The organism is Citrobacter sp. Cpo089, from assembly GCF_030332695.1.
Classification (GTDB): Bacteria; Pseudomonadota; Gammaproteobacteria; order Enterobacterales; family Enterobacteriaceae; genus Citrobacter; species Citrobacter portucalensis.
The window spans coordinates 1-55955 of sequence record NZ_JAOWHJ010000032.1 but is presented as its reverse complement, the minus strand read 5'-3'; the positions used below and the strand labels follow the sequence as shown (position 1 = coordinate 55955).

At 53.0% G+C, this 55955-nt stretch carries 62 protein-coding genes, 1 pseudogene, 1 riboswitch and 1 other annotated feature (1 of these 65 running past the window's edge); of the genes and pseudogenes, 31 read left to right on the top strand and 32 right to left on the bottom strand.

What is annotated here, in order from left to right; translation table 11 throughout:
- From cobU to pduF, 20 genes are all read right to left on the bottom strand, one after another.
- A protein-coding gene (cobU, locus tag OGX92_RS05040; RefSeq protein WP_286586295.1) for a bifunctional adenosylcobinamide kinase/adenosylcobinamide-phosphate guanylyltransferase crosses the window boundary here: on the bottom strand, positions 1–420 show its 5' portion. 126 nt of this gene lie to the left of the window's left edge; only the first 420 of its 546 coding nucleotides appear in the window; its start codon is at positions 418–420; its stop codon lies beyond the left edge, outside the window.
- Positions 417–1937: a cobyric acid synthase gene (locus OGX92_RS05035; RefSeq protein WP_003834085.1), complete on the bottom strand. Its 1521-nt coding sequence runs from the start codon at positions 1935–1937 to the stop codon at positions 417–419. Before OGX92_RS05035 ends, cobU begins: the two co-directional genes overlap by 4 nt.
- Positions 1934–2749, bottom strand: a complete 816-nt coding sequence (locus tag OGX92_RS05030; RefSeq protein ID WP_003834086.1) for an energy-coupling factor ABC transporter ATP-binding protein — start codon at positions 2747–2749, stop codon at positions 1934–1936. Before OGX92_RS05030 ends, OGX92_RS05035 begins: the two co-directional genes overlap by 4 nt.
- A gap of 8 nt (positions 2750–2757) precedes the next feature.
- Positions 2758–3435, bottom strand: coding sequence for an energy-coupling factor ABC transporter transmembrane protein (locus OGX92_RS05025; protein ID WP_003834087.1), 678 nt, complete (start codon positions 3433–3435; stop codon positions 2758–2760).
- A complete protein-coding gene (locus tag OGX92_RS05020; RefSeq protein ID WP_003030289.1) occupies positions 3422–3703 on the bottom strand; it encodes an energy-coupling factor ABC transporter substrate-binding protein in 282 nt (93 codons plus the stop codon). Before OGX92_RS05020 ends, OGX92_RS05025 begins: the two co-directional genes overlap by 14 nt.
- A gap of 2 nt (positions 3704–3705) precedes the next feature.
- Entirely contained in the window at positions 3706–4443 is a 738-nt protein-coding gene (gene cbiM, locus OGX92_RS05015; protein WP_286586294.1) for a cobalt ECF transporter S component CbiM, read from the bottom strand.
- The gene (locus OGX92_RS05010; protein WP_063940443.1) at positions 4440–5153 is read right to left on the bottom strand and encodes a cobalt-factor II C(20)-methyltransferase; all 714 of its coding nucleotides are present in this window, start codon (positions 5151–5153) and stop codon (positions 4440–4442) included. Before OGX92_RS05010 ends, cbiM begins: the two co-directional genes overlap by 4 nt.
- Positions 5150–5944, bottom strand: coding sequence for a sirohydrochlorin cobaltochelatase (cbiK, locus tag OGX92_RS05005; RefSeq protein WP_003834103.1), 795 nt, complete (start codon positions 5942–5944; stop codon positions 5150–5152). Before cbiK ends, OGX92_RS05010 begins: the two co-directional genes overlap by 4 nt.
- A 10-nt stretch (positions 5945–5954) precedes the next feature.
- Positions 5955–6740 (bottom strand): cobalt-precorrin-6A reductase, encoded by a 786-nt coding sequence (locus OGX92_RS05000; RefSeq protein ID WP_003834104.1) that lies wholly within the window; start codon positions 6738–6740, stop codon positions 5955–5957.
- Complete coding sequence (locus OGX92_RS04995) at positions 6737–7462, bottom strand: precorrin-3B C(17)-methyltransferase (protein ID WP_003030278.1); 726 nt, start codon at positions 7460–7462, stop codon at positions 6737–6739. Before OGX92_RS04995 ends, OGX92_RS05000 begins: the two co-directional genes overlap by 4 nt.
- Positions 7462–8517 (bottom strand): cobalt-precorrin 5A hydrolase, encoded by a 1056-nt coding sequence (cbiG, locus tag OGX92_RS04990; protein WP_003834107.1) that lies wholly within the window; start codon positions 8515–8517, stop codon positions 7462–7464. Before cbiG ends, OGX92_RS04995 begins: the two co-directional genes overlap by 1 nt.
- On the bottom strand, positions 8498–9271 hold the full coding sequence (locus tag OGX92_RS04985) for a cobalt-precorrin-4 methyltransferase (protein WP_003030275.1): 774 nt from the start codon (positions 9269–9271) through the stop codon (positions 8498–8500). Before OGX92_RS04985 ends, cbiG begins: the two co-directional genes overlap by 20 nt.
- Entirely contained in the window at positions 9264–9833 is a 570-nt protein-coding gene (locus OGX92_RS04980) for a decarboxylating cobalt-precorrin-6B (C(15))-methyltransferase (protein ID WP_003834109.1), read from the bottom strand. The genes OGX92_RS04985 and OGX92_RS04980 overlap by 8 nt, the downstream gene beginning before the upstream one ends.
- Positions 9823–10428, bottom strand: coding sequence for a cobalt-precorrin-7 (C(5))-methyltransferase (locus tag OGX92_RS04975; protein ID WP_003834111.1), 606 nt, complete (start codon positions 10426–10428; stop codon positions 9823–9825). Before OGX92_RS04975 ends, OGX92_RS04980 begins: the two co-directional genes overlap by 11 nt.
- Positions 10422–11558 carry a cobalt-precorrin-5B (C(1))-methyltransferase CbiD gene (cbiD, locus tag OGX92_RS04970; RefSeq protein WP_286586293.1) on the bottom strand — a complete coding sequence of 379 codons (1137 nt, stop codon included), beginning with the start codon at positions 11556–11558 and terminating at the stop codon, positions 10422–10424. Before cbiD ends, OGX92_RS04975 begins: the two co-directional genes overlap by 7 nt.
- A complete protein-coding gene (locus OGX92_RS04965; RefSeq protein WP_063940447.1) occupies positions 11555–12187 on the bottom strand; it encodes a cobalt-precorrin-8 methylmutase in 633 nt (210 codons plus the stop codon). Before OGX92_RS04965 ends, cbiD begins: the two co-directional genes overlap by 4 nt.
- 10 nt (positions 12188–12197) lie before the next feature.
- A complete protein-coding gene (gene cbiB, locus OGX92_RS04960; protein WP_003834117.1) occupies positions 12198–13157 on the bottom strand; it encodes an adenosylcobinamide-phosphate synthase CbiB in 960 nt (319 codons plus the stop codon).
- Positions 13154–14533 (bottom strand): cobyrinic acid a,c-diamide synthase CobB, encoded by a 1380-nt coding sequence (locus OGX92_RS04955; protein ID WP_003834119.1) that lies wholly within the window; start codon positions 14531–14533, stop codon positions 13154–13156. The genes cbiB and OGX92_RS04955 overlap by 4 nt, the downstream gene beginning before the upstream one ends.
- Positions 14534–14621: 88 nt before the next feature.
- A riboswitch (cobalamin riboswitch) is annotated at positions 14622–14796 on the bottom strand.
- A 332-nt stretch (positions 14797–15128) separates the two neighbouring features.
- On the bottom strand, positions 15129–16040 hold the full coding sequence (gene pocR / locus OGX92_RS04950) for a transcriptional regulator PocR (protein ID WP_003834122.1): 912 nt from the start codon (positions 16038–16040) through the stop codon (positions 15129–15131).
- 203 nt (positions 16041–16243) lie between these two features.
- A complete protein-coding gene (pduF, locus tag OGX92_RS04945; protein WP_003030258.1) occupies positions 16244–17053 on the bottom strand; it encodes a propanediol diffusion facilitator PduF in 810 nt (269 codons plus the stop codon).
- 525 nt (positions 17054–17578) lie between these two features.
- On the opposite strand from pduF, the gene pduA reads away from it, so the two are divergent.
- The 21 genes from pduA to OGX92_RS04840 all read left to right on the top strand — a co-directional run bounded on the left by pduA (position 17579) and on the right by OGX92_RS04840 (position 34339).
- Positions 17579–17860, top strand: a complete 282-nt coding sequence (gene pduA / locus OGX92_RS04940; protein WP_003030255.1) for a propanediol utilization microcompartment protein PduA — start codon at positions 17579–17581, stop codon at positions 17858–17860.
- The gene (gene pduB / locus OGX92_RS04935) at positions 17860–18672 is read left to right on the top strand and encodes a propanediol utilization microcompartment protein PduB (RefSeq protein ID WP_003834129.1); all 813 of its coding nucleotides are present in this window, start codon (positions 17860–17862) and stop codon (positions 18670–18672) included. The genes pduA and pduB overlap by 1 nt, the downstream gene beginning before the upstream one ends.
- A gap of 18 nt (positions 18673–18690) precedes the next feature.
- The gene (pduC, locus tag OGX92_RS04930) at positions 18691–20355 is read left to right on the top strand and encodes a propanediol dehydratase large subunit PduC (RefSeq protein ID WP_003030249.1); all 1665 of its coding nucleotides are present in this window, start codon (positions 18691–18693) and stop codon (positions 20353–20355) included.
- A 10-nt stretch (positions 20356–20365) separates the two neighbouring features.
- On the top strand, positions 20366–21040 hold the full coding sequence (pduD, locus tag OGX92_RS04925; RefSeq protein ID WP_003834131.1) for a propanediol dehydratase medium subunit PduD: 675 nt from the start codon (positions 20366–20368) through the stop codon (positions 21038–21040).
- A gap of 14 nt (positions 21041–21054) precedes the next feature.
- On the top strand, positions 21055–21573 hold the full coding sequence (gene pduE, locus OGX92_RS04920; protein WP_003834133.1) for a propanediol dehydratase small subunit PduE: 519 nt from the start codon (positions 21055–21057) through the stop codon (positions 21571–21573).
- Positions 21574–21588: 15 nt separating this feature from the next.
- Entirely contained in the window at positions 21589–23421 is a 1833-nt protein-coding gene (locus OGX92_RS04915) for a diol dehydratase reactivase subunit alpha (protein WP_003839013.1), read from the top strand.
- Entirely contained in the window at positions 23411–23761 is a 351-nt protein-coding gene (locus OGX92_RS04910; protein ID WP_111465407.1) for a glycerol dehydratase reactivase beta/small subunit family protein, read from the top strand. The genes OGX92_RS04915 and OGX92_RS04910 overlap by 11 nt, the downstream gene beginning before the upstream one ends.
- Positions 23762–23780: 19 nt before the next feature.
- Complete coding sequence (gene pduJ, locus OGX92_RS04905; RefSeq protein WP_001057752.1) at positions 23781–24056, top strand: propanediol utilization microcompartment protein PduJ; 276 nt, start codon at positions 23781–23783, stop codon at positions 24054–24056.
- A gap of 24 nt (positions 24057–24080) precedes the next feature.
- Positions 24081–24545 (top strand): BMC domain-containing protein, encoded by a 465-nt coding sequence (locus OGX92_RS04900; protein ID WP_286586292.1) that lies wholly within the window; start codon positions 24081–24083, stop codon positions 24543–24545.
- Positions 24545–25177, top strand: a complete 633-nt coding sequence (locus tag OGX92_RS04895) for a phosphate propanoyltransferase (RefSeq protein WP_003834146.1) — start codon at positions 24545–24547, stop codon at positions 25175–25177. Before OGX92_RS04900 ends, OGX92_RS04895 begins: the two co-directional genes overlap by 1 nt.
- Positions 25174–25665, top strand: coding sequence for a microcompartment protein PduM (gene pduM, locus OGX92_RS04890; protein ID WP_003834149.1), 492 nt, complete (start codon positions 25174–25176; stop codon positions 25663–25665). The genes OGX92_RS04895 and pduM overlap by 4 nt, the downstream gene beginning before the upstream one ends.
- A 3-nt stretch (positions 25666–25668) precedes the next feature.
- Complete coding sequence (locus OGX92_RS04885; protein WP_003030211.1) at positions 25669–25944, top strand: EutN/CcmL family microcompartment protein; 276 nt, start codon at positions 25669–25671, stop codon at positions 25942–25944.
- 8 nt (positions 25945–25952) lie between these two features.
- Positions 25953–26960, top strand: coding sequence for a two-domain cob(I)yrinic acid a,c-diamide adenosyltransferase PduO (gene pduO, locus OGX92_RS04880; RefSeq protein ID WP_286586291.1), 1008 nt, complete (start codon positions 25953–25955; stop codon positions 26958–26960).
- Positions 26957–28342 (top strand): CoA-acylating propionaldehyde dehydrogenase PduP, encoded by a 1386-nt coding sequence (pduP, locus tag OGX92_RS04875; RefSeq protein WP_286586290.1) that lies wholly within the window; start codon positions 26957–26959, stop codon positions 28340–28342. Before pduO ends, pduP begins: the two co-directional genes overlap by 4 nt.
- Positions 28343–28352: 10 nt before the next feature.
- The gene (locus tag OGX92_RS04870; RefSeq protein ID WP_286586289.1) at positions 28353–29465 is read left to right on the top strand and encodes a 1-propanol dehydrogenase PduQ; all 1113 of its coding nucleotides are present in this window, start codon (positions 28353–28355) and stop codon (positions 29463–29465) included.
- Entirely contained in the window at positions 29462–30817 is a 1356-nt protein-coding gene (pduS, locus tag OGX92_RS04865; RefSeq protein WP_286586288.1) for a cobalamin reductase PduS, read from the top strand. Before OGX92_RS04870 ends, pduS begins: the two co-directional genes overlap by 4 nt.
- Before the next feature lie 2 nt (positions 30818–30819).
- Positions 30820–31374 (top strand): propanediol utilization microcompartment protein PduT, encoded by a 555-nt coding sequence (gene pduT, locus OGX92_RS04860; protein ID WP_003030201.1) that lies wholly within the window; start codon positions 30820–30822, stop codon positions 31372–31374.
- Complete coding sequence (gene pduU / locus OGX92_RS04855; protein WP_003834168.1) at positions 31374–31724, top strand: propanediol utilization microcompartment protein PduU; 351 nt, start codon at positions 31374–31376, stop codon at positions 31722–31724. The genes pduT and pduU overlap by 1 nt, the downstream gene beginning before the upstream one ends.
- 4 nt (positions 31725–31728) lie before the next feature.
- Positions 31729–32181: a propanediol utilization protein PduV gene (gene pduV, locus OGX92_RS04850; RefSeq protein WP_125363437.1), complete on the top strand. Its 453-nt coding sequence runs from the start codon at positions 31729–31731 to the stop codon at positions 32179–32181.
- Positions 32166–33380: an acetate/propionate family kinase gene (locus OGX92_RS04845; protein WP_003834172.1), complete on the top strand. Its 1215-nt coding sequence runs from the start codon at positions 32166–32168 to the stop codon at positions 33378–33380. Before pduV ends, OGX92_RS04845 begins: the two co-directional genes overlap by 16 nt.
- Before the next feature lie 92 nt (positions 33381–33472).
- The gene (locus OGX92_RS04840; RefSeq protein ID WP_003834174.1) at positions 33473–34339 is read left to right on the top strand and encodes a GHMP family kinase ATP-binding protein; all 867 of its coding nucleotides are present in this window, start codon (positions 33473–33475) and stop codon (positions 34337–34339) included.
- A 40-nt stretch (positions 34340–34379) separates the two neighbouring features.
- Here OGX92_RS04840 and OGX92_RS04835 read toward each other — a convergent pair whose 3' ends face one another.
- The 7 genes from OGX92_RS04835 to phsA form a co-directional block, all read right to left on the bottom strand.
- A complete protein-coding gene (locus OGX92_RS04835) occupies positions 34380–34715 on the bottom strand; it encodes a DUF496 family protein (RefSeq protein ID WP_003834176.1) in 336 nt (111 codons plus the stop codon).
- 238 nt (positions 34716–34953) lie between these two features.
- The gene (locus OGX92_RS04830; protein ID WP_003834178.1) at positions 34954–36012 is read right to left on the bottom strand and encodes an FUSC family protein; all 1059 of its coding nucleotides are present in this window, start codon (positions 36010–36012) and stop codon (positions 34954–34956) included.
- A 107-nt stretch (positions 36013–36119) separates the two neighbouring features.
- Positions 36120–36587: a DNA gyrase inhibitor SbmC gene (sbmC, locus tag OGX92_RS04825; RefSeq protein ID WP_008785156.1), complete on the bottom strand. Its 468-nt coding sequence runs from the start codon at positions 36585–36587 to the stop codon at positions 36120–36122.
- Between the two features lie 123 nt (positions 36588–36710).
- Entirely contained in the window at positions 36711–37883 is a 1173-nt protein-coding gene (dacD, locus tag OGX92_RS04820; protein ID WP_286586287.1) for a serine-type D-Ala-D-Ala carboxypeptidase DacD, read from the bottom strand.
- Between the two features lie 139 nt (positions 37884–38022).
- The gene (phsC, locus tag OGX92_RS04815; protein ID WP_191222409.1) at positions 38023–38790 is read right to left on the bottom strand and encodes a thiosulfate reductase cytochrome B subunit; all 768 of its coding nucleotides are present in this window, start codon (positions 38788–38790) and stop codon (positions 38023–38025) included.
- Entirely contained in the window at positions 38787–39365 is a 579-nt protein-coding gene (phsB, locus tag OGX92_RS04810) for a thiosulfate reductase electron transport protein PhsB (protein ID WP_286586286.1), read from the bottom strand. The genes phsC and phsB overlap by 4 nt, the downstream gene beginning before the upstream one ends.
- 14 nt (positions 39366–39379) lie before the next feature.
- Complete coding sequence (gene phsA / locus OGX92_RS04805) at positions 39380–41653, bottom strand: thiosulfate reductase PhsA (protein WP_286586285.1); 2274 nt, start codon at positions 41651–41653, stop codon at positions 39380–39382.
- A gap of 399 nt (positions 41654–42052) precedes the next feature.
- Here phsA and sbcB point away from each other — a divergent pair, with 399 nt between their 5' ends.
- Entirely contained in the window at positions 42053–43477 is a 1425-nt protein-coding gene (gene sbcB, locus OGX92_RS04800; protein WP_003834187.1) for an exodeoxyribonuclease I, read from the top strand.
- Between the two features lie 58 nt (positions 43478–43535).
- Here sbcB and plaP read toward each other — a convergent pair whose 3' ends face one another.
- The 4 genes and pseudogenes from plaP to OGX92_RS04785 form a co-directional block, all read right to left on the bottom strand.
- Entirely contained in the window at positions 43536–44897 is a 1362-nt protein-coding gene (gene plaP / locus OGX92_RS04795) for a putrescine/proton symporter PlaP (protein ID WP_003834188.1), read from the bottom strand.
- Positions 44887–44949, bottom strand: a complete 63-nt coding sequence (gene yoeI, locus OGX92_RS23440; RefSeq protein ID WP_099045591.1) for a membrane protein YoeI — start codon at positions 44947–44949, stop codon at positions 44887–44889. The genes plaP and yoeI overlap by 11 nt, the downstream gene beginning before the upstream one ends.
- Before the next feature lie 162 nt (positions 44950–45111).
- Positions 45112–46096: pseudogene (locus tag OGX92_RS04790) on the bottom strand (LysR family transcriptional regulator).
- 41 nt (positions 46097–46137) lie between these two features.
- Complete coding sequence (locus tag OGX92_RS04785; protein WP_003834190.1) at positions 46138–46962, bottom strand: SDR family oxidoreductase; 825 nt, start codon at positions 46960–46962, stop codon at positions 46138–46140.
- 174 nt (positions 46963–47136) lie between these two features.
- On the opposite strand from OGX92_RS04785, the gene hisL reads away from it, so the two are divergent.
- From hisL to hisIE, 9 genes are all read left to right on the top strand, one after another.
- A complete protein-coding gene (gene hisL / locus OGX92_RS04780; protein WP_100250077.1) occupies positions 47137–47184 on the top strand; it encodes a his operon leader peptide in 48 nt (15 codons plus the stop codon).
- Positions 47160–47282 (top strand) — a sequence feature (His leader region). (Overlaps the previous gene by 25 nt.)
- Before the next feature lie 44 nt (positions 47283–47326).
- Complete coding sequence (gene hisG, locus OGX92_RS04775) at positions 47327–48226, top strand: ATP phosphoribosyltransferase (protein WP_003834191.1); 900 nt, start codon at positions 47327–47329, stop codon at positions 48224–48226.
- 127 nt (positions 48227–48353) lie between these two features.
- The gene (hisD, locus tag OGX92_RS04770) at positions 48354–49658 is read left to right on the top strand and encodes a histidinol dehydrogenase (RefSeq protein WP_063940463.1); all 1305 of its coding nucleotides are present in this window, start codon (positions 48354–48356) and stop codon (positions 49656–49658) included.
- The gene (hisC, locus tag OGX92_RS04765; RefSeq protein ID WP_284962002.1) at positions 49655–50734 is read left to right on the top strand and encodes a histidinol-phosphate transaminase; all 1080 of its coding nucleotides are present in this window, start codon (positions 49655–49657) and stop codon (positions 50732–50734) included. The genes hisD and hisC overlap by 4 nt, the downstream gene beginning before the upstream one ends.
- Entirely contained in the window at positions 50731–51798 is a 1068-nt protein-coding gene (gene hisB, locus OGX92_RS04760) for a bifunctional histidinol-phosphatase/imidazoleglycerol-phosphate dehydratase HisB (RefSeq protein ID WP_164562623.1), read from the top strand. The genes hisC and hisB overlap by 4 nt, the downstream gene beginning before the upstream one ends.
- On the top strand, positions 51798–52388 hold the full coding sequence (hisH, locus tag OGX92_RS04755) for an imidazole glycerol phosphate synthase subunit HisH (RefSeq protein WP_001103544.1): 591 nt from the start codon (positions 51798–51800) through the stop codon (positions 52386–52388). Before hisB ends, hisH begins: the two co-directional genes overlap by 1 nt.
- On the top strand, positions 52388–53125 hold the full coding sequence (hisA, locus tag OGX92_RS04750) for a 1-(5-phosphoribosyl)-5-[(5-phosphoribosylamino)methylideneamino]imidazole-4-carboxamide isomerase (RefSeq protein WP_164562622.1): 738 nt from the start codon (positions 52388–52390) through the stop codon (positions 53123–53125). Before hisH ends, hisA begins: the two co-directional genes overlap by 1 nt.
- Positions 53107–53883 carry an imidazole glycerol phosphate synthase subunit HisF gene (hisF, locus tag OGX92_RS04745; RefSeq protein ID WP_000880132.1) on the top strand — a complete coding sequence of 259 codons (777 nt, stop codon included), beginning with the start codon at positions 53107–53109 and terminating at the stop codon, positions 53881–53883. Before hisA ends, hisF begins: the two co-directional genes overlap by 19 nt.
- Positions 53877–54488, top strand: coding sequence for a bifunctional phosphoribosyl-AMP cyclohydrolase/phosphoribosyl-ATP diphosphatase HisIE (gene hisIE, locus OGX92_RS04740; protein WP_000956425.1), 612 nt, complete (start codon positions 53877–53879; stop codon positions 54486–54488). The genes hisF and hisIE overlap by 7 nt, the downstream gene beginning before the upstream one ends.
- Positions 54489–54548: 60 nt before the next feature.
- Here hisIE and OGX92_RS04735 read toward each other — a convergent pair.
- Positions 54549–55906 (bottom strand): IS3 family transposase gene (locus OGX92_RS04735; RefSeq protein WP_174785198.1). Its coding sequence is split into 2 segments (ribosomal slippage): positions 54549–55444 and positions 55444–55906, totalling 1359 coding nucleotides; the frame shifts between segments, so codons are not numbered across the junction.
- Positions 55907–55955 lie beyond the last annotated feature (49 nt).

The following is a 55955-nucleotide window of genomic DNA, read 5'->3' as shown; positions in this document are numbered from 1 at the left end:
CCCCATTCCCACTTCGTTTGTGACCAACACGATCTTTGCCGGGCAGCGCTGACAGGCTGCGATCAGCGAACGGATTTCACCTTCGATAGACTGCTCCATCGCCGCGTAATCCCAGCTGTCCGGATCGCTTTCACTGCCCAGCGCAAACAGCAAGTTGGTCACCATCGTGGTGATGCATTCCAGCAGAATAGCTTCCTGAGGATCATTCATGTCCGTGATCAGTTCATCAAGATGTTGCCAACGTTCGGCTGTCCGCCAGTGCGCAGGACGTCCATCGCGATGATGCTGAATTCGCGCAGCCATCTCCTCATCAAAAATCTGCGAAGTCGCAATATACAAAACGTTTGGGGAATCAGCGATCAGCGCTTCCGCATGCCGACTCTTACCGCTTCGCGCGCCGCCAGTAACCAGAATCATCATACTGGCTCCCGGTGTTGCTGCATGATGGTATAAATTTTCTCAATATCGATGTGTTGCCGCATCGCATCCGCCAGCAGATCAAACTGCTGCGATTTATATTGCGCGTAATGGAAGGTGGAATCCAGCGGAGCTAACCCTTTACGTTCTCGCAGGCCATTGATCAACGCTCGGGTGAAATCATCGCTGTCGAAAAGACCGTGAAGATAGGTGCCGAACGCCAGGCCATCCGGAGTGACCGCGCCGTCAGCAACGTTGCCGCCGTCTTTGTGCAACGTCATCACCGACCGGCATTCATCGGTTAATGCTGTTTCGCCCATATGAATTTCATAACCGCGAACGGATAACCCCGCCGTGCCCGCCAACCAGTCAGGCAGCGATGAGGACATTTTTCCCTCAACCAGGGTCGTGGTTTTGTGCTGGGCAAAATGGGTGACTGTATTGAGCAAGCCCAGCCCCGGCAGCGTACCGAGCCCCGACTCTACTTCATCAATGATGGTGTCACCGAGCATTTGATAGCCGCCGCAAATCCCCACCACCGGTACGTTATTACGATGTAATTGCACGACGCCATGTGCCATCCCGCTTTCACGCAGCCACACCAGATCGCCAAGGGTATTTTTACTACCCGGCAAAATCACCAGATCGGCCCCCGCCAACTCTTCAGGCTGACGAACATAGCGCACGCGCACATCCGGCTGCGCAGCAAGCGCATTAAAATCAGTAAAGTTAGATATGTGTGGAATTTGAACAACGGCGATGTCGATGTCGCGTTTGTCAGTGCGCAAATACTTGCCCTTTTGCAGCGCAACGCCATCTTCATCTTCCAGATCAACATCCAGCCATGGCATCACGCCCAGTACCGGAACACCGGTCAGCGCTTCAATTTGCTCGATACCGGAGTGCAGCAGCGTCACATCACCGCGAAACTTATTGATGATCACCCCTTTTACCCGCGCGCGTTCGTGATCATGCAACAGCGCCAGCGTGCCGTAAATGGAAGCAAACACTCCGCCACGATCGATATCCGCCACCAAAACGACAGGGCACTGAGCCATCTCTGCCATACCCATATTGACGATATCGCGATCGCGCAGGTTAATCTCTGCCGGGCTCCCCGCACCTTCCAGCACCAGCACATCAAACTCCTGCGCCAGGCTGTTATAAACTGACAGGATCTGTTCCCGCAGACGTGGCTTGTACTCGTGGTAACTCACCGCGTCCATATCGGTCGCCACTTTGCCCATTAGCACCACCTGCGCTTTTCGATCGCTGGTCGGTTTAAGCAGCACCGGGTTCATACGCACATCTGGCGTAATACCTGCGGCTTCAGCCTGAAAAATTTGCGCGCGGCCCATTTCTTTTCCCTCTGGCGTAATGCCAGAGTTCAGCGCCATGTTCTGCGATTTGAACGGCGCGGTATGCAGTCCATCCTGATAAAAAATACGACACAGCCCGGCGACCAATACGCTTTTACCCACATCAGATGCCGTTCCCTGCAACATTATTGCCTGCGTCATGACGCCTCCTTCAGTGCGTTCTCTCGCATACAGCTAAAAAATTCAGCCTCTGTTTTACACAGCGGGAAGCCCAGCTCTGTATGCAGCTTCACCAGCCAGGGCTGAGTTAATCCCGCTTGTTCAATCAGTTCAGTCTGGGCGAACACGTCGCCTGGCGCGCCGTGCGTGAGTACTTCGCCCCGGCGTAAAACGTACACCGCATCACTAACTTCATAGATAAGATCGATATCATGGCTGGAAATTACGACGCGGTTTCCTTGCGCAACGATGCGTTTGATTATCTCAATCATCTGCGTGCGGCCTGACGGGTCGAGGCCCGCAGTAGGTTCATCCAGCAGCAGATACTGCGCCTGCAACACCAACGCCCCGGCAATCGCTACGCGTTTTTTTTGCCCATGGCTTAAACACTGAATGGGCTGATGGCGAAAATGCTGGGCGTCGACCAGCGTAAGCGCATCTTCCACGCGGCGAGCGATTTCAGCCTCATCCACCCCAAGATTGCGCAGGCTAAAGGCGATATCGCTGTCGATATCGGTATAAAAGATTTGCTGATCGGGGTCCTGAAATACCGTTGCCACCTGTTGACGCAGCGCCAGCAGGCCGCGCTTGCTGTAATCCAGCGGTTTGCCCTGCCACATCACCGCGCCTTGCTGTGGGCGCAATAAGCCACTCAGGTTCATAAACAGCGTGGATTTCCCGCAACCATTAGCGCCTACCAGCCCGGTGACGGCATGCGTCGAAAAATCCAGCGTTAACCCTTTGAGGATCGGGTCATCCTGATAGCGAAACCAAAGCGCTGAGGTGGCAAGCATACTTTTCCTTACAGGTGAAAATCACCCTGATACAGTTTGATATCCAGTGTGGTGGTCATTTGCTGGTAGCGGATCAACACGCGGGTAAACAGCAATCCCACCAGCATTGCCAGAGAGCGGTAGCCCAACGGCAAGCTACGATAACCAAAACGCAGCGTTTGTGCGCGATGAATAGCCAGCGCCTCGTCTAACAGGATAAAAATAAACCGCCAGGTCAGCAGGATCTGCTCAGTTAGCAGGCGAGGAACATGCGCGCGTTTGAGTAAGATAATTAATTGCGGAAACGGCAGATTCAGCACCAGCCAGAAAGTTGCCGCCAGCGCGGCAAGGCTGCGCCAGAAGGTTTCATTGGCGGTTACCAGACCTGGCGCGCTGATCCCCAACCAATAACTTCCCACAGGTATGCTGGCCAACAGCGTCTGTGGATCGCGGCTGATGCTAAACAAAATGGTCACCACGCCAACCGTGAGAAAACCAAACGGTAATGCCATCCAACGGCACCAGCGCCAGAAGGAAATACGCAGCAGCCAGCAGCTCAGCGCGGCAATAAGTAAAAGCTCAATACCCTGCCCCAATGGGGGCAGAGTAAACGCCAGAATCATCATCACCAGCCAGAGCAGAAATTTCCGCACCGGCGAGACATGAACCCAACGGCTTTGATAGCTAAGCCTGTCAAGCCCGGTCATCACGGCGTTGCCTACCCTTGGTGTAACCCAGGATATAGAAAATCACAGCTGCGCCCAGCGATCCCTGGAGTGTAAACAGCAGACTTTCAATTTCACCGCTTGCGGGTTCATACAACGGCTGGAACCAGGGCTCATAATGCGGGGCAATAGCCTGAATCTGGCTTTCCGCCTCACCATCTGAACCGCCGTATTCCCCACCGTGGTTGATAAAGAACGGCAGGATCACCAGCGCCACTACCATGCCCAATATAATCAGCGTCTTTTTCATCGTTAATGCCCTTGTGCGGTTATCAACTGGCGTTTGGTTAGCTGATCGTAAATCAGCACGGTAAGTAACCCTTCCGCAATCGCAATTGGGATCTGCGTCAGGCAGAAAATCCCCATGAATTTAATGATTGAGCCGGTAGCACCAGCAGAGGGATCCGGGAACGCAACGCCCAGCTGTACCGAGGTCACAAAATAGGTGACGAGATCCGCCAGCATCGCACACAGGAAGACGCAGGCATCACGACGCAGCCCTGCGCGGCAGGCCATTTTCCACACCATGTAACCCACTACCGGGCCAATTACCGCCATCGACATGCCGTTCGCGCCGAGCGTCGTTAAACCACCGTGTGCCAGCAGCAGAGCCTGGAACAGCAGGACAATCGCCCCAAGGATGGCAACCACGCCCGGTCCAAACAGGATAACCGCCAGGCCTACACCGGTAGGATGTGAGCAGCTTCCTGTAACGGAAGGAATTTTCAGCGCCGACAGCACAAAAATAAAAGCGCCACACAGGGCCAGCAAAACCTTCTGGTGGTTATCCTCCTGCACAATTTGGCGCAGACGTACCAGCCCGTACCACAGGCAGGGTAAAAACAGCAGCCACCAGGCCAGCGCCCACATCGGCGGCAAGAAACCTTCCATAATGTGCATGGCGAACGCTTGTTCAGGAACAATCATCAGTAATAGCGCCGCAGCCAACCCGCTGAAAGACAGCTGTTTTAGCTGTTGTTCAAGCTTCATTGTGCATACTCCCACTGTTTATTGACCAGAATGGTCGAGAAATAAGGCAGCGGCTGATCGTCGCTCACCTCATCGAGATGACGCCAGCACTGTTCACCTGGCAGCGTGGCTTCAGACATCATTAATGCACAGTCCAACAAACCCTCTTGTTGTAGCAGCGCTTTAATACGCGCAAAACGACCGTACACTTTCATCAACACCAGACTGTCATGCTGTTTTAACGCTTGCTGGATTTCCGCTTCCGGTGCGGTACAGGAGACCACCGCCAGTGACTGCTGCTCCATAGCGAGCGGCGTTTTGGAACGCGCGGCAATCGCGGCGAAAGACGTGACGCCAGGAACGATTTCCAGCCAGTCAGGACAACCAATACGCTGAAGTAAAAAGACCCAGGTGCTGAACAGCATCGCATCGCCGAGAGTGATAAACCCCACCTGCTTACCGGCCTCGACTTCCTGAACCAGCGCGGCAGCAACTTCATCCCAGACGGCCTCTTTTTCAACGCTATCGGCACTCATAGGAAAATGACAGCAGCGGACTTCGGTCTGTTCACCGATATACTCACGTACAATCGACAATGCCAGACTGTCACCGCCTTTACGCCCGGCAGGCGCATAGAGAATATCCAGCGCGCCCAGCGTGCGTGCGGCACGCACGGTAATCAAGTCGGAAGCACCTGGCCCGGTGCTCAGTGCATACAGTTTTCCGCTCATGCTGCTTCCTCCAGCGCCACATTAAGCGCCTGCTGTAAATGTGCCACGAACATGGCGCGAACCGCCGGGTTCTCACCCAGACCACTAAGCCACGGCGTAGCCGGAATCCCTGCTGCATTGAACAACGTTTTCCAGGAATCATCTTCGTCGGAGGCCATATCGTTGATGGCATGGTCGCCAGCGACTAACATCAGCGGCATCAGATGCACCGCCGTCACCCCTTCCTGAGATAAACTTTCAATCAACACATCCACTTCCGGATAGCTTTCCACCGCCCCAACCCGCGCGGGAAAGCGCTGCGCCGTCATCATGTGGTCGAGACAGGCATAGGCGGCAAAAGCATGGTGGCTGGCGCCGTGTCCCATAAACACCACTTTTTCACTTTCGCCAAGCGCCGGCATCTGCTGTTGCAGCGCCAGCATCAACTGGGTGTAATCTTCATGGCTGCTCAGCAGCGGTACACCCAGCGTCAGGCGTGAAAACAGCGGACGCATACTTTGCACTTCGCGGACAATTTTTTCGTATTCGTCGCCATTGATAATGTGCAGTGACTGAATAGCCACATCCTGATACCCCTGCTCCGCCAGTTTTTGCAGCGCCTGCAGCGGCGTGTCGATTTCAATGCCGTCGCGCTGCTTGAGCTTGCGGATTATCATCCCGGAGGTAAACGCCCGGAACAGGTCGCGGTCAGGGCAGCTAGCTGCAAGATCGCGCTCACAGGCCACAATATTTTTCTCGCAGGTGTCGTGATAGCTGGTGCCAAAGCTGACCACCAGAAGCGCCTTTTTCATCTCAAACTCCTTAAGCAGTGGCCAGCCAGCGCGTTAAACGCACCCCAAAGGCGGCCTGACTTTCCAGTAACTCTTCTCCCGTCACCAATGGTGCCGGACGTGTAATCACGATGCAGGGGATTCCGGCATCCAGACAGGGCTGAACCTTTTCCTGATAACCACCTTCAGCGCCAGATGCTTTGGTGATCACCACATCAGCCTGGCACTGGCGATAAAACGCGGCGTTGAACTCGGCGCTGAACGGTCCGCACAGTGCGAAGATTTCACCGACACCAAATCCCAGATCCGCGCATTGCTGAATGACCTCAGGAACAGGCAGAACGCGCGCCAGCAGCGTTTTTTCAGGCAACCCTTCGCGCCAGATGGCCAGATCTTTACTGCCGGTCGTCAGCAGCACACGATCGCCGAAGCGTCGCGCCACCTCACAGGCTTGCGGAATGCTTTGTACGGTATACAGGTGCGGGTGAGTTAACCCACTCAACTGCTCAGGGCGCTGGTAGCGGCTTAGCAGTACGCCCGCCGCTTCGCAGGCGCTCATGATGTTGCGGCTCACCACCTCGGCGTACGGATGCGAGGCATCGATCACCCAGCGCGTCCGATTTTCCTGTAGCCAGGCAATCATTTGTTCGCGCTCCAGACGCCCGCAGCGCACCTGGCCTTTGATGTCTCCCGCCAGTTGTTTCCCTGTTGGGGTTGCAACTGACAGGGTGTAGGCCACGTTTGCCGCATCCAGTTGCTGGCACAGCATGCGCGCATCGCTCGTACCGCCCATGACCAGCACATCACCGTAATTCACAGCACATAACCTCGTGGCGTGATCATCAGGCCGTCCTGAACATAGGTTGTTTTGTTACCCACGATCACAAGGCTGGTCATATCAACCGGTTCGAAATCCATTTCACCGAGCGTGGTTAACCATTTTTCCTGCTTTTTACGTCCGGCAGACTTCACAATACCAACCGGCGTTTGCGCGCTTTTGCTGGCGGAAAGCAGCTCAAATGCGCGCGCCAGATGACCTTCGCGACCCCGACTGCGCGGGTTGTAGAAACAGATAACAAAGTCTGCCTCACCGGCGGCAACGATGCGTTTTTCAATAACCGGCCATGGCGTTAACAGATCGCTTAAGCTGATGTGGCAGAAGTCGTGCATCAGCGGCGCGCCCAGCAAAGAGGCCGCGGCAATACTAGCGGTCATGCCAGGTATTAGCCTGACCTCAACATCCAGCTTTTGCTTGCTGACCAGTTCGAGCACCAGCCCGGCCATACCGTAAATCCCCGCGTCACCGCTACTGATCAGCGCCACGTTATGACCCGCCTGTGCCAGTTCGATCGCCGCCTGGCAGCGTTCAATCTCTTTGCACATTCCGGTTTTGATCACCTGCTTGTCACCCGTGAACGCTTTTACCAGATGGGTGTAGGTTTTATAGCCAACGATGATTTCCGCTGCCTGCAGTGCTTCAACGGCTTCCATGGTCATCATTGCCTGCGAGCCAGGGCCAATTCCAATTACGCTTAACATCAGTGTGAAACTCCCAAAGTGATGGTGACGCCCTGTTCTCGCAGGGTCTCGCCTAACAGTTTTCCGTGGCTCAACAGCCAGGCTGCAGGACCGGAAACGCTTCCTGTACCTACCGTTTTGCGAACAAACGATGAGGCCGGAAAACGGTGCTCATGCTCACGCAGCGCGTCAGCGGTAAAGGTTTCGAAAGGAACGCGACAGCACGAAGCCAGTTGGATAAGTCCCTGTTCATCTTTTTTCAGCGTGATGCTGCCAATCGCTTTTAGCGCCAACGGATCGAGCTGTTGAGCTTCAAGTTGCCGGGCAAGCAGCGCAGCCAGCAGAGGGAACGGCGTATCACGGCGACAGCCAATTCCGGCCACAACCCGCTGTGGCACCAACTTCCAGTGCGGAACAGGCAGGTCAGGTAAATTGGTGCGTAAGGTGATGCACACCAACGCATCCAGTTCGGGGAGCTGGTTAAGATCGGTAACCGTAATAAATCCGCGCCGGTCGCAATGGCTGACATCCTGCGTCAGTTCGTCATCCCACCACAGACCAACCCGTTTATTGCTGACCAGCATCTGATTCACGATCTTCACCGCCGAACGGAAATCACTCATCCGGGCATTCAGTTGAAATGCCAGCGTATCCAGTGCCGCCATATCGTTCACATCCGTCGCGGTAGTGATAACCGGGTCAGCGCCCAACATGCCCGCCAGATAACGCGCCAACGCATTGGCACCGCCCGCGTGGCCGGAGAGCAGGCTGATGACATGCTGGGCACGTTCATCAATGACCACCACTGCCGGATCGCAGAATTTGTCATTGACCAGCGGGGCTAGTACGCGGACCGCAATGCCGGTCGCACCGATAAAAATCAGCGCCGAGTAATTCGTAAACGCTTCGCGGGCGGTATTCGCAAAACCGTTTTCAAAGGGAATAAACCCCTCCTCCAGCAGCTTTTCACTGGTAAAACAGGTAACCGGCAGCATGGCTGCCAGACGTTTCGCCAGCACAACGCCACCAGGAGTCAGGCAAAAAAGCGCAATTGACTCAGGCTTTACGGTATTCATGGCTAAAGTCCGCCGCATAGAGTTTGGAGTAGTGATACTCCGAGCCCAGGAAATTACCGACCAGAATAAGGGCCGTTTTACGGATGCCCGCATCGCGAACCTTGTCGCCAATATCCGCCAGGGTCCCGCGCACAGTCTGGCTTTCCGGCCAGGTCGCTTTATAGATCACCGCCACGGGCGTGGTCGCCGGATAGCCGCCTTCAATCAGACGCTCAGCCACCCGATGAATGCGCTGGACGGAAAGATAAATCGCCATAGATGTCTGGTGACTGGCAAAAGACTCCAACTGTTCACGTTCCGGTACCGGGGTGCGGCCTTCCAGGCGCGTAATGATCAGACTCTGTGAAACTTCAGGTACGGTGTACTCCACACCCAGCTCCGCCGCCGCGCCGAGGAACGCGCTGACGCCAGGCACCACCTGCCAGTCAATCCCGCGTTTGGTCAGCTCCTCACCCTGCTCGCGTACGGAACCGTACAACGAGACATCGCCGGTTTGCAGGCGCACAACGGTCTTGCCCGCTTTCACTCCAGCTTCCATCAGATCAAGGATCTGCTCCAGATGCAGTTCAGCGCTGTCGTGACATTCAGCACCGGCAGGGCAATACTCCAGCAGTTCAGTGTTAATCAGCGATCCGGCGTAGATAACAACCTGCGCCTGCTGTAGCAACCGGTAACCTTTGAGGGTAATCAGCTCGCGATCGCCAGGACCTGCGCCAACAAACCACACGCTACGGGGATCAAAAATCTCAGACATGGTTTCCTTCCTTCTGACAGGCGATAACAAATACGGGGTTATTCGGTTTGAAATAGTGACCACTGCCAAGCGTGGCAAGCGAGGAAACCTGTAACTGCAGGCAATCCACTCCCTGTACGCCAAGATGGTCCAGATGTGCCAGCGCGGTGTTGAGGTTTTCCTGGAGGATAAACGTCATCACCAAACGCCCTGCGGGATGCAATTGGCGCATCGACCAGTCAATCAGTTCGGTCAGATGGCCGCCGCTGCCGCCCATGAAGATGGCATCAGCCTTTTCCGTGATGGTCATTGGTGCGACACCGGGAAAAATATCGATATTTGCGCAGGCAAAATGCTGGCGGTTTTCATCCAGCAACCTGAGCGCCGCCGGGTTACGTTCGATGGCCGTTACACGTAATCCGGGATATTGCAACGCCGCCTCTATCGACACACTGCCGGTTCCGGCGCCAATATCAATCAGGTGACTGGCGCGGTGTAATTCAAGTTTTGAGAGGGCAAGTGCGCGTACCGCTTCTTTAGTCATCGGCACTTTCTCTCCACGCAGAAACAGCTCATCTTTCATCAAGGATCACCACTGCATTCATGTCATAGTCAGCGTTAACTTCACGCACAGGCAGGAAATGGATCTGTTCGTTTTCCATCGCCAGGTTTTCGCCAATCACCATCCAGCGATGCCCCTTGCCTCGGGCAATGAGCTGCTGTGCGATTTCACGCGGGCCACACAGCGCATCAGTCACCATCGCCACCTTGTTATGCCGCGCCAGCTCGTCGAAACAGACGCTGCGGCCATGGCTACTGGTCAGCCACATATCGTTCATATCAATACCGGACTGCGCGCACAGGTACTGCACCGCGCTAATACCGGGAATTATCCGCACATTCTCAATGCCAAAATGCGCCACCATGCGCGTCCCGATGCCGTAAAACAGCGGGTCGCCAGACGCCAGTACCACAACATGCTTCTCCTGGTGCGCACTAATCCAGCTCAGGAGTTCCGGGATATTGGCGCCAAGAGCAAACTGTTCACCGGCAAAATCCGGGAATTGCTGCAAATGCCGCTTTCCACCGACCAGAACATCCGCCGTCGCGACCGCTTCACGCGCCGCAGGCGTCATCAAATGCAAACCGGCTGGCCCCATCCCTACAACGGTTAACATTGCATCTCCTCAGCAATCTCTGCGACCGGGCGATTACTGCCAAGCACCTGATTATCAAAAGAAAACATGATAGCGTCGCAGGTCGGGGGATTTTTGGTAAAGCGCAGCGTTTGCAGGACACGCATACAGATGCGCTTAGCCAGGTGGTTATAAATGTGCTGAAAACCGTATGCGTCGATGTGTTCCATCGCCGCCTCGGTGGTATCGCAGTCGCTGACCAGCGTCAGCAGTTCCAGCGGTGCGCCAAGTAGCGCGAGGTGGGCCACCAGCGTTTCCATGCGGGCATCGGCAATATGGCTATGAGTGTGGAAGATCCCCGCCGCGATTTTGACGAGCTTACCGGGGTGCCCCACCAGCACGATTTGCCGGAACCCCAGACGTACGGCTTCTTCAATCATGTAACCGACAAAGTTGCTCATGGTGACCACAACCTGGGTGTCGATACCCATCTGCTCGCGAACAAAACGCTCGCCGTGGTTTCCAGGCACCAGTACGACACGCTCCAGCCCCGCCGCCCGCTTAATTTCCAGCTCCAGCGACAGTGAACGCTTCCAGCTCTCTTCCGACATCGGCGTGACAATACCCGTGGTGCCAATAATCGAAATGCCGCCCAAAATGCCAAGGCGCGAGTTGTAGGTTTTTTGCGCCCGTTCTTCGCCTTCTGGCGCGAAGATTTCAATCTGCGCCCCACGATTTGGGCCAATCGCTTCGCGGACGGCAGATTCAATGGTCTGGCGAGGTGTACGGTTAATCGCCGAACTGCCCACCGGCAGGCCAATCCCTTTGCGGGTTACCGTACCGACCCCTTCACCGCCCTGTAAGGCAATCACGCCACTATCGTCTAACGTCACGCGGGCAAAAATCAGCATGCCGTGGGTGGCGTCCACATCATCTCCACCGTCTTTGCGGATGGCCGCTATTGCCTGCTGCCCTTCGATATGCGGTGACTCCACGCTCAGGCACAGCGTCACCCCGGAAGGCGTCACGATGGAAACCTGATGGATGAGGTGTTGGCGCAATACCATCAACGCGGCAACTTTTGCCGCCGCCGTGGCGCACGATCCCGTGGTATATCCTTTACGCAGCGCTTTACCGTTGTGCCACACCAGCGTATCGAAGGCCTCGCTCATCGCGCCCCCTGCATGTGATAAAGCATGGCGTTGACGATAGCGGCGGCGACATTGCTTCCCCCTTTGCGGCCTAACGCTGCAATGGCGGGCAAATTGCTTTGGGTCAGGGCATCTTTCGACTCTTCAGCACCAACGAACCCGACCGGTACACCCACCACACCGCTGACGGCAACATCATGCTCAAGCAGGCGGAACAGCGCAGTCGGTGCGTTGCCAAAGACAAACAGCTTTTCCCCCTCTTCCTTCACCGCAATGTCGACAGCAGCCATGGACCGGGTAATACCCTGCTCTTTTGCCGTACGCACGACCCGCGGGTCACTGATGTAGCAGCGGCATTCACCGCCGAATTGTGCCAGCAGCGTTTTATTGATCCCGGAAAGCGCCATCGTGGTGTCGGTATAAATCACGCTCGAACGGCTAAGCGCGGCACAAAACTGCTCCAGCACATCACTGGAAAACCACAGAATGTCCAGCCAGTCGAAATCCGCCGTCGTGTGAATGACCCGCTTGATAATGGCTTCATGTAACGGACTGGCAAACTGATAGTCCGGACGCGTTTCACGGATGATCTCGCCAATAATGTCGAAACTTTTGGCTTCAATCGCCTGGGGTTGCTGGATATATTGCATTATGTTGTCCTCAGGCTACACCGACCCACAGCCACCGCAGCGCAATAAACAGCGCCAGTGCCAGCGTCGATGCCACCCACATCAGTCGAATCGTATGGGAAATGTCGTCTACCGAAATGTCGCGTTGAGCATCACCGATCCACGGTTTCTCAACGCGCTCGCCAAAGTAGTCATTAGGACCACCCAGACGAATGCCTAATGCCCCGGCTACGGATGCCTCTGACCACGCACAGTTTGGGCTGCTGTGGTTGTAGCGATCGCGCCAGCCAATCTGTAAAGCTCGCGAGCCGTCTTTACGGCATAAAAATGCCGCCACGCCCAGCAACAGCCAGCTCAGTCTTGCAGGAATAAAGTTCGCAACATCGTCCAGACGCGCGCTGACCATACCAATAGCGCGGTATTTTTCATGTTTGTAGCCCACCATGGAGTCAAGGGTGTTTACCGCTTTGTAGGCCATCGCCAGGGGCGCACCGCCGAGGAGGAGAAAGAACAACGGCGCGATAATGCCGTCTACGGTGTTTTCAGCCACGGTTTCCACCACCGCGCGATTGATCTGCTGCGGTTGCAGTTGTGAGGTATCACGCCCCACAATCCATGACAATTTTTCCCGACTCTGAGCAAGGTCACCGGCCCGCAGCGGACGTTCGACATCCTGCGCGGCCTTTGCCAGGCAGCGCCCGGCCAGCACGGTAAAGATCATCCATACCTCTACCACCCAACCCAACCAGGGATGAACAGATTCTGCCAGTGCCAGCACGCCCCAGGACACAGCCCAGGTCAGACCAACCACCACAATCCACATCACCGCACCGCCAATGCGCAGCGCACGGTCGCTATGACAGTAACGCCGAACAATTCGCTGCACGGCAGAAATCAGATTGCCAATCCAGCGCACCGGATGCGGCCAGTTCTGCGGATCGCCGATGATAAAATCAAGCAGCCAGGCAACACACCACGCAAGGATCGTCATAGCGCACTCCTCGCGGCTGCCAGCCAATGGTTAAGCATCTGCGGACGTTGAGCAAAATGAACGTGTAGATAGCTGGCGAAGGTGTTTCCGACCTGCCAGCCGCCGGACCAGGCTTGCAGCGTTTTACCATCGCGCACTTTGCGACAGTTCATCACCGCTGGCGTTTCAGGAGTAAAATCAGAGTAGTGAAATTCATGTCCGCGCAGCACTTCACCTTCTGCAGCTAACAATGTTTGCTGCGCGGCCTGCGCTTCGCAGTAGCCAAATCGGGTCAGACGTTTCCCCATTTTGCTGTGGCCGGGAATGATATCCGCCATCAGCCAGGTATCGCCGTTGCTGTCCTCAAGCGAACTGCCGAGATACATCAGCCCCCCGCACTCTGCATAAATCGCGACGCCACGTTGATGTGCCTCTCGCAGTTGATTCAGCATCGAGACATTGCGAGCCAGCGCCGCAGCGTGTAGCTCAGGATATCCGCCACCTAACCAGATCATCTGACAGTCCGGCAAACAGGTGTCGTGCAACGGGCTAAAACGAACAATATTTAGCCCCGTACGTTCCAGCAGCGTAATGTTATCCGGGTAGTAGAAGTTGAAGGCTTCGTCATCGGCAATTGCAACCGTTAGCCCTGCTCCGGCGTCTGCGGCGGGCAGCGTTGGCCATTCGCCAGCAGGAAGATTGGTTGACTGGCTTAATGTCAGCAGCGCGTCAATATCAAGGGTTTGCTCCAGTGTCGCGGCAAAAGCCTGCCACGGTTGCTGATTGATAACCGACTCACGTGCGGTTACTAAACCCAGATGACGTTCGGGAAGGGCAACGCCCTCCATACGGGGTACGTAGCCCAAGACGGGTACATCGCAGTAACGTTCGATTGCGACTTTCAGTAACTGGTAATGCGTTTCGCTGTTAACCCGATTAACAATAACCCCGGCGATGTTCAGGGTGGGATCAAAATGCTGAAACCCCATTACCGTTGCGGCGATTGAAGTGGAAACGGCTTTACCATCAACCAGTAAGATGATCGGACAGCCTAACTGTTTAGCCATCGCGGCGGTGCTGCAGTAGTTTGGGTCGGTACCATAGCCGTCATACAGCCCCATCACACCTTCAATAACGGCGATATCCGCATGTTGCATCTGCTCGTTGAATAGAGCGTTCAGCGTGGGGACGGGAAGCATGAAGCTATCAAGATTGCGGGAAGCGGTACCGCATACCGCTGTATGCCAGCCGGTATCAAGGTAATCAGGACCCACTTTGCATGGCTGGACGCGCAAACCGCGTTTTTTCAACAAGCTCAACAAGCCCAGCGTCACCGTGGTTTTACCACAGCCGCTTCCGGTACCTGCAAGAACAAATGCGTGAAAATTGGCCGCCATACCCTGATCCTGTTCAGGGTGGTAGGGGTGTAGAGATACCCAGTCTCTCGACTGTATGCATCTGAACCACCCACTTCCCACCGAAGTTGTTGGTAGTCACTGACAGGCAGGTCTTCTGGCTTAGCGTCATCCTCACCCGTCCTTCCCAATCTTGCGATCAGTGGTCCATACGGGGTCGTCAGCATCACAGCAGCGGGGGCTGCGGGGGATTCTCACCCCCTTCCCTACCACAAATGTGGCAAACCTGTCAGTTCAAGAGCCTGGTTAATTAAGCTCTCTGTTATGAGGTAATTTCACAACCTCATGACAATAATTCAATTTAATATCTTTCCGAGTTCATTCAGCCAATTTTCTGGCCTTAACCCACTTATTCATACGTTCACTTTTTGAATGAAAGTATCAGCTAAGAATAAAGAAAGTCATTCGCGCAGACACTGTATCTCATCACAAAAATAAAAACTGGTGCAGTTTATCCCTCTAATACCATTATTTTGTTGCGCTATGACAATTTATTGACTGCTGTTGTCACATTTCATTTTATAATGACTGACATAGCACCCGATATCAAAAATCGGCAATAGCAAAATATTGCTATTTAAGCGGATTCACCGCGTGAAATGACATTTATTTGCTGGCGAAATGCCTGCGGCGTAACCTGATAGGTCTGGCGGAAAACTTTGCAAAAATAACTTGTTTGCGAAAAGCCTAAATTACGCGCAATGCTGGCTATGCTCCAGTCACTGTGACAAAGCAGCTCTTTGGCACTGGCCATTCTTTGCTGGTTTACCCATGCGTTAAAACCAATACCCTGATATTTTTTGAACAATTTGCTGAAATAGTACGGGCTAAGGAAAACATGAGAGGCAACATCTTCCAGACGCAGATCGTCTGATAAATGTGCATCAATATAGCGCAGGGCTTTTTTCATTTTACTGTCATGAGGGTTGGTACTACGGTTAGCGCGTACCGGCTCTGACTGCTGCGGGTTATCTTTGATAACAACAAAATTAAGTTGTTTCTTAAGGCAATTTTCGACGATGAGCTTGAGTAAATCCGCTGAAGCAATGACTCGAGAATAGTCCATTTCAGGTACATTACGGAACTCGTTTACCAGTTCGGGATCTGCTTGCCAGCGGTCATCGACGTTCAGAATATCAACGAGGCCTACATCGTTACTTAAGCGTACTTGTCCACAAAGCACGAACCCTACCAGGTGTCCCGCGATGACCAGCGGAATTGAGAAATCGGTAAGCCCGGCATGGCAGCGATAAATGCAGGGTTGATCGGATTTAGAGGCTTCCAACCCTCCACAGCGGTCGCTCATACGACAACGCGTACTATGCTGAGGATGCTGGCGCATCAACTGGCAAAAAGGAGTGAAATTAAAAAGCTCAGAAATTTCATCACCGTGAATATTGACAACCACAACAGCCAGACTGGTGGCCTGTGCAAAATCCTGTGCGATTTTATTAATGAGTTCTGAGTTCAGGGCACTCGCAGAAATCATGATAAAACCTCTCAGTTAATTTATTGTTATAAATAAAACATATTATTCACACATTCATTTTCATCTCGCGATCCGGCGCGCTGATGAAAGTCAGCATTGAACATAACAAAAGTCTCCCATTGTTGGGAGACTTTTTAAGCCGTTCAGGAAACCGGATCACGAAAACAGTTTTTACCTTTCAATAATAAACATCTTTCGTGAAGCTAGCTCTCGTTTTCCTCCAACTTACACGAATTACACGGTAAATTTTTGCCAATAAAATAACGATAAATTGCTGCGCCCGCACAGGCGCCGATGATGGGAGCCACAATCGGCACAATAAAATATGGGATATCACGCCCACCTGTCATCGCAACATCACCCCACCCGGCCATCCAGGCAAACAATTTAGGACCAAAATCACGTGCCGGGTTCATCGCAAAGCCGGTAAGTGGACCGGTTGATGCGCCGATAACAGCAACCAGAATACCAATCAGCAGTGGTGCTAACGGGCCTTTGGGAACACCGTTACCGTCGTCCGTTAGCGCCATAATCATCCCCATCAGAATGGAGGTAATCACCACTTCGACCAGTGCGGCCTGCCAGACACTCAGTGCGGCGGCAGGATACGTACTAAAAATGCTGGCAAGTTGCAGGCTTTCCAGACTGCCGCGTACCATTTGGTGGGCTGATTCATACTCAATAAATAAGCTGCCGTACAACAAATAGGCCAGCATAGCGCCACCAAAGGCACCCGCTATCTGAGCGACAGAATAAGGCAGTACTTTACGCCCCGGAAAACAGGCAAACAACCAAAGTGCGATGGTAATCGCGGGGTTGAGATGGGCCCCAGAAATCCCGGCTGTCAGGTAAACTGCAAGCGAGATCCCCAAGCCCCATATGATGCAGATCTCCCACAATCCCAAACTGGCACCCGCGACCTTCAGGGCGCTCAGGCACCCAATACCAAAAAACAAAAATAGTCCGGTACCCAAAAACTCAGCAATACATTGCGCTCTTAGTGAATCGTTCATTGTGACACCTTCTAAGCAGAGTTCGTGTCTTTACCAGCGGACTCCTTGCTGGCAGGAAGATTACTTCAAGGCTTACTATAAAAATCTGTATCGGCAAATTGTTGGCAATCTGCAAGCGACATGCCCTTAAAAATCGTGTTGTGATAGCAAATTCTTGCCATCACCTTTAATAAAGCAGGCGGTAAAACGAGGATTTACCCTATTAAAAGTACATTTTCAAAATAATAAAATATTGCGAACAGCAGAATTCCATTTTCAAACGATCATCACAATTTCATTTTTCTCGCATAGCAAATGATATTTAAACTGTCACTCGGAAAAGTGTAAATATGGAATTAACATAACCAAATAGTCACATTGTTAAAACCAAAAACAACCAATAAAAACAAATTGTTATAATTGTGCGTAGCAATTTTATCTCACCATAACCCCACTATTTTTTCACTCTTACTTTCAACTCAGCCATTCTTTTTCCTCGCTTCTTTTTATAGTCATGAAAATCGGGACAACCCAGGCGAGGTCTTTATGCAACAAGAAGCGTTAGGAATGGTAGAAACCAAAGGCTTAACTGCAGCCATAGAGGCCGCAGATGCAATGGTGAAGTCAGCCAATGTAATGCTGGTCGGCTACGAAAAAATTGGTTCGGGGCTGGTAACAGTCATTGTTCGTGGCGATGTCGGCGCAGTCAAAGCAGCAACAGATGCAGGTGCCGCCGCAGCCCGTAATGTGGGAGAAGTGAAAGCCGTACACGTCATCCCACGCCCGCATACCGATGTAGAAAAAATCTTACCGAAGGGAATTAGCTAATGAGCAGCAATGAGCTGGTTGAACAGATCATGGCGCAGGTGATTGCTCGCGTGGCAACGCCGGAACAGCAGGCTATCCCTGAAAATAATCCTCCAACACGAGAAACGGCTATGGCAGAGAAAAGCTGCAGTTTAACGGAGTTTGTCGGTACCGCGATTGGCGACACCGTCGGTCTGGTAATCGCCAACGTAGACAGCGCCCTACTGGACGCAATGAAACTTGAAAAACGGTATCGCTCCATTGGCATCCTTGGCGCCCGTACTGGCGCAGGCCCGCACATCATGGCCGCCGATGAAGCGGTAAAAGCCACCAATACTGAAGTCGTCAGTATTGAGTTACCACGTGATACCAAAGGCGGCGCAGGTCATGGCTCGCTGATTATTCTTGGCGGCAACGATGTTTCCGACGTGAAACGCGGCATTGAAGTCGCACTGAAAGAACTGGATCGCACCTTTGGCGATGTTTATGCCAATGAAGCGGGTCACATCGAAATGCAGTACACCGCACGCGCCAGCTACGCACTTGAAAAAGCCTTTGGCGCACCGATTGGCCGTGCCTGTGGCGTTATCGTCGGCGCGCCGGCATCCGTTGGTGTCCTGATGGCCGATACGGCCCTGAAATCAGCCAACGTGGAAGTTGTGGCCTACAGCTCCCCTGCCCATGGCACCAGCTTCAGTAACGAAGCCATTCTGGTTATTTCGGGTGACTCTGGCGCTGTTCGTCAGGCCGTTATCTCCGCCCGTGAAATCGGTAAAACCGTACTCGGGACCCTCGGCTCAGAGCCGAAAAACGATCGTCCGTCCTACATCTGATATCAGTGAGGCTGATTCATGAGATCGAAAAGATTTGAAGCACTGGCGAAGCGCCCTGTGAATCAGGATGGTTTCGTTAAGGAGTGGATCGAAGAAGGCTTCATTGCGATGGAAAGCCCGAACGACCCCAAACCGTCGATTAAAATCGTCAACGGTACAGTCACTGAACTGGACGGTAAATCCGCCAGTGAATTTGACTTAATCGACCATTTCATTGCCCGCTACGGCATTAACCTGGCGCGCGCTGAAGAAGTCATGGCGATGGATTCGGTCAAACTGGCCAATATGCTTTGCGACCCTAACGTGAAGCGCAAAGACATAGTGCCGCTGACCACCGCAATGACGCCGGCAAAAATTGTCGAAGTGGTGTCCCATATGAACGTCGTTGAGATGATGATGGCGATGCAGAAAATGCGTGCTCGTCGTACACCCTCTCAACAAGCGCACGTCACTAACGTCAAAGATAACCCGGTGCAGATTGCCGCTGATGCCGCTGAAGGCGCATGGCGCGGGTTTGACGAACAGGAAACAACCGTTGCCGTTGCACGTTATGCGCCATTTAACGCCATTGCGCTGTTAGTCGGCTCGCAGGTTGGACGCCCTGGCGTATTAACCCAGTGCTCGCTGGAAGAAGCTACCGAACTTAAACTCGGCATGCTAGGCCACACCTGCTACGCGGAAACCATCTCCGTCTATGGTACTGAACCCGTCTTTACCGACGGCGATGACACGCCATGGTCGAAAGGCTTCCTCGCCTCGTCCTATGCATCCCGTGGTCTGAAAATGCGCTTTACCTCCGGTTCTGGCTCAGAAGTTCAGATGGGTTACGCCGAAGGCAAATCAATGCTTTATTTGGAAGCCCGCTGCATTTACATCACCAAAGCTGCGGGCGTACAGGGCCTGCAAAACGGTTCAGTAAGCTGCATCGGTGTCCCTTCCGCCGTGCCGTCAGGCATTCGTGCAGTTTTGGCTGAAAACCTGATTTGTTCCTCTCTGGATCTGGAATGCGCCTCCAGCAACGACCAAACCTTTACCCACTCGGATATGCGTCGTACTGCGCGTCTGCTGATGCAGTTCCTGCCGGGTACTGACTTCATTTCTTCTGGTTATTCCGCGGTGCCGAACTACGACAACATGTTTGCAGGTTCGAACGAGGATGCTGAAGATTTTGACGACTACAACGTTCTTCAGCGCGACCTGAAAGTAGACGGTGGTCTGCGTCCGGTTCGTGAAGAAGATGTTATCGCCATTCGTAACAAAGCGGCACGTGCGCTGCAGGCCGTCTTTGCCGGGATGGGATTACCACCAATCACTGATGAAGAAGTGGAAGCTGCGACCTACGCCCACGGTTCGAAAGATATGCCGGAACGTAACATCGTTGAAGACATCAAGTTTGCACAAGAGATCATCAATAAGAACCGTAACGGTCTGGAAGTGGTGAAAGCCCTTGCTCAGGGCGGATTTACCGATGTCGCTCAGGACATGCTCAACATCCAGAAAGCCAAGTTAACCGGGGATTACCTGCATACCTCCGCCATTATCGTTGGCGACGGACAGGTGCTATCCGCTGTCAATGATGTTAACGACTATGCCGGTCCGGCAACAGGTTATCGCCTGCAGGGCGAACGCTGGGAAGAGATCAAAAACATCCCTGGCGCACTTGATCCCAACGAGCTTGGCTAAGGGGTGAAAAATGGAAATTAATGAAAAACTGCTGCGCCAGATAATTGAAGATGTGTTGTCTGAAATGCAGACCAGCGACAAACCCGTCTCTTTCCGCGCATCTACAGCGGCAAGCGCACCTCAGGCTGCGGCGACACAGGGAGACAGCTTTCTGACCGAGATTGGTGAAGCCAAACAAGGCCAGCAACAGGACGAAGTGATTATTGCCGTAGGGCCGGCGTTCGGGCTCTCGCAAACCGTCAATATCGTAGGTATCCCGCATAAGAATATCTTGCGCGAAGTGATTGCCGGTATTGAAGAAGAAGGCATTAAAGCGCGCGTTATCCGCTGCTTTAAATCCTCCGATGTGGCGTTTGTCGCCGTTGAGGGGAACCGTCTGAGCGGTTCCGGGATCTCTATCGGCATCCAGTCAAAAGGTACCACGGTTATCCACCAGCAGGGGTTACCGCCGCTTTCAAACCTGGAGCTGTTCCCTCAGGCACCGCTTCTGACGCTGGAAACCTATCGTCAGATCGGTAAAAACGCCGCGCGTTATGCCAAGCGTGAATCTCCGCAACCGGTCCCTACTTTGAATGACCAGATGGCTCGTCCTAAGTACCAGGCGAAATCAGCCATTCTGCACATTAAAGAGACCAAATACGTTGTGACAGGCAAAAACCCGCAGGAACTGCGCGTGGCGCTTTGATAAAGGATACCTCCATGAATACCGACGCAATTGAATCGATGGTTCGGGATGTGTTGAGCCGGATGAACAGCCTGCAAGGCGAGTCCGCGACTCCGCCCGCGGTGAGTTCATCAGCACATACCGCGAAAGTCACGGATTACCCTCTCGCGAATAAACATCCTGAGTGGGTAAAAACTGCGACCAACAAAACGCTGGACGACTTCACGCTTGAAAATGTTCTGAGCAACAAAGTGACCGCGCAGGACATGCGCATCACCCCTGAAACACTGCGCCTGCAGGCGGAAATCGCCAAAGATGCCGGACGTGACAGGCTGGCGATGAACTTCGAACGCGCAGCCGAGCTAACCGCTGTTCCTGACGATCGCATTCTTGAGATCTACAACGCGCTGCGCCCGTATCGCTCAACAAAAGATGAGCTGATGGCTATCGCCGACGATCTCGAAAATCGTTATCAGGCAAAAATCTGTGCAGCTTTCGTTCGTGAAGCGGCAGCGCTGTACGTTGAGCGTAAAAAACTCAAAGGCGACGACTAACTCAGGGAAAGGATCATGCGATATATAGCTGGCATTGACATAGGCAACTCATCAACGGAAGTCGCTCTGGCTACTCTCGATGAGTCTGGCGTGCTGAGCATCACCGGCAGCGCGCTGGCAGAAACCACCGGAATTAAGGGCACATTACGTAATGTGTTTGGCATTCAGGAGGCCCTTACGCTGGCGGCAAAAAACGCCGGTATCAATGTCAGTGATATTTCGCTCATCCGTATTAACGAAGCCACCCCGGTCATTGGCGATGTGGCGATGGAAACAATAACCGAAACCATCATCACTGAATCCACCATGATCGGCCATAACCCTAAAACACCGGGCGGTGTCGGGTTAGGCGTGGGCGTCACTATTACGCCGGAAGACCTTCTCAGTCGCCCGGCGGATACGCCCTATATTCTGGTGGTGTCATCGGCATTTGATTTCGCCGATGTCGCTACGATGATTAATGCCTCCGTCCGTGCTGGATACCAGTTGACTGGTGTTATTTTACAACAGGACGATGGCGTGTTGGTCAGCAATCGTCTGACTCACCCCCTGCCCATCGTCGATGAAGTCCTTCATATCGACCGTATCCCGTTGGGGATGCTGGCTGCCATTGAGGTCGCTGTACCAGGAAAGGTCATTGAAACCCTTTCTAACCCCTACGGCATTGCAACTGTCTTTGGCCTCAATGCCGATGAGACTAAAAACATTGTTCCGATGGCACGGGCGCTGATCGGCAACCGTTCAGCCGTGGTGGTGAAAACGCCGTCAGGTGATGTGAAAGCGCGAGCGATTCCTGCCGGAAATCTGGAGCTACAGTCTCAAGGTCGTACCGTACGGGTCGACGTTGCCGCGGGCGCCGAAGCGATTATGAAAGCGGTTGGTGAATGCCCAAAACTGGATAACGTTACAGGAGAAGCTGGCACTAATATTGGCGGCATGCTGGAGCATGTGCGCCAGACGATGGCTGAATTAACCAACAAACCCAGTCATGAAATTTTTATTCAGGATCTGCTGGCGGTCGATACCTCGGTTCCCGTCAGCGTGACGGGTGGACTTGCAGGTGAGTTCTCACTGGAACAGGCTGTCGGCATAGCCTCCATGGTGAAATCAGACCGCCTGCAAATGGCGATGATTGCACAAGAGATCACGCAAAAGCTCAACATTGACGTCCAGGTTGGCGGGGCCGAAGCCGAAGCTGCCATTCTGGGAGCCTTAACAACTCCAGGCACAACACGACCACTGGCTATTCTGGATCTCGGCGCGGGTTCAACCGACGCTTCTATCATCAATCCTAAGGGCGAAATTATTGCCACGCACCTGGCAGGCGCAGGCGATATGGTCACGATGATCATTGCCCGTGAACTGGGTCTGGATGACCGTTATCTCGCTGAAGAGATTAAAAAGTATCCGTTGGCGAAAGTTGAGAGCTTGTTCCACCTTCGCCACGAAGACGGCAGCGTTCAGTTCTTCCCTACGCCTCTCCCACCAACGGTTTTTGCGCGCGTGTGCGTAGTGAAACCCGATGAACTGGTGCCACTGCCTGGTGAACTGGCGCTGGAGAAAGTACGGGCCATTCGTCGAAGCGCCAAGGAGCGCGTTTTCGTTACTAACGCACTCAGAGCGCTACGTCAGGTCAGTCCGACCGGGAACATTCGGGATATTCCCTTTGTGGTGCTGGTTGGCGGCTCATCTCTGGATTTTGAAGTTCCACAGCTGGTCACCGATGCTCTGGCGCATTATCGACTGGTTGCCGGGCGCGGCAACATTCGTGGTACCGAAGGTCCGCGCAATGCGGTTGCGACAGGACTGATTCTCTCCTGGCATAAGGCATTCGCTCATGGAAAGTAATCTCACCACACCAGCCATCGTTATCTTCACCAGTGCTGACTGTGCTGACGTCTGGAATGACGTACTGCTGGGTATTGAAGAAGAAGGGATCCCCTTTGTGATTCAGGAGAGTGGCTCAGCTGACGTTATCCACAACGCATGGTTGGCCGCCTGCCAGTCTCCATTGCTGGTCGGTATTGGCTGTAGCCGCGAAAAACTGGTCGTGCACTACAAAAACTTACCCACGTCAGCACCACTTTTTACGCTGACGTATCAACAAAATAGCCACGATCGCCGCAGCATTGGTAACAACGCTGCGCGGCTGGTTAAAGGCATTCCGTTCCGGGAATGCCACTCATAACCCATAGGAGAAAAGCAGTATGAATAACGCACTGGGACTGGTTGAAACAAAAGGGCTTGTCGGCGCTATTGAAGCCGCTGATGCCATGGTGAAATCCGCAAACGTGCAGTTGGTTGGATACGAAAAAATCGGCTCTGGCCTTATCACCGTTATGGTTCGCGGTGATGTCGGCGCGGTGAAAGCAGCCGTAGATGCTGGAAGCGCAGCCGCAAGCGCCGTTGGTGAGGTGAAATCCTGCCACGTTATCCCGCGTCCGCACAGCGACGTTGAAGCCATTTTACCTAAATCCGCATAAGTCGTTGCAACCAAGGAGCACAGCGTGAAGCAATCACTGGGATTACTTGAAGTTAGTGGTCTGGCATTAGCCATCAGTTGCGCGGACGTCATGGCGAAAGCCGCCTCCATCACGCTGGTGGGCCTCGAAAAAACCAACGGCTCAGGCTGGACGGTGATCAAGATAATCGGGGATGTGGCCTCCGTCCAGGCGGCCATTTCCACCGGTGTCAGTTTCGCTGACCAGCGAGATGGACTGGTGGCTCACAAAGTCATTTCCAGACCCGGGGACGGGATCCTGTCGCATAGCTTTGCCCTGGAGCCTGAGCCAACGCCAGAACCCATACCAGCCGTACCGCATGAAGAGATATTTGTAGACCATGATGTACCCGAAGCCCCGCAAGATGCAGAGTTGATTAGCTGCAATTTGTGTCTTGATCCTGCCTGCCCTCGCCAAAAAGGCGAGCCGCGCACGCTTTGTCTTCACTCTGGCAAACGAGGTGAAGCGTAATGGATAAACAGCAACTGGAGACCACTGTCGCTAAGGTTCTGGATGAAATGCGCGAGCGCCCGATTCCGCTGGGGATCTCTAATCGTCATATTCATCTGTGCGCTGAAGATTACGGTCGCTTGTTTCCCAATCACCCCATTAGTGAGAAAAAAGGGCTATTGCAGCCAGGACAATATGCAGCAGAGCAGACTGTCACGCTGGTGGGGCCAAAAGGTCAGTTAAAAAATGTGCGTTTACTCGGCCCGCTGCGCAGTACCAGCCAGGTCGAAATTTCTCGTACCGACGCCCGCACGTTGGGAATTGCTGCTCCGCTGCGGATGTCGGGCAATATTCAGGGCACACCCGGTGTTCGTCTCGTCAGCCCATTTGCTGAACTGGACTTAGCATCCGGGGTGATCGTCGCCCAACGGCATATCCATATGTCGCCGCTCGATGCTCTGATTCTGCGGGTTTCCCATGGTGATAGAGTCTCGGTCGCCATTAATGGCGATGAACGTCGACTGATTTTCGATAACGTCGCCGTACGCGTTTCGCCGGATATGCGCCTCGAAATGCATATCGATACAGACGAAGCCAATGCTGCAGGCGCTGATAATCCCCAGGCATTCGCCACACTGGTGACCTCACGATGAACAACGAACTGCTGCAACGCATTATCGAGGAGGTTGTTTCCCGATTAAAAAAACGCGCGGAAAGCACGCTCACTCTTAGCGTCGCGCAGTTACGGGAAATCGATTCACGGACAGTATGCTGCCAGTACTCGTCGCTCCATCTCCAGCAAGTGGATCTGCCATTACTGGAGCGAATTGCCGAAGGCTGCCCAGCCAACATGTCGGTGGGAAAGATTCACGACGCGCTGGCATGCGGAGTCCGCGTGAAAATTTCACTACAACACCGATTGTTACCCGCAATCCCCGTGAAAAAACTCGCACGTCTGCCGCTGGAGTTCAATGACGAACGGGGACGAATCATCTTTTTGCATCCTGAGAAGCTTCTCAGCTATGCCGACGTCGCCCAATTAAGGGATGGCGTACTGGTGTTGCGCCGTCGGTGTGTCGTGACGGCTCTGGCTCAGGAAGCAGTCAGTCTGCGAAATGTCCAACTAATTAAGCAGGAGTGAGCTATGCATCTGGCACGGGTTACAGGCGTTGTGGTTTCCACGCAAAAATCCCCATCACTGGTGGGAAAAAAACTGTTGCTGGTACGTCGGGTAAGTGCTGACGGAGAGCTTCCTGCGTCCCCTGTGAGTGGAGATGAAGTCGCTGTTGATTCTGTCGGCGCGGGAACTGGCGAACTGGTATTACTCAGCAGCGGCTCCAGCGCCAGACACGTTTTTTCTGGCCCTAATGAGGCCATCGATCTGGCTATCGTCGGCATTGTCGACACGCTTTCTCGTTAGGAGGAACTATGGCGATTTATACCCGTACTGGTGATGCCGGAACAACAGCCCTCTTTACCGGACAACGCGTGAGCAAAACGCATCCACGCGTGGAAGCCTACGGTACGCTGGACGAACTGAATGCGGCGCTAAGTCTGTGCATTTGTGCAGCGAAAAACCCGCAGCACCGGCAGTTACTTGAAAATATCCAGCTGCAGCTTTTTTGGTTCAGCGCCGAACTGGCAAGCGAAAGCGAAGAACCAACGCCAGAGCAGCGCTACATCAGCTCGGAAGAAATTGCGGCACTGGAAGCTGCCATCGATACCGCAATGGGAAGAGTACCGCCGCTGCGCAGCTTTATTTTACCTGGCCGCAGCGAAGCCGCCAGCCGACTGCACTTTGCCCGTACGCTGGCACGCCGCGCAGAGAGACGACTGGTCGAGCTCTCCACCGAGATATCCGTCAGACACGTGCTGATGCGTTATATCAATCGCCTGTCCGACTGCTTATATGCGCTTGCACGAGCAGAAGATCATGACGCCCATCAAAACGACATCATTCAGAAAGTGGCTGAGCGCTATCTCGCTGCCGTTCAAGCACCAGCCATAAAGCAGCCGACTATGTCTCTGTCTTTTCAGGAGCTCCACAAACTCACTCGCGCTGCGGTGACGAGAGCAGAAGAACTTCAGGTTCCGATCGTCATTAGCATTGTTGATGCGAACGGGACCCAAATGGTGACCTGGCGCATGCCTGACGCATTACTCGTGAGTAGCGAACTGGCACCCAAAAAAGCCTGGACTGCCGTGGCGATGAAAACCGCCACACATAAGCTGACATCAGCAGTTCAACCCGGTGCTGCGCTTTACGGTCTGGAAAGCCATATGCAGGGAAAAGTCGTCACCTTCGGTGGCGGGTACGCATTATGGCGTGAGGGTTTACTCCTCGGGGGTCTTGGCATCAGCGGAGGAAGCGTTGAACAGGATATGGACATTGCAGAAACGGCCATTGCGGCGATTAACGTGAGAACACATCAATGAATACTTCAGAACTTGAAACCCTTATTCGTAACATTTTGAGTGAGCAACTCGCCCCGGCAAAAGCAGAAGTTAAGGGTAACGGTATTTTTCCGTCCGTTGGCGAAGCGATCGATGCCGCGCATCAGGCTTTTCTGCGTTACCAGCAATGTCCATTGAAAACCCGCAGCGCCATCATAAACGCCCTGCGCGAAGAACTGACGCCTCATCTTGCTTCACTGGCCGCTGAGAGCGCTGCCGAAACGGGTATGGGCAACAAAGAGGATAAGTTCCTTAAAAATAAAGCCGCGCTGGACAACACTCCGGGTATCGAAGATCTCACCACCACGGCGCTAACCGGCGATGGCGGCATGGTGTTATTCGAGTATTCACCGTTTGGCGTGATTGGCTCTGTCGCCCCCAGTACTAACCCGACAGAGACCATTATTAACAACAGCATCAGCATGCTGGCGGCAGGGAATAGCGTTTATTTCAGTCCGCATCCGGGTGCTAAAAAGGTTTCACTCAAGCTGATTGCCATGATTGAAGATATTGCTTTCCGTTGCTGCGGAATTCGTAATCTTGTCGTCACGGTCACAGAACCCACTTTTGAGGCTACCCAGCAGATGATGGCGCACCCTAAAATCGCAGTTCTGGCGATTACCGGTGGCCCAGGCATTGTTGCTATGGGCATGAAAAGCGGGAAAAAAGTCATCGGCGCAGGCGCAGGAAATCCACCCTGCATTGTTGATGAAACAGCCGACCTGGTTAAGGCGGCGGAAGATATCATCAATGGCGCATCCTTTGATTACAACCTCCCCTGCATTGCTGAGAAGAGCCTGATTGTTGTTGATGCCGTTGCCGAACGACTGGTTCAACAGATGCAGTCTTTTGGTGCGATGCTTCTCAATAGCGAAGAGGTAGACAAACTGCGTGCTGTCTGTCTACCAGAAGGCATAGCCAATAAAAAACTGGTGGGTAAAAGCCCGGCAACCTTACTGGAAGCAGCAGGAATACCGGTTCCGGCAAAAGCACCTCGATTACTGACAGGCATCGTCAAGGCTGACGACCCGTGGGTTACCAGCGAGCAATTAATGCCAATGCTCCCCGTCGTAACGGTGAGCGATTTTGACAGTGCATTAACGTTGGCCCTGAAAGTTGAAGAGGGATTGCATCACACCGCCATTATGCATTCGCAAAATGTGTCACGTTTGAACCTTGCCGCGCGCACGCTTCAGACCTCCATCTTTGTGAAAAATGGCCCCTCTTACGCCGGGATTGGCGTTGGTGGTGAAGGCTTTACCACCTTCACTATTGCGACGCCAACCGGTGAAGGAACAACATCTGCGCGCACTTTCGCACGCTCTCGTCGTTGCGTGCTGACAAACGGTTTTTCTATTCGTTAATGGGGCCGTTATGAATAGCTTTTCACTGCAAACTCGATTGTACAGCGGCCAGGGAAGTCTGGATGTGCTCAAGCGTTTCACGAATAAGCATATCTGGATTATTTGCGATGCTTTTCTCGCGCGTTCTCCCCTGATTGAAAAGCTGCGCAACGCTCTGCCAGCGGATAACCGCATCAGCATTTTCAGCGATATCACCCCCGATCCCACCATCGGTACGGTAGTTCAAGGGATTGCACAAATGCAGTCCCTGCGACCGGACGTCGTGATGGGTTTTGGTGGCGGCTCAGCACTGGACGCCGCAAAAGCCATCGTCTGGTTCAGCCGACAGTTCGGTATTGATATTGAAACCTGTGTCGCAATTCCCACCACCAGCGGCACAGGCTCTGAAGTAACCAGCGCCTGCGTGATTAGCGATCCGGATAAAGGCATTAAATACCCATTGTTCAATAACGCACTTTACCCGGACATGGCCATTCTTGATCCAACGTTGGTCGTCAGCGTACCACCTGCCATCACCGCGAATACCGGCATGGACGTGTTAACGCATGCACTGGAGGCTTACGTATCCACGAAGGCCAGTGACTTCACCGATGCACTGGCTGAAAAAGCGGCTCAAATCGTCTTCCAGTACCTGCCTGTCGCCGTCAGCAAAGGCGACTGTCTGGCAACCAGGGGGAAAATGCACAATGCGTCAACGCTCGCGGGAATGGCATTTAGTCAGGCTGGACTGGGGATCAATCATGCGATTGCCCATCAGTTGGGTGGTCAGTTTCATCTGCCGCATGGACTTGCCAATGCGCTGCTGCTGACCCATGTCATTCATTTTAATGCCCGCGATCCGCGGGCTGCGAAGCGCTATGCCCGTTTTGCTAAAGCCTGCCATTTATGCCCGGATAACGCGAACGATACAGCGGCATTGAATGCGCTCATCCATCGCATCGAGCTACTCAAAAAACAGTGTGCGTTGCCTTCTTTTGTTGACGCGCTTAAAGACGGAAAGCAAGTCTGGTCACAACGTATCCCGTCGATGGTTCAGGCCGCGCTGGCTGACGTCACGCTGCAAACCAATCCTCGTGTTGCCGACGCCAGTGCCATGCAGGAACTGCTTGAGGAATTATTATGAAGACAGCCATGACGGCAGAGTCCACGCTCTATGATGCGCAGACCATTCGTGAACGCGTTCGCGCAGCGGGTGTTGTCGGAGCCGGAGGCGCAGGCTTTCCTGCTCACGTAAAATTACAGGCGCAGGTCGATACCTTTCTGGTCAATGCGGCTGAATGTGAGCCAATGCTGAAAGTTGACCAGCAGTTGATGGCCGTCCAGGCTGAGCGACTTATCCGCGGCGTTCAATATGCCATGACGGCTACCGGAGCCAGTGCCGGAATTATTGCACTCAAAGAGAAATACCAGAAGGCTATCAATGCATTAACGCCCCTTCTGCCTACCGGGATCCGCTTACATATTTTGCCTGATGTCTACCCGGCTGGTGACGAGGTTCTGACCATCTGGATGTCAACAGGTCGGAGAGTTCCGCCTGCCGCGCTGCCGGTCAGCGTCGGCGTGGTGGTCAATAACGTCCAGACCGTGCTCAACATCGCCAGAGCAGTTGAGCAGCAGTACCCCGTTACGCGTCGTACCCTGACCGTTAACGGCGCAGTCGCCAGTCCTATCACATTCACAGTCCCTATCGGAATGTCTTTACGTGACGTTCTGGCGCTGGCCGGGGGTGCAACCGTTGACGATCCCGGCTTTATTAACGGTGGTCCGATGATGGGCGGCCTGATTACTTCACTGGATACCCCTGTCAGCAAGACCACCGGGGGCCTGCTGGTTTTGCCTAAGTCTCATGCGTTGATTCAGCGGCGGATGCAGGATGAACGCACCGTGCTTTCTGTAGCAAAGACCGTTTGCGAGCAGTGCCGTTTGTGTACGGATTTGTGCCCGAGGCATTTGATCGGTCATGAATTATCCCCGCATCTGCTGGTTCGTGCGGTTAATTATCAGCAGGCGGCCACACCGCAACTGCTGCTCACGGCCCTGACCTGCTCAGAATGCAATGTGTGTGAAAGCGTAGCCTGTCCGGTTGGGATTTCACCGATGCGCATCAACCGTATGCTTAAACGTGAATTGCGGGCGCTCAACCATCGTTATGAAGGGCCGCTAAATCCTGAGGATGAAATGGCGAAGTACCGGCTGATCCCAGTTAAACGCCTTATTACCAAACTGGGTCTTAGCGACTGGTATCACGATGCGCCACTGGCTGAAACTGATTATTCCACAGATAAAACGACGCTGTTGTTACGCCAGCATATAGGTGCCAGCGCCATCCCATGTGTAGAACAAGGCGAACGCGTTGTTCGCGGTCAATGTGTTGCCGATGTGCCCTCCGGTGCATTAGGCGCGCCTGTTCACGCCAGTATTGACGGTATTGTCAGCGAAATCACTGAGCAATCCATCACGGTAATTAGAGGTTAATCATGTCTCAGGCTATAGGGATTTTAGAACTCACCAGCATTGCCAAAGGAATGGAAGCTGGCGATGCCATGTTAAAAAGCGCGAATGTGAATTTACTGGTCAGCAAGACCATCTGCCCGGGAAAATTTCTACTCATGCTCGGTGGTGACGTAGGTGCCGTACAACAGGCGATTGCCACTGGAACATCTCTTGCAGGCGATATGCTCGTTGACAGTCTGGTACTCCCCAACATTCATGCCAGCGTACTCCCCGCAATCAGCGGACTAAACAGCGTGGATAAGCGTCAGGCTGTTGGTATTGTCGAAACATGGAGCGTTGCTGCCTGCATCTGCGCCGCCGACCGGGCGGTTAAAGCCTCCAACGTCACGCTGGTACGCGTCCATATGGCATTTGGTATTGGCGGCAAGTGCTACATGGTCGTTGCTGGCGATGTATCCGATGTGAATAACGCAGTGACGGTTGCCAGTGAAAGTGCGGGTGAAAAAGGCCTGCTGGTTTACCGCTCGGTCATACCCCGCCCGCATGAAAGCATGTGGCGACAAATGGTGGAGGGATAATGGAAAGACAACCCACCACGGATCGAATGATTCAGGAATATGTACCTGGCAAACAGGTCACGCTGGCGCATCTCATCGCTAATCCAGGTAAGGATTTATTCAAGAAACTGGGATTACCCGATTCGCTTTCCGCAATCGGTATTCTGACCATTACCCCCAGCGAAGCCTCAATCATCGCCTGTGATATCGCCACGAAATCAGGGGCGGTAGAGATTGGTTTTCTCGATCGGTTTACCGGCGCGGTGGTACTGACGGGTGATGTTTCTGCCGTTGAGTACGCACTGAAACAGGTAACCCGAACGCTGGGCGAAATGATGCGTTTTACCGCGTGTCCCATCACCCGGACGTAATCTCATGAAACGTATCATGCTAATTGGTCCCAGCCAGTGCGGTAAAACGTCGCTCACGCAGTGCATGCGGGGAGAAGCGCTTCACTATCAGAAGACCCAGGCCATAGTCTGGTCTCCTACGACAATAGACACGCCGGGTGAATATCTTGAGAACCGCTGCCTGTACAGTGCGCTGCTGGTCAGCGCCTGTGAAGCAGACATTATTGCGCTGGTACTCAATGCTGACGCGCCGTGGTCACCATTTTCTCCCGGTTTTACCGGACCAATGAACCGACCCGTTATTGGCCTCGTTACCAAAGCCGATTTAGCCAACCCGCAGCGTATTTCTCTTGTGGAGAGTTGGTTAGTTCAGGCTGGTGCGCAAAAAGTATTTGTCACCAGCGCGCTGGAGAATACCGGGGTCGATGAGATGTTCATTTTTCTGAATGCAAAGGAACCTTCATGTCTCACAAAATAATGGCCATTAATGCAGGTAGTTCCTCGCTTAAATTTCAACTACTGGCGATGCCGCAGGGTGAAATGATCTGTCAGGGGTTGATTGAACGTATCGGTTTGTCTGATGCGCAAGTCACCCTAAAAACGCCAGCGCAGAAATGGCAGGAGACTTTGCCCGTAGCCGATCACCGTGAAGCCGTAACGTTGCTCCTGGAAAAACTGCTCAACCACCACATTATCAGCAGTCTGGATGAGATCGACGGCGTGGGCCATCGCGTCGCGCACGGCGGGGAATCCTTTAAAGACTCAGCGCTGGTAACTGATGAAACGCTGGCAGAAATCGAGCGCCTCGCGGAACTGGCTCCTCTGCATAACCCGGTCAATGCGCTGGGGATCGCGGTATTCCGCCAGCTATTGCCCAAAACGCCAGCCGTTGCGGTGTTCGACACCGCCTTTCATCAAACGCTTGATGAGCCTTCTTTCATCTATCCCCTGCCCTGGCGTTACTATGCAGAGTTGGGTATTCGTCGCTATGGTTTTCATGGTACCAGCCACAAATACGTTAGCTCACAGCTTGCTGAAAAACTGGGTGTACCACTCAGCGCCCTGCGCGTTGTTTGTTGTCATCTGGGCAACGGCAGCAGCATCTGCGCCATCAAAGGCGGACAATCGGTGAATACGTCAATGGGCTTTACGCCGCAGTCTGGCGTGATGATGGGCACGCGAAGTGGCGATATCGATCCGTCCATTTTACCGTGGATTGCCCTGCGAGAAGGCAAAACACCGCAGCAGCTCAACCAATTGCTCAACAATGAGTCCGGATTGCTCGGTGTTTCTGGTATCTCACCTGACTACCGCGACGTTGAACATGCCGCAGATACGGGCAATCACCAGGCTGCGCTGGCGTTGACGCTTTTTGCTGAGCGCATTCGTGCCACCATTGGTAGCTATATTATGCAGATGGGCGGTCTGGATGCCCTGGTATTTACCGGTGGCATTGGCGAAAACTCCGCACGGGCGCGCGCTGCGATCTGTCGTAATCTGAATTTCCTGGGTCTGGCCGTTGATGAGGAAAAAAATCAGCGTAATGCCACCTTCATTCAGACGGAAAATGCGATGGTCAAAGTAGCAGTGATTAATACCAATGAAGAGCTAATGATTGCGCAAGACGTTATGCGTTTAGCGATATCTGAAACTGTGACATTGGGCATTCCTGCATAATACTGCCGCACCGCAAATTGCGGCAAATCATGGTAATAGCGCGATCGCCATGACACTATGCGCCGAGGATTGCTGATCACATAGGTGAAGACGTGGCTGTTGCGCAATGTCCCGCATCGTGCGGAGAACTTATCCAGGGCTGGATACTGGGCAGTGAGAAATTGGTCTCCTGCCCGGTTGAATGGTATAGCACCGTTGAGGTCACTTCAGGTTCACCGCTGACAGATGAACGTCCACTTTCGCGGGCGATGGTTGAGAGGTTATTGCTGCACTGGCAATACCCAGCACAAATGAGTCAGGATATTCGAATTGATGTCCAGTCAACCATTCCTGTCGCTAAAGGGATGGCCAGCAGCACAGCGGATATCGCCGCCACGGCAATCGCCACGGCGCAGTATCTGGGGCATCAGCTAGACGAATCCACTCTGGCGCAGCTTTGCGTTTCGCTGGAACCTACCGACAGCACCGTTTTCCGCCAGCTTACGCTGTTCGATCATAACGACGCCTCCACGCAAATTGCCTGTGAAGCCCAGCCTCAACTCGATCTGCTGGTTCTCGAAAGTCCGGAAACCTTGCTTACTGCTGATTATCACCGTACGCCACGCCAGTCAGGATTACTGGCAGGCGCTCCAGCGCTGAAACGAGCATGGGAAAAGGTACAGGAAGCCTGTATCAGTCAAAATCCCTATCGGATGGGTGAAGCCGCCACGCTGAGCGCGATCGCCAGCCAGTTGCTGTTACCTAAACCAAATTTTGATTCACTTTTAGCGCTGGTAGAAGAATGTGATTTATACGGTGTCAACGTTGCGCACAGTGGCAGCGTAGTCGGTCTGATGCTCGACAGAAAGCGTCATGATGTGGACTACATTAAATGGATGCTGACGCAGAAAAAATTGACGGAGCACTGGCCGGAACAGCATTTGTTGCGGATGGTAACTGGCGGGGTCGAACTGCAATAAGGGCCGCCGCTAAGCAGCGACCCGAACAAGCATAAAATCGTTACTCGGCTTTCGCTTCGCCGTTTTTCACTTCGCCCATCGCTTTCAGCTTTTTAGAGATGTCGCGGCGCTCTTTAGAGATCTCAGCGTTTTTGATGATGTAATCATCAACACGATCTTCATAATCGCTTTTCATGCTGGCGATAATGCCCTGAATCGCTTCCACGCTCATTCCAGGCTTGATGTAGTCACTCAGGTTGTCCAGCAGCAGAACACGTTTCTGGTTGTCACGGATCTTTTTCTCAACGTCCTGGATTTCACGTTGCAGTTTGTTTTTACGACGGAACAGACGAACAAATTCCAGCACGTCCTGGAAAGAAGGCTTGGTAGTTTCCATTTTTACACCCCTGATAATGTGAGATTCGGATTCGTTAAAACAACGGCTAAAGTGGGTCAACATTACTTTCATGCCCGCCATACTTCAAGTTGCATCTGCATCGACCATGCATGGTTTAAACCTGAATTATCGAGGGTAAAGCCATTGCAGTTACCAATGGTTTTAGCCTTTTTCAGTATCATACCTCTAATCGTTGCTGAATCGAAGCAGCAGTAGAACCAATCCCCTCATCTGCTCTTTATTTGCGCAGCGCGCGACAGATCAAATGAGAGAGCAACTCCAGCTGTCGCGCCATTTCCATATTTAGCCAAACGTAGCCGTGAATGGGCGTTTCAGCGACATTATCGCCCTTATGCTCAGCAATAAGCTGACGTAACTCCACCACGGTGTCATTGAGTTTTTCCGTATTGGCAAGCACCGGTTGTGGATTACCTTCATACAATGCGTGGGTTATCGTCAGTAGCGCCTGTTGTGTCCTGAGCTGGGTTTCACGCAAAGTGTGCGCATTCAACATGACAAAGTGGCTGGTACGGCTGGCCCAAAGCGCATTGATTTGCAGCTCAAGCATGCAGACCAGGTTACGATTAACCGTTTGAATAGCTTCAAAGATTGATTTTTGAATGTGGGTTTCCTTGCTGGCGGGGACGATGAGCCCACGCATTTTGACAACATCGCTTAAAAGCTGTTGTAAATGCTTCTCCAGTCGCGGTTGCTCCAACAGGTTGGGAGATAGCGCAGCCTGATACACCCGATTGTACCCCGTTACACAATGCGCCAGTTGAATTCGCCAGTGTATAAATGCCCGCTGCGGCCAGATACCGGTAAACAGCATTGCCAGTAATGAACCCAAAATAACATCGCCACCGCGCCATAACGCTGTGTTCATATCTCCAGCGGGGGCACCCACAACGACCGCAAGCGTTATACCAATCAGCAACGCCTGATACGGCCTTTTACCCAACGCCAGCCAGCCGCAGAGAAACATCGCCACCGCGCACCATATCAGCATTAGCGGAAGTGAAAAGAGCTCCAGACGAAGGGCCACCAGCCCAAGTACCGATCCCAGAATTGTCCCGCCAATACGCTCAAACGCTCTGGGGACAACGTTCCCCCAAAAGGAAATAGGCCCCATGATTACCACCAGCGTAATCAGAGGCCATGTACCTTCAGGAATGTTCAACAGGCGAACCAACAGAAAAGTAAAAAGAAACGCCAGCGCAATGCGAACACCATGCACCACACGATAATGACGATACAAACGAATTTCAAAAGGACTCAGTGACTTATCTGCACGCACTCATGCACTCCGTCAGGGAATTGCAAAGAACAGAATTGTACCTGTTTTTTGAGTGAAAACATCACCCTGATGACCAGGACATTCATCCTGATTTACACCAAAAACAGTTACTTCGACTGTACCGGCACGTACATTTCAATGTCCCAGTAGCCGTCCTCCATGCCATTGTTCATATAAACTTCAAAGCAGGGTTTAGCGGCTATCGCATACGTCGAATCCTGCAGCAGGCGCTCAAAGAACTGATACCACGGCGTCGCGAAGTCATGATTTTCAACGCGCGCAACGGCGATAGCATAGTCGCCCCCCGCCAGTTCGGTCTGGATCACCCCTTCGCTGTTTTCTGGGATCTCAAAACCTTCAGGCACAGACACCACGGTATCACAACGCAGTTTTTCCGCCGGAACAACGTCAGGGTTGTCGTAATAAACGGCTATCCATTCCAGCGGTACGATCTGCTTACCGTCGACCCACATCATTAACTGCTCGAAACCCTGCTTTACCGTTTGTTCCCACGGTCCAACCATATGGAAACCGGCAATTATGCGTTTCTCGACCTGCTTTATCTCGTACTCCATATAACCTCCGCCATTACACTGTGTTTATATACAGTGTAATTTTTAGGTATGACGGCCACAAGGAATCAGTGATTATTATGTGAGCAGATTCGCACTCTTGCCAGTCAGGTACATCAGGAAAAACTACGCCTTGTGGTGGAAGTAATCGCTCAAACGCGAGAAGACGCCGCCTTCGTTGACAGACTCCAGCGTAACCAGAGGCCAGTGCGCCACCAGTTTATCCCGATCGTAGAGTTCAATTTCCCCCACACGTTGATGGGCAGCAATGGGGGCAACCAGTTCTTTCTTATCAAGAACATATTTTGCCTTGATATTAGCGACTTCGGCTTTAGGCAGGGCCATCCAGAAATCCTGCTCTGTGCCAAGGCTAATTTTTTCTTTATCGCCATACCAGATCCGTTCAATACCAACTTGCTTACCGCTACGTAAAACCTGCACGGTATCGAAGTTCTGTTGTCCCCATTGCAGCAGTTTTCGCGCCTGGTCTTCACGCCCTTTCGCACTCTCCGCCCCCATCACAACCGCAATCAGGCGGCGCTGCCCATCAACGGCAGAAGCAATCAGGTTGAATCCAGCGCCGGAGGTATGTCCTGTCTTCAGACCATCGACGTTCATGGTTTTATCCCACAACAAACCGTTACGGTTTTGCTGCGTAATTCCGTTCCAGGTAAGGCTTTTTTCACTGTACATATGGTAGAAATCCGGCTCTCCATGGATGATAGCTCTCGACAGCACAGCCAGATCGTAAGCTGAGCTATGCTGACCTGGCGCATCCAGACCATGTACCGTTTCAAAATGCGTGTCCCGCAGGTTCAGCTTTTGCACATAGTTGTTCATCATCGCGACAAACTGCGGCTGCCCTCCGGCGATGTAATCCGCCAGCGCCACACAGGCATCATTACCGAAATCAACAATTAACCCGCGACTCAGATCGCGCACAGAAACGCGATCCCCTTCTTTCAGGAACATTAAGGATGAACCGACGAATACCGGATTATCTTTCGCCCAGGCATCTCGTCCTACAGTGACAATATCTGTCGGACTAATACGCTTGCTGTCGATTGCGCGATCGACAACATAGCCGGTCATCAGCTTGGTCAGGCTGGCAGGGTTGCGCTGCTGGTGTTCATTTCCGGCTGTCAGGATTTGGCCCGTGGTGTAATCCATTAATACCCACGCCCCGGCATTAATTGCTGGAGGCTGTGGAGCGAAACTGGCGACGTCGGTCGCATACGCGGGCGAAAAAATCATCGCAAATAGTGAAGCGGCAATAAACAAACGGCGTTTCAACAGCATGTCCTCAGGAAATGGAGAAATAGCCGTTCTTTTTACGGAAGTTCTGGCGAACAAACATGGATAAATTGCAAGAAAATGTGACATAAGGCACATTTTCTTGCTGTAAGGATAGGATTTCAGATATCAACCACGTCTGGCGTTACCCTTTGCGCGGTGCTGTCTCTGCGTGATGGCTGCGATGACGATGATAGCCATCTATCATGCTGCGGAAAATCTGCCCCGGAGTGTCACCCAGCGTGCACAGGTAAATATGTGCACAGATGAACAGTAAGCCGACAATCGCCAACACCATATGCAGCACCAGCATCACAGGCCCAGCCCCTACCACCTGCGGGTAGAGGCATAACAACCCGGTGATGATTAGCAGCGGAACCAGCGCATACATGATGGCCAGATAAGCCAGCTGTTGTAGCGGGTTAAATTTACTCTCTGCCGTTGCGGCAAATGGGTGCGGCTCACCTTTCATGATGCCATACAGATAAAAGCGCGTTTGCAACAAGCAGCGTGATATCAACCCGTTAAACTTCACCCGGTAATGACAACCGTTGCCGCTGGTTGCGTTGATTAGCACAAAACCAACCCAGAAGGCCAACAAGGCGAAACCGCACCAGGTATGTATCTGCACCATCAATGCCACCGGTCCGACAGAGAAGTGTCCAAACAGGCCGCTCAGCAGAAGCAGGATAAAAAGCAGCGCATTACCCCAGTGCCAGCGACGAACTGCCAGCGAATAGAGGTAGTCCCGATGTTCTTCTCCGATTGCTGTTTTAGGTGCCAGCATCCGACGTAACAGCGCGTGCATAACCAGGCCCGCAATCATCAGCACAATAACAACGCCTGCATAAATGAGCCACAGCGGCCAGTAGTCCGGCGCATAGTTAAGCTCTGCTCCCCAGATAGAATTCATGCTTTACCCTCCTGATGGATCTCTTTACGCCGATAAACACTCACCGGGCCGCTACGCGTATCCTGCTGGCGATAAACCTCTTTTTGATTTATCCAGTGCTGAATTTCCGGGTCGTCGCGACGACCAAATTTCAGCGCATCCGTCGGACAAACGGAAACACAGGCGGGCGATTGACCGCTCTCGAGTCGGGTATCTGCACAGAAGTTACATTTGTCGGCAATTCCCGTTTGCGGATTGAGATAACGGACATGGAACGGACAAGCGGCAACGCAGTAGTCGCAGCTAATACAGCGAGACTTATCCACTTGTACAATGCCATTTTCGTCGCGAAATGACGCACCGGTCGGACAAACGCTGACACACGGCGCATCTTCACAATGCTGACAGGAAACGCGAACAAACTGGAAGTGGGACAGCACCTCGGGTTCATGTTCGGGTGAACGGATCTGCACCTGTAAGCGGCTAAATCCCTCTGGCACATCATTCAAAACTTTGCAGGCAACCGTACATGCCTGACAGCCGATACAGCGTTTCTCGTCATGCAGCATGACATAAGGGTTTGTAGATTGATTCATGATGTTCTCCTTTCTCATGCCCGACGAAGCGTAACGCCAGCGGTGTGGACTACCGTACCGGAAACCGGACTGGTAACATGCGGAAGCAAATTACCGCAGTGAATACCGTGCGTTGTCGCTGCGGTTTTGGCTCCCGCCTTGGCGCCAAATCCCATATAAACAAACAGCGTATCGGGCCGAATTCCGGCGGTGACCAGCGCTTTACCTTTTTCCTTGCCGGTCGCATTTTCCAGCCAGATGTCATCACCGCTTTTGATGCCTTTTCCACGGGCCGTTTGCGGGTGGATCCACACCGCGTTATCCCACATCAACTCGCTAAGCAGTGGCACATATTGCGTCGCACCGTTGGTATGAACCGCCACTTTTCCCTGGATAAAATAGAGTTCACTGTCGCCTTTGAGCGCAAAATTGCGCGCGCGCGGAATACCGTAGCCAGGCAGGAGCGTTTCCAGCTCTTCGGAATAGAGTTCAATTTTTCCTGACGGAGATTTAAAGCGCAGTTGCTCGCCATAGGTACCGTCGCTGTCAACCGCCACCGCGCCCGGATAGCGTTCCACAAACTGACGCACCGCTTCAGGTTCACGCAGCAGCAACGGAATCCCCCACTCCCGGTACCCTTTCTGACGCAATTCAGCAGATAGCGCATGATCGCCATTAAGCTGGTACAACTGACGCGTTTGCATATCCTGCCATGGGTAGAATTGGCCAAGGCCTAACTGCACGGCCAGCTCTTTCCAGATTTGCCAGCTCGGACGCGCATCACCAATAGGCTCCACTACCTGTTGGCGCAGGGCATAGGCTGGATTCAGGCCCGACATGTCTGAAACTTCTTCATCGCGCTCAAGGTAAGTACATTCAGGCAAAAGGTAGTCGGCATACGCCGCGCTTTCGCTTAAATAGACATCACAACTGACCACAAGGTCGAGCTGTTCAACGGTTTTGACCAGATCCGGTCGACAGGTAACGGTTTGGAAAGGGTTGTGTCGGGACATAATCCATCCCTTCACCGGATAAGGCGTCTGGTTTAACACAGCATCAATGATGCTTTGCACCACACCACCGCCCGCCGCGATGTACTTAAACTGCGGGGCTACCAGATCGATACGCTGCGCCGTTGGCTTGGGTAATTTGACATCGGGTTTTGCCAGCACCGGAGCGACCTTCTCTCCAGCCAGTTTATTGTAAGTTGCCGCCGCTTTTTTCTGGTACAAACCGCCTTCACGCTCAATATTGCCAAGCAGCACATTGAGGGTAAAGATCATGCGCCGCATATCAATTTCTTCTTGCGAAAACGTCGCGCGATGGCCCGGACTGACGATGGCATGCGGCGCGCAGGCGGCCATTTCGCGGGTGACCCGGACAATAACATCAGCGGGCACATCCGCAAGCTGCTGCGCCCATTCTGGCGTGGTCTCTTGTACCGCTTCTGCCAGTTGCCCAAACCCCGTGGTGTAGCGCGCCACAAAGTCAGCGTCATAAAGATTTTCATTGATCATGACGTGACACATGGCCATCAGCACCGGTAAGTCGCCACCCGGTTTGAGCGCATGCCATTCATCCGCCTTGCTGGAGAATACGGACAAACGGGGATCGAAGCTGACCATCTTCGCCCCCTTCTCCTGCGCGGTCATCAGTTCATGCGTATCAGCAACCTCGATCCCTTCATAGAGGTTATGGCCAAAAGAGACCATATAACGGGTATTGGCGATATCCATGGCTAAATCACCACCCATCATAACTTTAGCGGCAATGGCTTTACCGGCAGGACACGTTGATGCGTGAGTAAAGGTATTCGGTGACCCGAAAGCCGTCGCGAGGTGGAATAAATGGCCAGACAGCGAGCCGGATTTAGACGAGAAGACGACTCCCTGGGGACCATATTGCGTTTTTATTGCCGTCATTTTTTCGGCGATTTCTTTATACGCCTGTTCCCAGCTAATAACCTGCCAGTCACCGCTCCCGCGAGGTCCTGTGCGTTTCATGGGTTTAACAATGCGATGAGGGTCGTTGACCAGGCTAACGCCGCTGCCGCCGCGAGCGCAGACACGCGTCCCCTGCTGTGGCGCATTAGGGTTTCCCTGAATAAAAACCGTTTTATTATTAATCACCTGAGCCTGAATTGGGCAGCGAAAAGAACACATCTCGCACAAACTTGGCGTCAGGGATGTTTTCCCTTTGATACTCTCCGGAGAATTTCGTGCCAGTGCCCCGGGCGGGAAACTGCCTATCGCACAGGCTGAACAGCCTATACCCACTCCTCGCAAAAAATTACGCCGACTAATGCTCATATAACCTCCTGTTATTAGATATATCCAATAATTATATGGCGTTTAGATTATTTATTTTTTACATCAATCACATTTCATTACAATGCATGACAGCGAATTGACATAAATAAAAACCCATTGTTTATAAAAGATTTTTAAAGTTTCCAGAACACAACAAAGAAGAGGAAAATAACAATAATGGTTATCAGTTAGATTATTTACAAACCCGCAACTTCAAGATATTTTATTTCCGTAATTTATTTTAACAGTGCGAAATTTATTAATTAATTCCATTAATGCCCTGTTTATCTCAATTTTATTGCGTGCATAATCCAGCTTCGATAATGCCATGGCTGATTATCTCGCTATTTTTTGGTATTCTTGAACCAGCGCTAAATTGATCCCGGACATAACTGAACAATGAATGACGGCAAGCAGCAACCTGGTTTTCTCTTCCACGACTACGAGACCTTTGGTACCCATCCGGCGCTGGACAGACCCGCGCAATTTGCGGCTATCCGCACAGATAATGATTTCAACATCATCGGTGAACCAGAAGTCTTTTATTGCAAACCCGCGGACGATTATCTGCCGCAGCCTGAGGCGGTGTTGATTACGGGTATCACACCGCAGGAAGCACGTGAAAAGGGAGAAAATGAAGCCGCTTTTGCTGCACGCATCCACGCCCTGTTCACCGTACCGAAAACCTGTATCCTGGGCTATAACAACGTGCGCTTCGATGATGAGGTGACGCGTAACATCCTGTATCGCAATTTCTACGATCCCTATGCATGGAGCTGGCAGAACGATAATTCGCGCTGGGATCTGCTGGATGTGATGCGCGCCTGCTATGCCCTGCGCCCTGAAGGCATTAACTGGCCGGAAAACGACGACGGCTTACCCAGCTTCCGCCTGGAGCATTTAACCAAAGCCAACGGTATTGAGCATACCAATGCTCACGATGCGATGGCGGACGTATACGCCACAATTGCAATGGCGCAATTAGTGAAGTCGCGCCAGCCGCGTCTGTTTGATTATCTCTACAGCCATCGTAATAAGCACAAGCTGGCCGCGTTGATTGATGTCCCGCAAATGAAGCCGCTGGTCCATGTCTCTGGTATGTTCGGCGCATGGCGCGGCAACACCAGCTGGGTAGCGCCATTGGCGTGGCATCCGGAGAATCGCAACGCGGTTATTATGGTCGACTTAGCCGGTGATATTTCGCCGCTGCTCGAACTCGACAGTGACGCCCTGCGCGAGAGGCTTTACACGTCTAAAGCGGATCTGGGTGATAACCCGGCCGTACCGGTTAAACTGGTGCACATCAACAAATGCCCGGTACTGGCACAGGCGAATACCCTGCGTCCGGAAGATGCCGACCGTCTTGGCATTAACCGCCAGCACTGTCTGGATAATCTCAAAGTTCTGCGCGAAAATCCGCACATACGCGACAAAGTGGTTGCGATCTTTGCAGATGCAGAACCCTTTACACCATCAGATAACGTAGATGCCCAACTTTATAACGGCTTTTTCAGCGATGCTGACCGTGCGGCGATGAAAATCGTTCTGGAAACCGAACCACGCAATTTACCGGCGCTGGATATCTCCTTTGTCGATAAGCGCATTGAAAAACTGTTGTTTAATTACCGTGCACGTAACTTCCCGGGAACGCTGGACGAAGCAGAACAGCAACGCTGGCTGGACCATCGCCGCCAGGTATTCACACCGGAGTTTTTGCAAAATTACGCCAATGAACTGCAGTTATTGAGCCAGCAGTATGCGGATAACAAAGAAAAGTTGATGCTGCTGAAATCACTCTGGCAGTATGCCGAAGAGATTGTATAAATCCCACACATAAAAAAACGGAGAACATGTCTCCGTTTTTTTTAGTTAAATGCTGTTATTACGCGACATCTTCGTCGTACTGCGGCACCGGGTTGCGGAAGCTTTTGGTCACACAAGCCAGGTAAATCAGACCGATACCGGCCCAGATCAGACCCAGAACCATTGAGCTCTCTTCCAGATTCACCCACAGCGCACCAACGGTCAGCGCACCGCACATCGGCAGGAACAGATACTGGAAGTGGTCTTTCAGCGTCTTGTTACGCTTCTCACGGATCCAGAACTGGGAGATCACCGACAGGTTAACGAAGGTAAACGCCACCAGCGCACCAAAGTTAATCAGCGCCGTCGCCATCACCAGGTCGAAGTTGATTGCCAGCAGAGCAATCGCACCAACCAGAATGATGTTCATAGACGGAGTACGCCATTTCGGGTGTACATAACCGAAGAAACTTTTCGGGAACACGCCGTCACGCCCCATCACGTACATCAGACGCGCTACGCCTGCATGCGCCGCCATACCGGACGCCAGTACGGTAATGGTAGAGAAAATCAGCGCGCCAACCTGGAAGAACTTACCGGCGACGTACAGCATGATTTCAGGCTGTGAAGCGTCTGGATCCTTGAAGCGCGAGATATCCGGGAAGTACAGCTGCAACAGATAGGTGGAGACGATAAAGATCAGGCCACCAATCAGCGCAGTCAGGAAAATCGCACGCGGGATCACGCGCTCAGCGTCTTTGGTTTCTTCTGACAGGTTGCTGATACCGTCAAAACCGGTGAACGAGAAGCACAGGATGGTAGCGCCCGTGATCATCGGGATCACGTGTGCATCACCTGACCAGAACGGACGGCTGCTCGCCAGCGTACCGGCACCTTCCCCTTCGAACACGCCATAAACGACCATGCCGAGGATCACTGCAATCAGCACCACCTGCAACAACACGATTACGGTGTTGAAATTCGCAACGGATTTAAGGCTGCGCAGGTTAAAGGCGGTCATAAAGGCCACCAGCGCCACCACGAATATCCATGACGGTATCGACGGCACCAGGGCTTCAAAATAAATTTTTGCCAACAGAATGTTGATCATCGGTGCGAACAGGTAGTCCAGCAGTGATGACCAACCCACCATAAAGCCAACGGTCGGGCTAATGGATTTCTGGGCGTAAGTGTAGGCAGAGCCTGCAGACGGATAGCGACGCACCAGTTTACCGTAGCTCAGTGCGGTAAAGAGGATGGCGATCAGTGCAAAGGCGTAAGCTGTCGGGACGTGACCATCGGTCATTCCTGATACGATACCGAATGTATCGAACAGCGTCATCGGCTGCATATAGGCAAGGCCCATCATGACAACCGGAACCAGCGTAAGCGTTTTACGTAATTCCACGCGAGAGGTGTTTGGAGTAGCGTTATGCGACATGGTTATCCCCCATTACGGCGAAAACCGTCGCGTAAGCAAAAAATTGCCCCATTTTTTGTTAATCCTCAGCGACAACAACTGTCGATTTTTAAGTAAGTATCTATCCGGTACGAAGCCCGGCCTCTTTTATGAATGATTGGTTTGATGCAAAAAAATAACCGACGCGTATTAAAACGTCGGTTAATGTCATTTTTTGCAAGCGGCGTATTTTGCACTAAATTGGGGAGAAATAACAAGAGATTGAAGTAGCCACAAAAGAATATTTTTTCTTAACTGATTGATTTATCAGCAGCCATTTTCACATACACCCCTGCAATAGCACTATTTGCTAAAATTTCATCCCGCCACCAGGCACTGGCCAACCCGGCGGTCTGTTCATTCCAGCCTATCCACACGGGTTCAAAGACAATTTGTGCGACCACTTTTTTCTCAATCAGTGCGCCGCTCTCCAGAAATCGCTGCGCCAGGTAGCGCGGAATATAACCACATCCCAGACCGCTGATTTGCAATTCCAGCTTGGTTTTGAAGTCAAAAACGGTAATAGCTTCCTGATCGTCAAGCACCTGGGAACCTGAGACGTTGGCATGCTGCGCATTGTCGCCCACCACAATGGCGCGAAAACGGCGAATGGTACGACGATTTAACGGTTCCTGTTCCTGCGCCAGCGGGTGATGCGGCGCAACCACAAACACCTGTTCCAAAACTCCCAACCGTGCAAAACCAAATTCGCTCGCTGCAGGGGGTTCATGCATGGCGCCAACGATAATATCCGCCCGGCCCTGAATGAGGGCATCCCAGGAGCCGCCCAGCACGCCATTGATAAATTTCAGGCGCGTCACGCTGTGGTGTTGATAGAAAGATTCGATGAGTGGGGCCAGCAGTGAAAAGGGAAACGTATCATCTACGCCAATAACCAGTTCATTCTCCCAGCCTTCGTGAAGTTTAATCGCCTGTTTTTCGAGTTCACGGACGGTGTGCAGCACCTCCCGCCCCTTTTCCAGCAGCATCTGTCCGGTGCGGGTGAACTTAGCCCGGTGTCCGCTGCGATCGAGTAGCTGAATATTAAGATCGCTTTCCAGCTTATGGACCGTGTAGCTAAGTGCAGACGGCGTCTTAAACAATTTTGCCGACGCCGCCGCGAAACTGCCCTCTTTTTCTAATGCATCGAGGATGATAAGAACGTCCAGCAGTGGTTTCATACTCGCCCCCTGGCGGTATACAGCGGCACTCTGCTGGATTGTCACTCCATTGGCATCACCAGCGGGTCGGGATACTGGTACTCAAACCCAAGCTCATTACAAATACGGTTGCCATCAATGACTTTACCTTTACCGTTATCCGTACCGCCGCGAAATTCCGGCGGCTCCATCCCCAACTGGCGGGCCATCTGCGGATAGAACACGTTACGCGCCGGATGCATAGGCGCACATATATTATAGATGTGTCCCCCTTTAGGCGCTTGCAGCAGTAACGTGATGGCAGAAACTACATCGTCCAGATGCACCAGATTGACGCCATGATGTCCGTCTGGTGCCGTCTTGCCAGCGAAGAAGCGACCAGGATGTCTTCCCGGACCGACCAACCCGGCCAGACGCAAAATATCCACCGACGTACCTGGCAAATTGTGCAACCAGTCTTCAAGTTCTTTCAGGACACGACCGCTCGCCGTGACCGGATTACGCGCCGTTCCCTCTTTCACTGTTCCTTGAACGTCACCATAGACTGACGTCGAACTGGTAAAAATAATTCGAGGGATGCGGTACGCCAGCGCACTGTCCACCAGTTCCTGCATTGCCTGCAGGTAAAATGCCTCCCCGGGACCGCTACGGCGTGCAGGCAGCGTAATGACCAGCGCATCGGCGTCCATCAGTGCATCGAGATCGTCAGCCTCACAGACCAGTTCAGGTTCCAGGCGCAGCGAGTAACTCTCGATACCGCTCATGCGGGCCGCTTCCACCCCATCCAATGTGGTTTTGCTGCCGGTAACCTGCCAGCCTCTCGCCGCCAGCGACATGGCTAACGGCATGCCTAACCAACCTAACCCGACAATTGCGACCTTTTTCATGCCTTCTCTCCTGACTTTTGGCCTATAACGCAAGGCTACGCCAGCCCACGGTGGCTGACAATTCATAGTATCAATATGAAATGAATTAATGATCAAAAAAAGCCCTTGCTTTCCGTAGCTAAAGTGGTTTAGGTTAAAAGACATCAAATGAATAAACATTCATCGAGAAAATTTATGACACGCGCTCAATTCAAACACCATCATCACCATCATCCTGACTAGTCTTTCAGGCGATGTGTGCTGGGAGACATTTAAATCTTCCAGCGGTGCATGAGCGTATGAGAAAGCCCCCGGAAGATTTCTTCCGGGGGCTTTTTTTGTGCGTGACCCAAACTGATTCAGACAGGATAACGAGGAATAAAGAATGTTAGACAACACCCGTTTACGCATAGCTATGCAGAAATCAGGCCGCTTAAGCGATGATTCACGCGAATTACTGGCCCGTTGCGGCATTAAAATTAATCTTCACACCCAGCGCCTGATTGCGATGGCGGAGAACATGCCGATCGATATTCTGCGCGTGCGTGATGACGATATCCCAGGTCTGGTGATGGACGGTGTCGTTGACCTCGGCATCATCGGGGAAAATGTTCTGGAAGAGGAACTGCTCAACCGCCGGGCCCAGGGTGAAGACCCTCGCTATTTTACCCTGCGCCGTCTGGACTTCGGCGGCTGCCGTCTTTCGCTGGCAACCCCGGTTGATGAAGCCTGGGATGGCCCGGCAGCGCTGAACGGTAAACGTATCGCGACCTCTTACCCACACCTGCTCAAACGTTATCTCGATCAGAAAGGAGTTTCGTTTAAATCTTGTCTGTTAAACGGCTCAGTAGAAGTCGCTCCCCGTGCGGGTCTGGCTGATGCGATTTGCGATCTGGTGTCCACCGGCGCAACGCTTGAAGCCAACGGTCTGCGCGAAGTAGAAGTGATCTACCGCTCTAAAGCCTGTCTGATTCAGCGCGACGGCGAAATGGCCGAAGCCAAGCAACAACTGATCGACAAACTGCTGACCCGTATCCAGGGGGTTATTCAGGCCCGTGAATCCAAATACATCATGATGCACGCGCCGAGCGAGCGTCTGGACGAGGTCATCGCCCTGCTGCCCGGCGCAGAGCGCCCTACCATTCTGCCGCTGGCAGGCGACCAGCAGCGCGTTGCCATGCACATGGTCAGCAGCGAAACCCTGTTCTGGGAAACAATGGAAAAACTGAAAGCGCTCGGTGCCAGCTCAATTCTGGTGTTGCCGATTGAGAAGATGATGGAGTGATCTGTTGCCTGATAGCGCTTCGCTTATCAGGCCTACAAGAATTGTCACAATTATTGATATTACGGGTCTTGTAGGCCGGATAAGGCAGCGCCGCCATCCGGCAACACCCGATGATGGAGTAACGACCATGAGCTTCAATACCCCGATTGACTGGAATAGCTGTAGCCCTGAGCAGCAGCGCGAACTGCTGATGCGCCCGGCAATTTCCGCCTCTGAAAGCATCAGCCGTACGGTGGCCGAGATCCTTGAGAACGTCAAAAATAACGGTGACCGGGCGCTGCGTGAATACAGCGCAAAGTTCGATAAAACCGAGGTTGGCGCGCTGCGCGTGACCGAGGAAGAAATCCAGCAAGCCAGCAGTCGCCTGAGCAACGAGCTAAAACAAGCGATGCAGGCGGCGGTGAGAAATATTGATACTTTCCACACCGCGCAGATCCTGCCGCCGGTGGATATCGAAACCCAGCCGGGCGTGCGTTGCCAGCAGGTTACCCGCCCTATCGCTTCCGTGGGCCTGTATATTCCTGGAGGTTCGGCGCCGCTGTTTTCTACTGTATTAATGCTGGCGACCCCGGCGCGCATCGCTGGCTGCAAAAAAGTGGTGCTGTGCTCACCGCCGCCGATTGCCGATGAAATCCTCTACGCCGCGCAACTGTGTGGCGTAAAAGAGGTGTTTAATGTGGGCGGCGCGCAGGCCATTGCCGCGCTGGCGCTGGGCACCGAATCTATTCCTAAGGTCGATAAAATCTTCGGGCCAGGCAATGCATATGTGACCGAAGCCAAACGCCAGGTCAGCCAGCGTCTTGACGGCGCGGCCATCGACATGCCTGCTGGCCCGTCCGAAGTGCTGGTTATCGCCGATAGCGGCGCGACGCCGGACTTTGTTGCCTCTGACCTGCTTTCTCAGGCAGAACACGGCCCCGACTCGCAGGTTATTCTACTGACGCCAGACGCTACGCTTGCCGAAGGCGTTGCCAAAGCCGTTGAACGCCAGCTCGCTGAGCTTTCCCGCGCTGAGACCGCACGTCAGGCACTCTCCGCCAGCCGCTTAATCGTGGCGAAAGATCTGGCGCAGTGCGTTGAAATATCTAACGCCTACGGTCCGGAACACCTGATTATTCAGACCCGCAACGCGCGTGAACTGGTTGATGAGATCACCAGCGCCGGTTCGGTGTTCCTCGGCGACTGGTCGCCAGAATCCGCAGGCGACTATGCTTCTGGCACCAACCACGTTCTTCCGACCTACGGCTATACCGCGACCTGCTCAAGCCTTGGGCTGGCTGATTTCCAGAAACGGATGACCGTACAGGAATTAACCCCACAAGGTTTCTCTGCCCTGGCCTCAACCATTGAAACACTGGCCGCTGCTGAACGACTGACTGCCCACAAAAATGCCGTCACCCTGCGCGTTAACGCCCTGAAGGAGCAAGCATGAGCACTGACAACTTTCTCAGCGTCACTGATTTAGCCCGTAAGAATGTTCGCGAATTAACGCCCTATCAGTCTGCCCGTCGTCTCGGTGGTAACGGCGATGTCTGGCTCAACGCGAATGAATACCCCACTGCCGTGGAGTTCCAGCTCAGTCAGCAGACGCTGAACCGCTACCCGGAGTGTCAGCCGAAAGCGGTGATTGAGAATTACGCGCAGTATGCTGGCGTCAAACCGGAGCAGGTGCTGGTCAGCCGCGGCGCAGATGAAGGGATCGAACTGCTGGTGCGCGCGTTTTGTGAACCCGGTAAAGATGCCATTCTCTACTGCCCGCCGACTTACGGCATGTACAGCGTCAGTGCCGAAACGATTGGCGTTGAGTGCCGCACCGTTCCGACCCTTGAGAACTGGCAACTGAATTTGCAAGGCATCGCGGACAAGCTTGATGGCGTGAAGGTAGTCTACGTTTGCAGCCCGAACAACCCAACCGGTCAGCTGATAAACCCGCAGGATCTGCGTTCACTGCTCGAAATGACGCAGGGTAAAGCTATTGTGGTCGCTGATGAGGCCTATATTGAGTTTTGCCCGCAGGCCACGCTGGCAGGCTGGCTGTCTGAGTATCCGCATCTGGTGATATTACGCACGTTGTCCAAAGCGTTTGCGCTCGCCGGTTTACGCTGCGGGTTTACGCTGGCGAACGAAGAGGTTATCAATCTGCTGTTAAAAGTGATTGCCCCTTACCCGCTCTCTACGCCGGTGGCAGATATCGCCGCCCAGGCGCTGACGCCGCAAGGGATTTCCGCCATGCGTAAACGCGTAGAGCAGATCCTGGAAGAGCGTCAGTATCTGGTAGATAACCTGAAAACAATTCGCTGTGTAGAGCAGGTATTCGATTCTGAAACCAACTATGTTTTGGCGCGCTTCACCGCATCAAGTAGCGTATTTAAATCTTTGTGGGATCAGGGCATTATCTTACGAGATCAGAATAAACAACCTTCGTTAAGCGGCTGCCTGCGAATTACTGTCGGAACCCGTGAAGAGAGCCAGCGCGTCATTGACGCCTTACGTGCGGAGCAAGTATGAGCCAGAAGTATCTTTTTATTGACCGTGATGGAACCCTGATTTCCGAACCGCCAAGTGACTTTCAGGTCGATCGCTTTGACAAACTCGCCTTCGAGCCGGAAGTTGTTCCCGTTTTACTGAAACTGCAAAAAGCAGGTTTTAAGCTGGTTATGATTACCAACCAGGATGGACTCGGAACCCAGAGTTTCCCACAGGCTGATTTTGACGGTCCGCATAACCTGATGATGCAAATTTTCACCTCTCAGGGCGTGAAGTTTGATGAAGTATTGATCTGCCCGCACCTGCCAGCGGACGAGTGTGATTGCCGTAAGCCAAAAGTGAAGCTGGTTGAACAGTATCTGGTTGAACAGGCCATGGATATGGCGAACAGCTACGTCATTGGCGATCGGGTGACCGATATTCAGCTCGCTGAAAACATGGGCATTAGCGGATTGCGTTACCATCGCGACACCCTAAACTGGGCGATGATCGGCGAGCAGTTGACCAAACGTGACCGCTACGCACACGTTGAGCGTAATACAAAAGAAACGCAGATTGACGTCAAAGTCTGGCTGGACCGCGAAGGCCGCAGCAAAATCAATACTGGCGTTGGCTTCTTTGACCACATGCTGGATCAAATCGCCACCCACGGCGGTTTTCGCATGGAGATTGCCGTCAAGGGCGATCTGTATATAGACGATCACCACACCGTTGAAGATACCGGTCTGGCGCTGGGCGAAGCCTTAAAGCTGGCGTTAGGCGATAAACGCGGCATCAACCGTTTTGGTTTTGTACTGCCAATGGATGAGTGCCTGGCACGTTGCGCGCTGGATATCTCCGGCCGCCCACACCTGGAGTACCGCGCGGAGTTTACCTACCAGCGCGTTGGCGATCTGAGCACGGAGATGATCGAACACTTCTTCCGTTCACTCTCCTACACCATGGGCGTCACCCTACACCTGAAAACCAAAGGCAAAAATGACCATCACCGTGTGGAGAGCCTGTTTAAAGCCTTTGGCCGTACGCTGCGTCAGGCGATTCGTGTAGAAGGCGACACGCTGCCCTCTTCAAAAGGAGTGCTGTAATGAACGTGGTGATTCTGGACACCGGCTGCGCCAATCTGCACTCGGTAAAATCCGCCGTCGCACGCCACGGATATGATCCCGTTGTCAGCCGTGACCCGGACGTGGTGCTGCGCGCCGATAAACTGTTTCTGCCGGGCGTCGGCACCGCGCAGGCGGCTATGGACCAGTTGCACGAGCGCGAACTGATTGAACTGATTAAAGCCTGTACGCAACCGGTACTGGGGATCTGTTTAGGTATGCAACTGCTGGGCCGTCGCAGCGAAGAGAGTAACGGTGTCTCACTACTGGGCATTATTGAACAGGACGTCCCGAAGATGACCGATTTCGGTCTGCCGCTGCCGCATATGGGCTGGAATCGCGTCTATCCGCAGGCGGGGAACCGTCTGTTCCAGGGCATTGAAGATGGTGCGTATTTCTACTTTGTACACAGCTACGCTATGCCGGTAAACCCGTGGACCATCGCCCAGTGCAATTACGGCGAACCGTTTACCGCGGCAGTACAAAAGGACAATTTCTTTGGCGTACAGTTTCACCCGGAACGTTCGGGCGCGGCTGGGGCACAGTTGCTGAAAAACTTTCTGGAGATGTAATGATTATTCCGGCATTAGATTTAATCGACGGCACGGTGGTGCGTCTTCATCAGGGCGATTACGCTAAGCAACGTGATTACGGCAACGATCCTCTCCCCCGTTTGCAGGATTATGCAGCCCAGGGTGCTGAAGTGCTGCACCTGGTTGATTTAACCGGCGCGAAAGACCCGGCACAGCGCCAGATCCCGCTGATCAAAACGCTGGTCGCTGGCGTCAACGTTCCGGTTCAGGTTGGCGGCGGCGTGCGTACAGAAGCAGACGTGGCGGCGCTTCTTGACGCAGGTGTGGCGCGCGTGGTGGTGGGTTCGACGGCGGTAAAATCCCCCGAGATAGTCAAGAGCTGGTTTGCCCGTTTTGGTGCCGACGCGCTGGTACTGGCGCTGGACGTTCGTATTGACGAGCACGGTAATAAACAGGTTGCAGTCAGTGGCTGGCAGGAAGATTCCGGGGTTTCACTGGAAGAACTGGTTGAGACCTATTTATCCGTCGGCCTGAAGCACGTGCTGTGCACCGATATCTCCCGCGACGGCACGCTGGCCGGCTCAAACGTCGCGCTGTATGAAGAAGTGTGCGCTAAATACCCGCAGGTGGCATTTCAGTCATCTGGCGGCATTGGCGGAATCGAGGACGTAGCGGCCCTGCGCGGGACCGGAGTTCGCGGCGTGATCGTCGGACGCGCCCTGCTGGAAGGAAAGTTCACCGTTGAGGAGGCCATTCAATGCTGGCAAAACGCATAATTCCTTGTCTGGACGTCCGTGACGGGCAGGTGGTAAAAGGCGTCCAGTTCCGCAATCACGAGATTATTGGTGACATCGTCCCGCTGGCAAAACGCTATGCCGATGAAGGCGCAGATGAACTGGTGTTCTATGATATCACCGCTTCCAGCGATGGCCGCGTAGTGGATAAAAGCTGGGTATCACGCGTGGCGGAAGTGATCGATATCCCGTTCTGCGTAGCTGGCGGCATTAAATCCATCGACGATGCGGCGCGCATTCTCTCCTTCGGGGCGGACAAAATCTCCATCAACTCCCCGGCGCTGGCCGAACCGGAGCTTATCACCCGTCTGGCGGACCGCTTCGGCGTGCAGTGCATCGTGGTGGGCATTGATACCTGGTATGACGCCGATACTGGTAAATATCATGTAAATCAGTATACCGGAGATGAAAGCCGTACCCGCGTCACGCAGTGGGAAACACTGGACTGGGTGCAGGAGGTCCAAAAACGCGGCGCGGGCGAAATCGTCCTGAACATGATGAACCAGGACGGCGTACGTAACGGTTATGACCTGGAACAACTGAAAAAAGTACGTGACGTTTGCCACGTCCCGCTGATTGCCTCCGGTGGCGCGGGCACCATGGAACACTTTCTCGAAGCCTTCCGGGATGCCGACGTTGACGGCGCGCTTGCCGCCTCCGTCTTCCACAAACAAATTATCAATATTGGCGAATTAAAAGCGTACCTGGCAACACAGGGCGTGGAGATCAGGATATGTTAACGAAGCAACAATGCCGCGAGCTGGACTGGGAAAAAACCGACGGACTGATGCCAGTCATCGTGCAGCATGCGGTTTCCGGTGAAGTATTGATGCTGGGTTATATGAACCCGGAGGCGCTGGATAAAACGCTCGAAAGCGGCAAAGTAACCTTTTTCTCGCGGACCAAGCAGCGCCTGTGGACCAAAGGAGAGACCTCCGGTCACTTCCTGAATGTGGTGAGCATTGCGCCTGACTGCGACAACGACACCCTGCTGGTGCTGGTTAACCCGATTGGCCCGACCTGCCATAAAGGCACTTCAAGCTGCTTTGGTGACGCCAGCCACCAGTGGCTGTTCCTGTATCAGCTGGAGCAACTGCTGGCCGAACGTAAAACCGCTGACCCAGCCAGCTCCTACACCGCGAAACTGTATGCCAGCGGCACCAAACGCATCGCACAGAAAGTGGGTGAAGAAGGCGTAGAAACCGCGCTGGCCGCGACGGTGAACGACCGTTTTGAGCTGACAAATGAAGCTTCTGATCTCATGTATCACCTGCTGGTGCTGCTGCAAGACCAGGATCTCGACCTGACGACAGTGATTGAGAATTTACGTAAGCGTCATCAGTAAGTTGCGGATATGAAAAAACCGGGCACTGTGAACTGACCCCATAATGTTGGACAGTTTATTTTAAGCGGTTATCTGGGCCTGGGTTCGGTACTCTACCGGACTCAGGCCTTTCAGTTTCTGTTTTATTCTTTCATGGTTGTAATAGTGGATGTAGTCATCGATAGCCATGCGCAACTCGCTGATATTCTTGTGTTCCGTGAGGTAAAAACACTCAGATTTCAGTGTGCCGAAGAAGCTCTCCATCACTGCATTGTCATGACAGTTTCCCTTTCTTGACATGCTCTGTTTTAGACCCGCCTCCTTTAGCCGGTTCTGATAATGCGCCATCTGATATTGCCAGCCCTGATCTGAGTGGAGCAGCGGGTATTCGTTTTTGCCCAGTACAGATATAGCCTTCGACAGCATGTTATCCACCATCGACAGAAGAGGACGGGACTCCATCTGATACGCTACTATTTCTCCGTTATACAGATCCAGAACCGGGGACAGATACAGCTTTTCTCCGCTTATTTTAAATTCCGTGACATCTGTTACCCACTTCTGGTTGGGTTTATCCACACTGAACTGCCGGTTCAGTACATTACCCGCAACTTTCCCATGCCGGCCTTTGTAAGAGTTATATTTCTTCCTTCTGATACAACAGGTTAAATCTAACACCTTCATTAACCTCTGAACCGTTTTATGGTTCAGTAAGCTTCCTTCCCGGCGGCCAGCCAGCGTGATTCGCCTGTATCCATACCGTCCTTTATGTTTATGGAACAGCGTTAAAATATGCTGCTTATCATCGGCATATTTGTCTGGTTTTTTACCGTTGGCCAGTTGCCAGTAGAACGTGCTTCTTGCCAGTCCTGCAGCTTTTAACAAGCGTGCAAGAGGGAACTTCAGCCTTAACTCATTCACGACCTGCGCTTTATCCCGCGTCCTGACGTGCTTCTTTCCCTGAGTAAGGCCTGCAGCTTTTTTAGATATGCCACTTCAGCACGCAGTTGTTCAAGTTCCTCACGTTCATCCGGAGCAAGGGGGGTCTGCAAAGGAGGGACGGGGTGATTCTCAGGGCGTTCTGGCATCGTTTTTTTCCTGCGTCGACTGTCTGTAAGGGCTTCTAATCCCCCTTCATCATACAGTCGTTCCCACTGACTAACAGTGGAAAAGGCAGGGATAGTGAATTTTGCACAGACTTCGCGAACAGACAGCTGGTGTTCACGCATATGCAGGATAACGGACTCTTTAAAAGCAGGAGAATAGGTGAAATGCCGGGTTGTAAGCCCGGCTTCGCCATGGAGCTTCCAGGCGGCAGACCATTTACGAACGGCACTGTGATCGATACCAAAACGTTTTGCAGTCGCCTCCTGTCCTTCCAGCCCGGAAAGATAGTGCTGCACAACCTCAAGCTTGAAGCTGAGAGAATACTTGCTCATAAAAAACTGCACCTTACTTCGTTGGGTGTCCAACTTTTTGGGTGCAGTT

Excerpts from the sequence above, each read along its gene's own strand:
- OGX92_RS05035 (WP_003834085.1), bottom strand. The coding sequence starts at position 1,937 with ATGACGCAGGCAATAATGTTGCAGGGAACGGCATCTGATGTGGGTAAA.
- OGX92_RS05030 (WP_003834086.1), bottom strand. The coding sequence starts at position 2,749 with ATGCTTGCCACCTCAGCGCTTTGGTTTCGCTATCAGGATGACCCGATC.
- OGX92_RS05025 (WP_003834087.1), bottom strand. The coding sequence starts at position 3,435 with ATGACCGGGCTTGACAGGCTTAGCTATCAAAGCCGTTGGGTTCATGTC.
- OGX92_RS05020 (WP_003030289.1), bottom strand. The coding sequence starts at position 3,703 with ATGAAAAAGACGCTGATTATATTGGGCATGGTAGTGGCGCTGGTGATC.
- cbiM (WP_286586294.1), bottom strand. The coding sequence starts at position 4,443 with ATGAAGCTTGAACAACAGCTAAAACAGCTGTCTTTCAGCGGGTTGGCT.
- OGX92_RS05010 (WP_063940443.1), bottom strand. The coding sequence starts at position 5,153 with ATGAGCGGAAAACTGTATGCACTGAGCACCGGGCCAGGTGCTTCCGAC.
- cbiK (WP_003834103.1), bottom strand. The coding sequence starts at position 5,944 with ATGAAAAAGGCGCTTCTGGTGGTCAGCTTTGGCACCAGCTATCACGAC.
- OGX92_RS04995 (WP_003030278.1), bottom strand. The coding sequence starts at position 7,462 with ATGTTAAGCGTAATTGGAATTGGCCCTGGCTCGCAGGCAATGATGACC.
- cbiG (WP_003834107.1), bottom strand. The coding sequence starts at position 8,517 with ATGAATACCGTAAAGCCTGAGTCAATTGCGCTTTTTTGCCTGACTCCT.
- OGX92_RS04985 (WP_003030275.1), bottom strand. The coding sequence starts at position 9,271 with ATGTCTGAGATTTTTGATCCCCGTAGCGTGTGGTTTGTTGGCGCAGGT.
- OGX92_RS04980 (WP_003834109.1), bottom strand. The coding sequence starts at position 9,833 with ATGAAAGATGAGCTGTTTCTGCGTGGAGAGAAAGTGCCGATGACTAAA.
- OGX92_RS04975 (WP_003834111.1), bottom strand. The coding sequence starts at position 10,428 with ATGTTAACCGTTGTAGGGATGGGGCCAGCCGGTTTGCATTTGATGACG.
- cbiD (WP_286586293.1), bottom strand. The coding sequence starts at position 11,558 with ATGAGCGAGGCCTTCGATACGCTGGTGTGGCACAACGGTAAAGCGCTG.
- OGX92_RS04965 (WP_063940447.1), bottom strand. The coding sequence starts at position 12,187 with ATGCAATATATCCAGCAACCCCAGGCGATTGAAGCCAAAAGTTTCGAC.
- cbiB (WP_003834117.1), bottom strand. The coding sequence starts at position 13,157 with ATGACGATCCTTGCGTGGTGTGTTGCCTGGCTGCTTGATTTTATCATC.
- OGX92_RS04955 (WP_003834119.1), bottom strand. The coding sequence starts at position 14,533 with ATGGCGGCCAATTTTCACGCATTTGTTCTTGCAGGTACCGGAAGCGGC.
- pocR (WP_003834122.1), bottom strand. The coding sequence starts at position 16,040 with ATGATTTCTGCGAGTGCCCTGAACTCAGAACTCATTAATAAAATCGCA.
- pduF (WP_003030258.1), bottom strand. The coding sequence starts at position 17,053 with ATGAACGATTCACTAAGAGCGCAATGTATTGCTGAGTTTTTGGGTACC.
- pduA (WP_003030255.1), top strand. The coding sequence starts at position 17,579 with ATGCAACAAGAAGCGTTAGGAATGGTAGAAACCAAAGGCTTAACTGCA.
- pduB (WP_003834129.1), top strand. The coding sequence starts at position 17,860 with ATGAGCAGCAATGAGCTGGTTGAACAGATCATGGCGCAGGTGATTGCT.
- pduC (WP_003030249.1), top strand. The coding sequence starts at position 18,691 with ATGAGATCGAAAAGATTTGAAGCACTGGCGAAGCGCCCTGTGAATCAG.
- pduD (WP_003834131.1), top strand. The coding sequence starts at position 20,366 with ATGGAAATTAATGAAAAACTGCTGCGCCAGATAATTGAAGATGTGTTG.
- pduE (WP_003834133.1), top strand. The coding sequence starts at position 21,055 with ATGAATACCGACGCAATTGAATCGATGGTTCGGGATGTGTTGAGCCGG.
- OGX92_RS04915 (WP_003839013.1), top strand. The coding sequence starts at position 21,589 with ATGCGATATATAGCTGGCATTGACATAGGCAACTCATCAACGGAAGTC.
- OGX92_RS04910 (WP_111465407.1), top strand. The coding sequence starts at position 23,411 with ATGGAAAGTAATCTCACCACACCAGCCATCGTTATCTTCACCAGTGCT.
- pduJ (WP_001057752.1), top strand. The coding sequence starts at position 23,781 with ATGAATAACGCACTGGGACTGGTTGAAACAAAAGGGCTTGTCGGCGCT.
- OGX92_RS04895 (WP_003834146.1), top strand. The coding sequence starts at position 24,545 with ATGGATAAACAGCAACTGGAGACCACTGTCGCTAAGGTTCTGGATGAA.
- pduM (WP_003834149.1), top strand. The coding sequence starts at position 25,174 with ATGAACAACGAACTGCTGCAACGCATTATCGAGGAGGTTGTTTCCCGA.
- OGX92_RS04885 (WP_003030211.1), top strand. The coding sequence starts at position 25,669 with ATGCATCTGGCACGGGTTACAGGCGTTGTGGTTTCCACGCAAAAATCC.
- pduO (WP_286586291.1), top strand. The coding sequence starts at position 25,953 with ATGGCGATTTATACCCGTACTGGTGATGCCGGAACAACAGCCCTCTTT.
- pduP (WP_286586290.1), top strand. The coding sequence starts at position 26,957 with ATGAATACTTCAGAACTTGAAACCCTTATTCGTAACATTTTGAGTGAG.
- OGX92_RS04870 (WP_286586289.1), top strand. The coding sequence starts at position 28,353 with ATGAATAGCTTTTCACTGCAAACTCGATTGTACAGCGGCCAGGGAAGT.
- pduS (WP_286586288.1), top strand. The coding sequence starts at position 29,462 with ATGAAGACAGCCATGACGGCAGAGTCCACGCTCTATGATGCGCAGACC.
- pduT (WP_003030201.1), top strand. The coding sequence starts at position 30,820 with ATGTCTCAGGCTATAGGGATTTTAGAACTCACCAGCATTGCCAAAGGA.
- pduU (WP_003834168.1), top strand. The coding sequence starts at position 31,374 with ATGGAAAGACAACCCACCACGGATCGAATGATTCAGGAATATGTACCT.
- pduV (WP_125363437.1), top strand. The coding sequence starts at position 31,729 with ATGAAACGTATCATGCTAATTGGTCCCAGCCAGTGCGGTAAAACGTCG.
- OGX92_RS04845 (WP_003834172.1), top strand. The coding sequence starts at position 32,166 with ATGTCTCACAAAATAATGGCCATTAATGCAGGTAGTTCCTCGCTTAAA.
- OGX92_RS04835 (WP_003834176.1), bottom strand. The coding sequence starts at position 34,715 with ATGGAAACTACCAAGCCTTCTTTCCAGGACGTGCTGGAATTTGTTCGT.
- sbmC (WP_008785156.1), bottom strand. The coding sequence starts at position 36,587 with ATGGAGTACGAGATAAAGCAGGTCGAGAAACGCATAATTGCCGGTTTC.
- dacD (WP_286586287.1), bottom strand. The coding sequence starts at position 37,883 with ATGCTGTTGAAACGCCGTTTGTTTATTGCCGCTTCACTATTTGCGATG.
- phsC (WP_191222409.1), bottom strand. The coding sequence starts at position 38,790 with ATGAATTCTATCTGGGGAGCAGAGCTTAACTATGCGCCGGACTACTGG.
- phsB (WP_286586286.1), bottom strand. The coding sequence starts at position 39,365 with ATGAATCAATCTACAAACCCTTATGTCATGCTGCATGACGAGAAACGC.
- phsA (WP_286586285.1), bottom strand. The coding sequence starts at position 41,653 with ATGAGCATTAGTCGGCGTAATTTTTTGCGAGGAGTGGGTATAGGCTGT.
- sbcB (WP_003834187.1), top strand. The coding sequence starts at position 42,053 with ATGAATGACGGCAAGCAGCAACCTGGTTTTCTCTTCCACGACTACGAG.
- plaP (WP_003834188.1), bottom strand. The coding sequence starts at position 44,897 with ATGTCGCATAACGCTACTCCAAACACCTCTCGCGTGGAATTACGTAAA.
- OGX92_RS04785 (WP_003834190.1), bottom strand. The coding sequence starts at position 46,962 with ATGAAAAAGGTCGCAATTGTCGGGTTAGGTTGGTTAGGCATGCCGTTA.
- hisG (WP_003834191.1), top strand. The coding sequence starts at position 47,327 with ATGTTAGACAACACCCGTTTACGCATAGCTATGCAGAAATCAGGCCGC.
- hisD (WP_063940463.1), top strand. The coding sequence starts at position 48,354 with ATGAGCTTCAATACCCCGATTGACTGGAATAGCTGTAGCCCTGAGCAG.
- hisC (WP_284962002.1), top strand. The coding sequence starts at position 49,655 with ATGAGCACTGACAACTTTCTCAGCGTCACTGATTTAGCCCGTAAGAAT.
- hisB (WP_164562623.1), top strand. The coding sequence starts at position 50,731 with ATGAGCCAGAAGTATCTTTTTATTGACCGTGATGGAACCCTGATTTCC.
- hisH (WP_001103544.1), top strand. The coding sequence starts at position 51,798 with ATGAACGTGGTGATTCTGGACACCGGCTGCGCCAATCTGCACTCGGTA.
- hisA (WP_164562622.1), top strand. The coding sequence starts at position 52,388 with ATGATTATTCCGGCATTAGATTTAATCGACGGCACGGTGGTGCGTCTT.
- hisF (WP_000880132.1), top strand. The coding sequence starts at position 53,107 with ATGCTGGCAAAACGCATAATTCCTTGTCTGGACGTCCGTGACGGGCAG.
- hisIE (WP_000956425.1), top strand. The coding sequence starts at position 53,877 with ATGTTAACGAAGCAACAATGCCGCGAGCTGGACTGGGAAAAAACCGAC.